Source organism: Micromonospora sp. NPDC002575 (genome assembly GCF_042889525.1).
Lineage (GTDB): Bacteria > Actinomycetota > Actinomycetes > Mycobacteriales > Micromonosporaceae > Micromonospora > Micromonospora carbonacea.
Genome location: NZ_JBIARA010000014.1, coordinates 112,286 through 169,956 on the forward strand (window position 1 = coordinate 112,286; position 57,671 = coordinate 169,956).

Annotated in this window: 40 protein-coding genes (2 of these 40 running past the window's edge); 11 read left to right on the plus strand and 29 right to left on the minus strand. The window is 73.3% G+C overall.

Annotated features, from left to right (window positions below; all coding sequences use genetic code 11):
* Positions 1-554, minus strand: partial view of an excinuclease ABC subunit A gene (locus ACFYWL_RS21280; RefSeq protein WP_386975234.1) — the 5' portion only. The gene continues 2,152 nt to the left of window position 1, outside the view; 554 of the gene's 2,706 nt are visible here — the first part of the coding sequence; it begins with the start codon at positions 552-554; its stop codon lies off the left edge, out of view.
* Between the two features lie 526 nt (positions 555-1,080).
* Between ACFYWL_RS21280 and ACFYWL_RS21285 the strand changes: the two genes are divergently transcribed.
* The 3 genes from ACFYWL_RS21285 to ACFYWL_RS21295 all read left to right on the plus strand — a co-directional run bounded on the left by ACFYWL_RS21285 (position 1,081) and on the right by ACFYWL_RS21295 (position 4,226).
* Complete coding sequence (locus ACFYWL_RS21285; protein WP_386975236.1) at positions 1,081-2,448, plus strand: aldehyde dehydrogenase family protein; 1,368 nt, start codon at positions 1,081-1,083, stop codon at positions 2,446-2,448.
* Positions 2,449-2,549: 101 nt separating this feature from the next.
* The gene (locus tag ACFYWL_RS21290) at positions 2,550-3,410 is read left to right on the plus strand and encodes a transglutaminase domain-containing protein (RefSeq protein WP_386975238.1); all 861 of its coding nucleotides are present in this window, start codon (positions 2,550-2,552) and stop codon (positions 3,408-3,410) included.
* 141 nt (positions 3,411-3,551) lie between these two features.
* Positions 3,552-4,226 (plus strand): LuxR C-terminal-related transcriptional regulator, encoded by a 675-nt coding sequence (locus tag ACFYWL_RS21295; protein WP_386975240.1) that lies wholly within the window; start codon positions 3,552-3,554, stop codon positions 4,224-4,226.
* On the opposite strand, the gene ACFYWL_RS21300 is transcribed toward ACFYWL_RS21295, so the two are convergent.
* The 9 genes from ACFYWL_RS21300 to ACFYWL_RS21340 form a co-directional block, all read right to left on the minus strand.
* Entirely contained in the window at positions 4,227-5,273 is a 1,047-nt protein-coding gene (locus ACFYWL_RS21300; RefSeq protein WP_386975242.1) for an alcohol dehydrogenase catalytic domain-containing protein, read from the minus strand.
* Positions 5,270-7,126, minus strand: coding sequence for a cellulase family glycosylhydrolase (locus ACFYWL_RS21305; protein ID WP_386975244.1), 1,857 nt, complete (start codon positions 7,124-7,126; stop codon positions 5,270-5,272). Before ACFYWL_RS21305 ends, ACFYWL_RS21300 begins: the two co-directional genes overlap by 4 nt.
* A 4-nt stretch (positions 7,127-7,130) precedes the next feature.
* Positions 7,131-8,264, minus strand: a complete 1,134-nt coding sequence (locus ACFYWL_RS21310; RefSeq protein ID WP_386975246.1) for a DegT/DnrJ/EryC1/StrS family aminotransferase — start codon at positions 8,262-8,264, stop codon at positions 7,131-7,133.
* Positions 8,265-8,293: 29 nt separating this feature from the next.
* Complete coding sequence (locus ACFYWL_RS21315) at positions 8,294-9,337, minus strand: glycosyltransferase family 4 protein (RefSeq protein ID WP_386975248.1); 1,044 nt, start codon at positions 9,335-9,337, stop codon at positions 8,294-8,296.
* The gene (locus ACFYWL_RS21320; protein ID WP_386975250.1) at positions 9,334-10,293 is read right to left on the minus strand and encodes an NAD-dependent epimerase/dehydratase family protein; all 960 of its coding nucleotides are present in this window, start codon (positions 10,291-10,293) and stop codon (positions 9,334-9,336) included. The genes ACFYWL_RS21315 and ACFYWL_RS21320 overlap by 4 nt, the downstream gene beginning before the upstream one ends.
* A complete protein-coding gene (locus tag ACFYWL_RS21325) occupies positions 10,286-11,596 on the minus strand; it encodes a nucleotide sugar dehydrogenase (RefSeq protein ID WP_386975252.1) in 1,311 nt (436 codons plus the stop codon). Before ACFYWL_RS21325 ends, ACFYWL_RS21320 begins: the two co-directional genes overlap by 8 nt.
* The gene (locus ACFYWL_RS21330; RefSeq protein WP_386975254.1) at positions 11,593-13,143 is read right to left on the minus strand and encodes a class I adenylate-forming enzyme family protein; all 1,551 of its coding nucleotides are present in this window, start codon (positions 13,141-13,143) and stop codon (positions 11,593-11,595) included. Before ACFYWL_RS21330 ends, ACFYWL_RS21325 begins: the two co-directional genes overlap by 4 nt.
* On the minus strand, positions 13,133-13,873 hold the full coding sequence (locus ACFYWL_RS21335; RefSeq protein ID WP_386975256.1) for an NDP-sugar synthase: 741 nt from the start codon (positions 13,871-13,873) through the stop codon (positions 13,133-13,135). The genes ACFYWL_RS21330 and ACFYWL_RS21335 overlap by 11 nt, the downstream gene beginning before the upstream one ends.
* Positions 13,874-14,169: 296 nt before the next feature.
* Positions 14,170-15,642: an amidase family protein gene (locus ACFYWL_RS21340; protein WP_386975258.1), complete on the minus strand. Its 1,473-nt coding sequence runs from the start codon at positions 15,640-15,642 to the stop codon at positions 14,170-14,172.
* A gap of 253 nt (positions 15,643-15,895) precedes the next feature.
* Between ACFYWL_RS21340 and ACFYWL_RS21345 the strand changes: the two genes are divergently transcribed.
* The gene (locus ACFYWL_RS21345) at positions 15,896-16,747 is read left to right on the plus strand and encodes a 4'-phosphopantetheinyl transferase family protein (protein WP_386975259.1); all 852 of its coding nucleotides are present in this window, start codon (positions 15,896-15,898) and stop codon (positions 16,745-16,747) included.
* Positions 16,748-16,750: 3 nt separating this feature from the next.
* A complete protein-coding gene (locus ACFYWL_RS21350; protein WP_386975261.1) occupies positions 16,751-18,100 on the plus strand; it encodes a hypothetical protein in 1,350 nt (449 codons plus the stop codon).
* A 19-nt stretch (positions 18,101-18,119) separates the two neighbouring features.
* Here the strand turns inward: ACFYWL_RS21350 and ACFYWL_RS21355 are convergent, their stop codons facing one another.
* Together ACFYWL_RS21355 and ACFYWL_RS21360 are read right to left on the minus strand one after the other, a co-directional pair.
* A complete protein-coding gene (locus ACFYWL_RS21355; RefSeq protein WP_386975263.1) occupies positions 18,120-23,414 on the minus strand; it encodes a type I polyketide synthase in 5,295 nt (1,764 codons plus the stop codon).
* A gap of 74 nt (positions 23,415-23,488) precedes the next feature.
* Positions 23,489-24,532, minus strand: a complete 1,044-nt coding sequence (locus ACFYWL_RS21360; protein WP_386975265.1) for a ketoacyl-ACP synthase III family protein — start codon at positions 24,530-24,532, stop codon at positions 23,489-23,491.
* A 392-nt stretch (positions 24,533-24,924) separates the two neighbouring features.
* Here ACFYWL_RS21360 and ACFYWL_RS21365 point away from each other — a divergent pair, with 392 nt between their 5' ends.
* The 4 genes from ACFYWL_RS21365 to ACFYWL_RS21380 are packed head-to-tail and all read left to right on the plus strand — an operon-like array spanning position 24,925 to position 28,457.
* On the plus strand, positions 24,925-25,791 hold the full coding sequence (locus tag ACFYWL_RS21365; protein ID WP_386975267.1) for an ABC transporter permease: 867 nt from the start codon (positions 24,925-24,927) through the stop codon (positions 25,789-25,791).
* Between the two features lie 11 nt (positions 25,792-25,802).
* Entirely contained in the window at positions 25,803-26,831 is a 1,029-nt protein-coding gene (locus ACFYWL_RS21370; protein ID WP_386975269.1) for an ABC transporter substrate-binding protein, read from the plus strand.
* Entirely contained in the window at positions 26,818-27,588 is a 771-nt protein-coding gene (locus tag ACFYWL_RS21375; RefSeq protein WP_386975271.1) for an ABC transporter ATP-binding protein, read from the plus strand. Before ACFYWL_RS21370 ends, ACFYWL_RS21375 begins: the two co-directional genes overlap by 14 nt.
* Complete coding sequence (locus tag ACFYWL_RS21380) at positions 27,585-28,457, plus strand: TauD/TfdA dioxygenase family protein (RefSeq protein ID WP_386975273.1); 873 nt, start codon at positions 27,585-27,587, stop codon at positions 28,455-28,457. The genes ACFYWL_RS21375 and ACFYWL_RS21380 overlap by 4 nt, the downstream gene beginning before the upstream one ends.
* Before the next feature lie 38 nt (positions 28,458-28,495).
* Here the strand turns inward: ACFYWL_RS21380 and ACFYWL_RS21385 are convergent, their stop codons facing one another.
* The 12 genes from ACFYWL_RS21385 to ACFYWL_RS21440 all read right to left on the minus strand — a co-directional run bounded on the left by ACFYWL_RS21385 (position 28,496) and on the right by ACFYWL_RS21440 (position 42,220).
* Positions 28,496-29,623, minus strand: coding sequence for an LLM class flavin-dependent oxidoreductase (locus ACFYWL_RS21385; protein ID WP_386975275.1), 1,128 nt, complete (start codon positions 29,621-29,623; stop codon positions 28,496-28,498).
* Between the two features lie 20 nt (positions 29,624-29,643).
* Entirely contained in the window at positions 29,644-30,711 is a 1,068-nt protein-coding gene (locus ACFYWL_RS21390; protein ID WP_386975277.1) for an LLM class flavin-dependent oxidoreductase, read from the minus strand.
* 28 nt (positions 30,712-30,739) lie between these two features.
* Positions 30,740-31,222 carry a GNAT family N-acetyltransferase gene (locus ACFYWL_RS21395; RefSeq protein ID WP_386975279.1) on the minus strand — a complete coding sequence of 161 codons (483 nt, stop codon included), beginning with the start codon at positions 31,220-31,222 and terminating at the stop codon, positions 30,740-30,742.
* On the minus strand, positions 31,219-32,574 hold the full coding sequence (locus tag ACFYWL_RS21400) for an NtaA/DmoA family FMN-dependent monooxygenase (protein ID WP_386975281.1): 1,356 nt from the start codon (positions 32,572-32,574) through the stop codon (positions 31,219-31,221). The genes ACFYWL_RS21395 and ACFYWL_RS21400 overlap by 4 nt, the downstream gene beginning before the upstream one ends.
* 15 nt (positions 32,575-32,589) lie before the next feature.
* On the minus strand, positions 32,590-33,798 hold the full coding sequence (locus tag ACFYWL_RS21405; RefSeq protein ID WP_386975283.1) for an LLM class flavin-dependent oxidoreductase: 1,209 nt from the start codon (positions 33,796-33,798) through the stop codon (positions 32,590-32,592).
* A complete protein-coding gene (locus tag ACFYWL_RS21410; RefSeq protein WP_386975285.1) occupies positions 33,795-35,438 on the minus strand; it encodes a dipeptide ABC transporter ATP-binding protein in 1,644 nt (547 codons plus the stop codon). The genes ACFYWL_RS21405 and ACFYWL_RS21410 overlap by 4 nt, the downstream gene beginning before the upstream one ends.
* Positions 35,438-36,328: an ABC transporter permease gene (locus ACFYWL_RS21415; RefSeq protein WP_386975287.1), complete on the minus strand. Its 891-nt coding sequence runs from the start codon at positions 36,326-36,328 to the stop codon at positions 35,438-35,440. Before ACFYWL_RS21415 ends, ACFYWL_RS21410 begins: the two co-directional genes overlap by 1 nt.
* Positions 36,329-36,332: 4 nt before the next feature.
* Positions 36,333-37,268 (minus strand): ABC transporter permease, encoded by a 936-nt coding sequence (locus ACFYWL_RS21420; RefSeq protein WP_386975289.1) that lies wholly within the window; start codon positions 37,266-37,268, stop codon positions 36,333-36,335.
* A gap of 1 nt (position 37,269) precedes the next feature.
* Positions 37,270-38,916, minus strand: a complete 1,647-nt coding sequence (locus ACFYWL_RS21425; RefSeq protein WP_386975291.1) for an ABC transporter substrate-binding protein — start codon at positions 38,914-38,916, stop codon at positions 37,270-37,272.
* 545 nt (positions 38,917-39,461) lie between these two features.
* Positions 39,462-39,995 carry a flavin reductase family protein gene (locus ACFYWL_RS21430; protein WP_386975293.1) on the minus strand — a complete coding sequence of 178 codons (534 nt, stop codon included), beginning with the start codon at positions 39,993-39,995 and terminating at the stop codon, positions 39,462-39,464.
* Positions 39,996-40,028: 33 nt separating this feature from the next.
* Complete coding sequence (locus tag ACFYWL_RS21435; protein ID WP_386975295.1) at positions 40,029-40,892, minus strand: DUF1684 domain-containing protein; 864 nt, start codon at positions 40,890-40,892, stop codon at positions 40,029-40,031.
* A gap of 347 nt (positions 40,893-41,239) precedes the next feature.
* Complete coding sequence (locus tag ACFYWL_RS21440) at positions 41,240-42,220, minus strand: RICIN domain-containing protein (RefSeq protein ID WP_386975297.1); 981 nt, start codon at positions 42,218-42,220, stop codon at positions 41,240-41,242.
* Between the two features lie 368 nt (positions 42,221-42,588).
* Between ACFYWL_RS21440 and ACFYWL_RS21445 the strand changes: the two genes are divergently transcribed.
* Positions 42,589-43,272: a CHAP domain-containing protein gene (locus tag ACFYWL_RS21445; RefSeq protein ID WP_386975299.1), complete on the plus strand. Its 684-nt coding sequence runs from the start codon at positions 42,589-42,591 to the stop codon at positions 43,270-43,272.
* Positions 43,273-43,400: 128 nt separating this feature from the next.
* Here the strand turns inward: ACFYWL_RS21445 and ACFYWL_RS21450 are convergent, their stop codons facing one another.
* The 4 genes from ACFYWL_RS21450 to ACFYWL_RS21465 form a co-directional block, all read right to left on the minus strand.
* Positions 43,401-44,051, minus strand: a complete 651-nt coding sequence (locus ACFYWL_RS21450) for a hypothetical protein (RefSeq protein WP_386975301.1) — start codon at positions 44,049-44,051, stop codon at positions 43,401-43,403.
* A gap of 334 nt (positions 44,052-44,385) precedes the next feature.
* Positions 44,386-45,306 (minus strand): carbohydrate ABC transporter permease, encoded by a 921-nt coding sequence (locus ACFYWL_RS21455; protein ID WP_386975303.1) that lies wholly within the window; start codon positions 45,304-45,306, stop codon positions 44,386-44,388.
* The gene (locus ACFYWL_RS21460; protein WP_386975305.1) at positions 45,306-46,757 is read right to left on the minus strand and encodes an ABC transporter permease subunit; all 1,452 of its coding nucleotides are present in this window, start codon (positions 46,755-46,757) and stop codon (positions 45,306-45,308) included. Before ACFYWL_RS21460 ends, ACFYWL_RS21455 begins: the two co-directional genes overlap by 1 nt.
* On the minus strand, positions 46,757-48,058 hold the full coding sequence (locus ACFYWL_RS21465; protein ID WP_386975307.1) for an ABC transporter substrate-binding protein: 1,302 nt from the start codon (positions 48,056-48,058) through the stop codon (positions 46,757-46,759). The genes ACFYWL_RS21460 and ACFYWL_RS21465 overlap by 1 nt, the downstream gene beginning before the upstream one ends.
* A gap of 592 nt (positions 48,059-48,650) precedes the next feature.
* On the opposite strand from ACFYWL_RS21465, the gene ACFYWL_RS21470 reads away from it, so the two are divergent.
* Complete coding sequence (locus tag ACFYWL_RS21470; protein ID WP_386975309.1) at positions 48,651-49,760, plus strand: uroporphyrinogen-III synthase; 1,110 nt, start codon at positions 48,651-48,653, stop codon at positions 49,758-49,760.
* 42 nt (positions 49,761-49,802) lie between these two features.
* Here ACFYWL_RS21470 and ACFYWL_RS21475 read toward each other — a convergent pair whose 3' ends face one another.
* Positions 49,803-57,671, minus strand: the 3' portion of a protein-coding gene (locus tag ACFYWL_RS21475) for a toxin glutamine deamidase domain-containing protein (protein ID WP_386975311.1). Its footprint extends 7,092 nt past the window's final position; the window shows 7,869 of its 14,961 coding nt (coding positions 7,093-14,961); the start codon falls outside the window, past its right edge; its stop codon occupies positions 49,803-49,805.

Genomic DNA, 57,671 nt, shown 5'->3' on the forward strand with positions numbered 1-57,671 from the left:
CCGGCGTCGGCCAGCGTGTCGGCGTCCGGGGCGGCGTCCAGCCGCAGCACCTCCGTCTCGCCGCCGTCCGGCTCGGTGGCCACCAGCCGCACCGGCCCCTCGGCCGCCGCCTCGGCCAGCGCGGCGAGGTGCGCGGCGCTGTCCAGCGGCGCGACCTCGGTGCCGCACTTGCGGCAGTCGTGCCGTCCGGTACGGGCGAAGAGCAGGCGCAGGCGGTCGGAGATCTCGGTGATCGTGCCGACGTTCGACCGCGGGTTGCGGCTGATCGTCCGCTGCTCGATCGCCACCGTCGGGCTCAGGCCGCTGACCCAGTCGACCGTGGGTTTGCCGACCTTCGGCAGCCTGCGCCGCACGTGCGCGGAGAGGCTGTCGAGGTACTGCCGGTAACCCTCGGCGTAGATCGTGTCGAACGCCAGCGACGACTTGCCGCTGCCGGACACCCCGGTGAGGACGGTCAGACCGCCACGGGGCAGGGACAACTCCGCGATCCGCAGATTGTGCTGGCGGACACCGCGGAGCACGATACGCCCGGGATCCCGCACGTGTTCACCCATCGCCTGTCCTTTCCGGTGGTGCGCGGGGCGTCCTCGTCCACGCAGCCGTCGAGGGGCGGGGCGGTGGGCATTGTCGTCCCGGTCGCCACGCACGTGGCCGGTGCGGCAGCGGCTCTCGTTATGGACACCGGCGTGCGTGAGGGTCACGACAAACAAGCCACAACGGAGCGGCGAGCGCTCATGGGAGCAACCCTAAACGAGGCCGTTCGGATTGGCGAGGGCCTATTTGGGCTGCACTCCGACCTACCGCAATAGTGCCCGGATGGGCCGGTCGGACGACCTCGCGCCGCCCCGACACGGCTGTTACGGTTGCCGGAATAGCGGCCTCCCTCGGGTGTGGAGACGGTGTCCCGGAGCGGGTCCGGGATGGCTGCGGTACGAGCACCGGCGTCGGTAGCCGGTGGCAATCCACCAGGCCGAGGCTCCCAAGCGCGGAAACCCACCAATTTCACAATCGCTCCGGAATGCGGGGAGGTCTCGCAATGGACGACCGTAAGGCGGCAGGCGTCACCGGGGACGGTCCGGCGTGACGGCGCTCGACGTGGTGGACCCCGCCACCGGCGCCGTGTTCGCCTCCGCGCCGGTCTGCACCGTGGCCGAGCTCGACGCCACGATCGCCGCCGCCGCGGCGGCCGCTCCCGGGTGGGCCGCGCTCCCGCTCGACGAGCGCCGCGCCCGGCTGCGTGCCTGCGGAGCCGCGCTCGCCGACGCCGCCGAGGAGGTCGCCGCGCTGCTCAGCCGCGAGCAGGGCAAGCCGCTGGCCGCCGCACGCGCCGAGGTGGACCTGTCCTCCGGCTGGTTCGGGCACACCGCCGACCTGCCCGACGCCGACGAGGAGGTCGACGCGGGCCCGGGCGCTTCGATCGCGATCGGCCGGGTGCCGCACGGCGTGGTGGCCGCGATCGCACCCTCGAACTTCCCGATCATCCTGGCGGTGTGCAAGGTCGCGCCGGCGCTCCTGGCGGGCAACGTGGTGGTGCTCAAACCGTCGCCCGAGACGCCGCTGGCCACGCTGCGGACGGGCGAGCTGCTCGCGCCGCACCTGCCCCCCGGCGTGCTGTCGGTCGTCTCCGGCGACCACGCCCTGGGCAAGGCGTTGACCACGCACCCGGGCATCGACATGGTGTCGTTCACCGGCTCGGTCGGCACCGGGCAGGCGATCGCCGAACAGGCCGCCGGCCGGTTCCTGCCGGTGGTGCTCGAGTTGGGGGGCAACGACGCCGCGGTGGTGCTGCCCGACGCCGACGTGACGGCGCTGGCGCCGGCGCTGTTCGCCGGCGCGATGGTCAACAGCGGCCAGTTCTGCGCGGCCATCAAGCGGATCTACGTCAGCGGCGCACAGGCCGGCGAACTGGTCGCCGCCCTGGCGAAGCTGGCCTCGGAGGCGGTCGTCGGCGTCGGCAGCGACCCCGCCACCGAGTACGGCCCACTGGTGAGCCGCGCCCAGCTCGACCGCGTCGGCGCGCTGGTGGACGAGGCCGCCGCCGCCGGCGCGCGGGTGGTGACCGGCGGCGCCCGGCTGCCCCGGCCCGGCTGGTTCTACCCGCCGACCATCGTCACCGACCTCCCGCCCGGCACCGATCTGGAGCTGGAGGAGCAGTTCGGCCCGGTGATCCCGGTGATCGCCTACGACGACCTCGACGAGGCGATCGCACGTGCCAACGGCACGCGCTACGGGCTCGGCGCGTCGCTCTGGGGGGACGCCGAACGTGCCCGTGCGCTGGCGGCCCGGCTGACCTGCGGCACCGTCTGGATCAACGCGCACGGGGCGCTGCGCCACGACACCCCGTTCGGTGGGGTGCGCAGCTCCGGCGCCGGCGTCGAGTACGGCTGGTGGGGGCTGCTCGAATACACGCGGATCAAGGTCGTCCACGAGCTCCACCCGGGAGGGTGATCCCCGGCCGCATCCGACACCGACCGCTCGGCTGCGGTAGGGCCGCTACCCTGGCAGACGGCTCTCGCCTGCCCGACCATCCGCGCCGACCGAGGACGTGCATGTCAAGCAACTGGTCCGTGCACAGCGCCTACTCCGATCCCGGCCGTCACCGGGCGCTGCTCGCGGAACTGCGCGGCGAGGTGCCGCGCATCTGCGCGGCTGCGCGCAACGTCATCGCGCACTATCGCATCGAACTGCCCGAGCTGCCCCCGCAGCGGCACGACGAGATACACAGCCGCTGGTTGGAAGCCATCCTGGAGCTCGACCAACAGCGCCACCCGGAGCCGCTGGCGACACCGAGGGCGACCGCGGAGAAGGTCGCCGGCTGCTGCCGCGACCACGTGCTGTTCGTCGTCGGCGCGCTACGCGACCGTGGTGTCGCGGCGCGCAGCCGCATCGGGTTCGCCTCCTACCTGGCCGAGGGCTACTTCCTGGACCACGTCGTCGCCGAGTACCGGACCGGCGACCGGTGGCGCCGCGTCGACCCCGAGTTCGCCCCCGGCTCGGTCGAGTTCGACGTCGAGGACATGCCGACCGGGCCGAGCGCCCCGTTCCGGACCGCGGCGCAGGTCTGGCTGGCCCACCGGTCGGGGGAGACCGACGCCGAGCTGTACCGGGTGTTCCCGGAGTCAGCGCTGGGTGGGCCGAGCTTCATCCGCGACAGCGTCGTCACCGAGCTCGCCCATCGGCAGAAGGACGAGCTGCTGCTCTGGGACGCCTGGGGCGACGCGGCGCACCAGGTCGACGATTCGCTGGTCGACGAGCTGGCCGGCCTGCTCGTCCGGGCCGACGCCGGCGACGACACCGCCGAGCGCGAGCTGGCCCGGCGCTACCGCGACGACCCGCGCCTGCACCCCGGCGACGTCGTCACCCAGTACTCCCCCTACGGCCAGCCGCCTCGCGTGGTCCGGCTGCGCTGAACCGTCGACGGTCGCGCCATAGCCGTTCGCGCAGGGTCATCCGTGCGCTCGTCCGGATCTTCCGGTTGACCGCCCCGGGAGCGACGCTGGTCACAGGATCATGAGTCGAAGCCGGAACGACGCGATTCGGGGGACGGTCACATGGCGAAAGCAAACTCGATCGATCAAACGGCACGGCCCGCCGATGCCCCGGCCTCGATCGGGGTGGCCGTGCTGGTCGGCAACGAGGTCACCCGACGAGGGCTCGAGTCCATCCTGAACGACCTGCCGGGGGTCGCCGAGGTCTCCTACCACCAGGGTGTGGCCGAGGCCCAGGCTGCGCTCGCGACCGGGCGGGTCGACGTCCTGCTGGTCACCAGCTCGGCCGGCAGGGCGGCGCTGTCGGTGGCCGGGGGCGGGGCCAGGATTCTCGTCCTGGTGGACGACGGCAGCGGCGTCCAGGAGCTGTTCGGCGCCGCGGCGCGCCCGCCCGACGGCATCGTGCTGCTGGCCGACCTGACGCCGGACGGGCTGGCCGAGGCACTGCACCGGACCGCCACCGGGCAGATCCACGTGCCCGACCGGCTGGCCCGCGAGCTGATGGACCAGGCCAGGGTGGAGTTGTCCACGCCGGCGCACCCGGCGCGGCTCACCGCCCGGGAGAGGGAGGCGATGGGGCTGATGGCCGAGGGCATGAGCAACAAGCAGATCGCCGGACGCCTGGGCATCTCCAGTCACGGGGCCAAGCGGCTGGTGGCCAGCCTGATGCTCAAGCTCGGCTCGCCGAACCGGACCGCGGCCGTGGTCAACGCGATCAAGTCCGGGCTGGTCCGGTGATCAGCACGGGTCCGCCGACGGCATCAGGATGACCTTGTCCGCGACCCGCGTGTCGAACAGCTCGTAGCCGCGGGCCGCCTCGGTCAGCGGCAGCCGGTGCGAGACCAGGACGCTCGGGTCGACGCGACCGGTGCGCAGCAACGCCATCACCGGGTCGCGGGAGCGGATCGGGTCACCCACCGCGAACCGCAGGGTGAGTTCCTGGACGAACGCCCGGCCGGCCGGGAAGGCGACGTCGACGCCGTGCGCGCCGACGACAAGCACCGTGCCGCGCGGCCCCGCCGCGTCGACCGCGCAGGCCAGCGCCGCCCCGGAGCCGACCGCCTCGATGACGACCGCGGCCTCGTCCCGGCCGCGCGTCCGGGCCATCGTGGCGGCGAACCGTCCGGGCTCCACCACCGTCGGCACCAGCGCGCCCGCCCGCTCCCGCCGGGCCGGGTCGACGTCGCAGACCACGACCGTGGCGCCCAGCTCGGCTGCGCACAGCGCGGCCATCAGCCCGACCGGCCCGGCCCCGACGACCCCGACCAGGCGACCCGGCCCGACGTGCGCGTCGGTGACCGCGGCGTGGGCGGTGGCCAGGACGTCCGCGGCGAACAGCGCCTGCTCGTCGGTGACCGCCGCCGGCACCGGCCCCAGCACGACGTCGGCGAACGGCACCCGGACGTACTCGGCCTGCCCGCCGGCGACGGCGTCGCCGACGACGGTGGAGTAGCCGAACAGCGTGGCCGACGGGCAGTGGTAGTGCCAGCCGCGGGCGCACCGCGGACACCGGCCGCAGCCGATCAGGTACGAGGCGACGACCCGGTCGCCGACCGCGTACGGCACCTGGGACCCACGCTCGGTGACCACCCCGGCGAACTCGTGCCCGAGCACGGTGCCCGGGGCGAAGCCGGGCATCTCGCCGCGGTAGGGATGCAGGTCACTGCCGCAGATCGCGGCGCGGGTGACGCGCACGACGGCGTCGCGTTCGGACTCCAGCCGGGGCATCGGAAGGTCGTCGACGACCTCGACGTGCCGCGGGCCGCGGTAGACGACCCCCCTCACGCCGTGCCCACCGTGGTCGCGGTCGCCGTGCGGGCAGTCATCGGGAGTCGCGTCACGGTCCAGCCCTTCTCGGTGAGGTCGACGACCAGATCCGCGTCGGGGTCGTCGCCGTACCGGCCGACCCGCACGGTCACCGCGCGGTCGCGGTGGTTGACCAGGGCGACGCCGCCGTCGACCGGCACGACCTCGACCTCCGGGTCCGAGCACCGCACGGCGGGACGGACCCCGGCCAGCTCGGTGATCCGCCGGTAGAACCGTTCCCACGGGGCGAGCGCGAAGCGCCCGGCCGCGTCGAGCTGGCGTTCGAACGGGACGTTGGTGAACACCAGCCGGCCCGCGCCGACGGCGTTGACCACGACGGCCGGCGTGCCGTCCGGGTACGCGGCCAGCACCCGGCCGGAGGTCGCCCGGAGCGTGGTGGGCACCGCGCCCGCGACGGTCCAGTCCACCGGCAGCACCTCGCCGTCCCAGACGATCTCCTGCCGGTCCCGGCCGGTCAGGTCGTAGTCGACGATCTCGGCGCCGACCAGCTCCGCGCCGGGGAAGCCGTGCAGGTGGTCGCCCAGCGAGTAGTACACGGTGGCGCCCCGGCGCAGGGCGGCCCGCAGGTGCTCCAGGTCGGCCAGCGTCACCTGGTCGACCGACGGGCAGACCAGCAGCCGGTGCCCGGCGGCCGGGGTCGCCACCACGTCCACGTCCAGGTGCAGGCGTTTGAGCAACAGGTAGGCGAAGAACGGCGAGACGGCGTCGCGGTGGGGGTCCAGGTAGGACCCGCCGCCGGCGGGCTGCCCGGTCACCGGCCACACCGCGATCCCGGCCGGCTCGACCGTGCGGGCCAGCGCCGGTGCGGCGTCGACGACCTGCCGGTAGGCCGCCATGGCCGGCTTGGGCGTCCCGTCGGCGCGGTGCAGCCCGACCAGGCGCTCGGCCGGACGCCGGTCGTAGGGCTCGGCGGTGGAGGTGGTGTCCTGCCAGCACCACACGATCACCCCGGCCGCGCCGTTGGCCAGCACCGAGGCGACCGCGGCGCGCAGATAGGCCGCGGCGACCTCGTCGCCCGCGCCGTACGTGCCGAGCTCGTCGACCAGGGCCACCCCGTACGCGCCGGCCAGCCGGGCCAGGAACGCCGGCAGGTGGGTGGCCTTCGGCGACAGCGTGGACTCGATGTGCCCGGGCGACCAGAGCGGGAACCCGTGCACCGCCAGCAGGTCGAGGGCACCGCCGGTGGCCGGCCCGAAGGCCGATCCGCCGAGCACGGTCAGCGCGTTGTTGGCCTGGCAGACCAGCGCCTCGGGGGCCACCTGCCGGATCGCGCCGACCAGCCGTCCGTACCAGCGGGCGACCTCGGCCGGCGTCAGCGTCGCGGCCTCGTCCGGGTCCACGTTGGAGATCTCGTCGCCGAGGTCGAGCGCGAGGACGTTCGGGCGGTCGGCGACCGCGGCGGCCACCGCCCGCACGAACGTCTCCTGGGCCGCCAGCATCTCCGGGTCGCGCCACAGGCTGCGCCCGCGCCGCCACGGCAGGTCCAGCAGCTGGCCGTTCATGAACAGGGTCAGCACCGACAGCACGCAGCTCAGGCCGGCGGCCTCGGCCAGCTCGACCAGCCGGCGCAGCCGGGCCAGCGCCGGCGTGTCGACGCGCCCGGGATCCGGGTGGAAGTCGCGCCAGAAGACGAACACCCGGACGGTGTTGAGGCCGGCCTCGGCGATCCGGCGCAGGTCGGCCGCGACGACGTCGGGATCCCAGTCGACCCACAGCCGGCAGCCGGCATGGACCGGGAAGTAGGTGACCCCGAGGGCGGTGAACGGCCGCTCGTCCCGCAGCAGGCGGCCCTCGTGCAGGCGGAACCCCATCGCGTCAGCCCTCCCGCGCGGGGGTGTGCAGCGCGTCCGCCAGCGTGTGCACGACCCGCCGCACGTCGTCCTCGTCCATCCCGCGATGCAGCGGCAGCGACAGCAGCCGGTCGGCGATGGCGTCGGTGACCGGCAACGGGCAGGCCGCGGCGGCGTAGTAGCTGAGCCGGTGCATCGGCGGGTAGTGCACCGAGGTCTGCACGCCCGCGGCGAGCAGGGCGGCGCGGACCGGCCCGCGGTCGGTCCCGGCGGGCAGCACGACCGGCATCAGGTGGTGCGCGGAATCCTCGGCCCCCCGGTCGGTGAACGGCACGACCAGCCCGGGCAGCGCGCCGAGCAGGTCGCGGTAGCCGGCGGTGAGCGCCCGTCGGATCCGGCGGTCGACGCCGAGCCGGCCCAGCTGGACCCGGCCGATGGCCGAGGTCAGATCGGTCGGCCGGTAGTTCAGCCCGAGGTCGGCGACGTCGTAGCCACCGGACCCGCCGGTCATCCGCTGCTGCGGCGACGTGCCGATGGAGTGCGAGCGCATCAGGCGGATCCGGTCGAGCAGCGCGGCGTCGCGGGCCAGCACCATGCCGCCCTCGCCCGCGGTGACGTTCTTGGTGGCGTGGAAGCTGAAGCAGCCGACGTCGCCCCAGGTGCCCAGCATCCGGCCGGCCACGCACACGCCCGGCGCGTGCGCGCTGTCCTCGATCAACCGCAGTCGACCGGCCCGGCACAGCTGCGCCAGCGCGGCGATGTCGGCCTGGTAGCCGGCGTAGTGCACGGTGATCACCGCCCGGGTCCGGTGGGTGATCAGCCGTTCCACCTCGGCCGCGGTCAGCACCGGGTCCCCGGCCGCGCGCACGTCGGCGAACACCGGGGTGGCCCGGTGCAGGGCGACGACCTCGGCGGCGGCGACGAAGCCCAGCGCGGGGATGATCACCTCGTCGCCCGGGCCCAGGTCGAGCGCGGCGACGGCCAGGTGCAGAGCGGCGGTCCCGCTGCTCACGGCCACCGCCTGCGGGGCGTCGTGTGCCGCGGCGAACTCCCGCTCGAACGCCTCGGTCACCGGCCCGGCCGACAGCCACCCGGACCGCAGCACGGCCACCACGGCGTCGATCTCCTCCTGGCCGATCACCGGGTCGGCCAGCCGCACCGCGGAATCCGTCGCGGCGCCCGCCGCCGTCACCGCTCACCGCCGGAGATCGGCAGCCGCGCGGACGCCACCGGGTAGCCCGCGGCCACCGCCGCCGCCACCTGCGCCCAGGTGTTCTCCCGCTCGACCCGCCTGCGGCCCGCCGCGCCCATCGCGCGGCGTCTCGGCTCGTCGGCCAGCAGGCCGACCAGCGCCTCGGCCAGCGCGCCGGGCTCGGCGTCGACCACCAGGCCGTCCACGCCGTGCCGGACCACCTCGCGCGCCCCCTGGAACGGGCCGCTGACCACCGGCGTGCCGCACGCCCATGCCTCGACGAAGACCAGCGGGTACACGTCGGAGGTCGAGGGCAGGCAGAGCAGGTCCGCGGCGGCCAGGAGTTGGTGCTTGACCGTGGCGTCGACGACGCCGAAGTCGTGCAGCCCGTCGGCGGCCGAGGTGGCCGGGCCGTCCGCGCCCGGCCCGGCCAGCCAGAACGCCGTCCCCGGGCGGCTCAGGCGGACCAACGGCGCAGCCGCGAGCAGCACCGGGTAGCCCTTGAACGCGGTCCGACGCCCCAGGAACAGCACGGTTCCGGTGCTCCCGGCGAACCGGGCCCGCAGCCCGCTCGGGTCCACCGTTCCGTCCAGGTGCGGGGCCTGCGGGACGTACCGGATCGCCGCCGGATCCGCTCCGGCGGCGATGGCGTTGTCGGCCTCGGCCCTGGTCAGCACGTAGACCGCGGTGGCCGCCCGACAGGCCGCCCGACCCAGCTCGGGATCGGGCCAGAGCTCGACGGCGGTCGCCGGGGTGAGCACGAACGGGCACCCGAGGTCGGTGGCGGCGCTCAGCGCCATCGCCACCTGCCGCGGGCGGGCGAGGTCGAAGGCGTGGACCACGTCCGGGCGTCCGAACTCGCGCGGGTCGGCGATGCGCGGCCACGGGCCGGCGTCGGACGCCGGCGGTGGCAGCGAGTCGGTCAGCAGGGCGCCCGTGTGCCCGTGCGTCGCGAGGTGCTCGGCGGTCTTCCAGGCCATCCGCTCGGCTCCGCTCCACTCGCCGCCGTAGCCGCCGAAGGCGATCATGATCCGGCTCACGACGCGCTCCGGTGCGCCGCGTACCAGTCGAACGTCGACCGGAGCCCGGCGTCGAGGGTGACGGCCGGCTCGTAGCCGGTCAGCCCCCGCAGCCGGGTCAGGTCGGGCAGCCGGCGGCGCGGGCCGCCGGGGACCGGCCGCACGGCGAACTCGGGGCGCAGCCCGGCGAGGGCGCAGATCCGTCGGGCGAGGTCGAGAATCTCGACCTCCTCCCGGTCGTTGCCGATGTTGACGACCAGCGGCTCCGGCTCAGGCAACGCGCACAGCCGCAGCACCGCCTCGACCGCGTCGTCGACGTGGCAGAACGCCCTGGTCTGCTGCCCGCCGTAGAGCGGGAACGGGTCGGTGCCGGCCAGGGCCCGCTCGATCAGCTGCGGCACCACGTGCTCGTTGCCCATCCGCGGGCCGTAGACGTTGTAGAAGCGGGCCACCCGCACCCGGCCCGGCGGGCCGGCGTGCAGGAACAGGTACTCGGCGACGAGCTTGCTCAACGCGTACGACGTGCGCGGGGATCGCGGCTCGCACAGCACGAACGGCGCGTCTTCCGGGACCGGCAGCTCGGCCAGCCCCGCGGTCGCGGCGCCGTCGCCGACCTCGCTGGTCGAGCTGAGGAACAGCACGCTCGGCTGGGTCCGGGCGCACCAGTCGAGCAGCGAGACGGTGGCCAGCACGTTGGTGCGCATGGTGTGCACCGGCCGGTCGGTGACCCGCTGCACGCCGACCACCCCGGCCAGGTGGTAGACGGCGTCGAACCGGTCGAGGTCCGCGGGCAGCGGTGTGGTCAGGTCGTGGCGGACCAGCTGCACGTCGCCGGCGAGGGCGTGCAGCTCGGGGTCGTCGACGCCGCGGGAGAAGTCGTCCAGGACGGTGACCTGCACGCCCTCGTCGAGTAGTCGTCGCACCAGGTGCAGGCCGATGAACCCGGCCCCACCGGTGACCAGGGCGCGGTCAGCCACGGCCGAGCCGCAGGTAGGTGAGCCCCTCGACGCCGGTGAGCTCGGCGTCGAGCAGGCCCCACATGTCGAACACGACGCCGCGCCCGCGCATCCGGCCCAGCAGCCGGTCCCCGGTGAGCGTGGCGTAGCCGGGGTGGTCGGACAGCAGCACGACCGCGTCGGCGTCGGCCACCCCCTCGTCCAGCCCGACCGGTTGGTAGCCGAGCTCGGCGATCCGCTCCGGGCGGACGATCGGGTCGTGGCCGGCCAGCGTGCGCACCCGGCCGCGCAGCAGGGCGGCCACCTCGGTGGCGGCGCTGCCGCGCACGTCGTCGGTCTCCGGGCGGCCCTTGTAGGCGATGCCACACACCAGGACCTTCGCGTCGGCGAGCCGGCCGGGGTCCGGGTCGGTCAGGGCCGCGACCACCCGCTCGACCACGTGGCCGGGCACGCGTTCGTTGGCCCGCCGGGCCGCGGCGACCATCGGCATCTCGGTGTGGCCGGCCGCGGCTGCGCTGTGCATCAGCAGGTACGGGTCCTTCGTCAGGCAGCTACCGCCGACGAAGCCGGGTCGGGACAGGTCGGGCCGGGGGTAGCGGAGGTTGGCGGAGGCGATCAGCTCGGTGGCGTCCAGGCCGAAGGCCGTGGCGGCCAGCGCCACCTCGTTGCCGAACCCGTAGATCAGGTCGGTGTGCGCGTTGCAGATCAGCTTGATCATTTCGGCGGCCTCCAACGAGGACACCAGCACCCGGTCCGGGCAGACCGCCGCGAACAGGGCCTCGGCCCGCTTGGCCGAGGCGTCGTCCAGGCCCCCGATGATCTGCGGGAGCGAGGCCAGCTCGGCCATCGCCGAGCCCTGGATGATCCGCTCGGGGCAGAAGGCCAGCAGCGGGGACGCCGTGACCTGCCGCATGGCCGGCTCGACGAGATCGCGGCAGGTGCCGACGGGCACGGTGCTGCGTACCACGAGCAGCGTGTCCGGGGTGATCCGCGCGGCTGCGGCGGTGACCGCGGCCCGCAGCGGGCCCAGGTTGCAGCGGCCGGTGGCCGGGTCGACCGCGGTCCCCACGCAGATGATCACCGCGTCGGGCACCGAGTCGGGCAGCCGGTCGGCCACGGTGAGCGCGCCGTCGTCCAGCGCGGCCAGCGCCTCGGCCAGGCCCGGTTCGAAGAACGGCGGCCGGGCCTGTGTCACCGCGTCCCGGACGTCGGGGTTGACGTCGACTCCGACGACGCGGACTCCGGCGCGGGCCAGGGCGACGGCGAGCGGCAGGCCGACGTAGCCGAGTCCGACGACGGCGACCTCTGGCGGTGGTGTGGTCATGTTCGGGTGCTCCTCCTCGTGGCGGTGGCGCCGCCCGGCGCACCGACGCCCCGACCGGCGATCAGGTCCCGCAGCGCGGGGGCGGCGACCTTGCCGAGCGCGGTGCGCGGCAGCCGGTCGACGGCATGGACGTGATGTGGAACCTCGTAGGCGGTCAGCCGCTGCCGGCAGCCGGCGACCACCGCCGCCGGTTCGGTGCCGGGCGCCAGCTCGACCACGGCGTGGATCTCCTCGTTGCCGCGGGCGTCCGGCAGCCCACAGACGTGCACCGCCCGCACGCCGGGCAGCTCGCCGATCAGCCGCTCCAGCCTGCGCGGGTTGACCTTGCGGCCGCCGACGTTGATGAAGGTCGCCTTGCGGCCGACGATCGTCACGTCCCCGACGCCGTCGACGTCGACCAGATCGCCGGTGTCGTAGTAGCCGTCGGGGCGCAGCGCCCCGCCCCCGCCCCGGCCGACGTAGCCGGTGAACATCGTCGAGGTCCGCACCAGCAGACGCCCGGCGTCGGAGTCCTGGACCGGCTCGACCCGCCACTGCACGCCGGGGACGAATCCGCCGACGCCCTCGGCCGGCCACGGCCGGGGCCGGCCGAACTGGCAGGCGATCAGCCCGGTCTCGGTCGAGCCGTAGATCTGGCGGACCGGGCAGCCGAGGCGGTCGGCGGCAGCCGCGGCGGCGACCGTGGTGAGCGGTCCGCCCGAGCAGAGGGCGACCCGCAGCCGGTCCGGCCGACGCCGCCCGTACAGCAGGTCCGGGACCAGGCCGTACACGAACGGCGTGGCCAGCAGCGCGGTCGCGCCCGCGTCGAGCCCCTCGACCAGGCCGCGCCCGGTGAACCGCGCCAGCAGCGCAAGTGTGCCGCCGGACAGCACCGCGGCGCACAACGCCCCGACGAACCCGAACGAGTGCGCGAGCGGAACCGCGGCCAGGATCGTGTCCTGCTCGTCCAGGTCGAACAGGTCGCGGTACAGCGCGCCCCCGCGCAACGCCGAGCCCAGTGCGACCGCGGCCACCCGGGGTTCGCCGGTCGATCCGGAGGTCAGTTGCAGCACGGTCGCCGGACCGGGTGCGGGGTCCGGCCACTTTGCCTGCGGCGCGCCAGCGATCAGGTCCTCGACGGCCAGCCAGCGCAGCTTCCCCGTCGCAGTGGGCCGCGGGCCGTCCACCGCCGCGACCACCGCGCCCGGCCGGGCCGCGTACACGGCGGACAACGGGTCGGCCAGATAGGAGCTGTCGTGCTCGACCAGGACGACGTCGAACCCGGCGGACAGCAGGCCGAGCAGCACGGCCGCGTGCGCGCCGGTGTTGACCGTCGCCGCCACGACCGCGCGGCCGGCGGGCAGCTCGGCGGTCGCGCGGGCGGCCACTCGCCGCGCGGTCGCGGCCAGCTCCCGCCAGGTCGTCTCGGACCAGCCGGCGGCCGTGCGCCAGCGCACGGCCGGGGCGTCCGGGCGTCGGTCGGCGTGGGCCGTCAGCCGCTCCCGCAGCGCGGCGACGGCGTCGTGGTCGGCCAGCGGCGCGTCCGCCGGACGTCGGTCAGCTGGCATGCGAAACCCGCAAGCCGTCCCGGCCGACGCCGGGTAGGTAGACCTCGGGGGTGTCGGTGAACTCGGCCACCGCCTGCTCGTAGCGGCCCGGGGTGCCGATGTCGTGCCAGCTGCCGGTGAACCGGTAGGCCCCGACCGACCGGCCCGCGCCGATCAGCGCGGTGATCAGGTCGGGCATGTCGACCACCGACTCCGCGGCGATGAACGAGCGCACGGACGGGTCGACGACGTAGACACCCATGCTGACGTCGACCCGGACGCGGGGCTTCTCGGTCACCCGGTACACCCGGTCGTCGGCGATCTCGAGGGCGCCGGAGTCGATCGTCACCTCGGTCTGCCGACAGGCGATCGTCATCGCGCAGCCGCTGCTCCGGTGCACCCGGTGCACGTCGGCGAAGTCCAGGGTGGTGAGCACGTCGCCGTTGAGCACCAGTGCCGGCTCGTCCCAGTCCGCGACCAGCAGCAGCGGGCCGGCGGTGCCCCGGGGCTGGGCGTCCACCGAGAAGTCGACCACCATGCCCTCCGGGATGGCCTCGAACAGGTGCTCGCGGATGGCTGTCTGCAGGTGCGACACACAGAGCGTGACCCGTTCGACCCCGCAACCGCGCAGCTGCCGCAGGAGGATGTCGAGCAGCGGCTGGCCCCCGATGTCCATCAGGATCTTCGGTCGCTCCGCGGTGAGCGGCAGCAGGCGTCGCGCCTTGCCCCCGGCGAAGATGATTGCGCGCACATCAACTCCCACTCATCGGGTCGGCCGGGTAGTCGGCGACGATTAACGCAAGCGATCGTCGGCAGTTTTCCGAGCTTCGGCACGACCGCAATTTTCGATCGGCTGCGGTCGGCCCGAAATACTCGTCCGGGCGCGCCAACAACCGCACATCCCAGCCATAGCCGAAGGTGCGCCGGTGATTCGGCCGGGCGGCCTTGACAGAACACCGGCGGCAGTCGGCGCGGCCGGGCACGACGCGCGACGGGCACGGCGGAACGGCCCCTCGGCGGGCGGGAATCAGGCGACGGTACGGCGGCTCAGCCGGTCGGCAGCTCGCGGCGCACACCGTCCGGCGGCGTCGCGGACGGTCCGGACCCCAACGCCGGACGGCCGATCGGTCCCAGTGCCCGAGCCAGCATCCGGGCGGTCTCCAGCACCGTCCGGTCCCCCAGGCGGGGACCGGCCACCGCGACCCCGATCGGCACTCCGCGCGCGTCCAGGCGGACCGGGACGACGACCGACGGCAGGTAGCACATGCCGGTCACGCCGGCCCATACCAGCTGGTCCCAGTACGGCCGCGGCCGGCCGTCGACGGTGATGGTGCGCTGGGCGAACGGGCGGTGGTCGTGGGCCGGCGCGGTGTTCGGCGCGACCGGCAGCAGCAGGGCGTCGTAGCGACCGAAGAACGCCCGCCAGCGCAGGCCCATGCGGGTGCGCAGCTCGTTGGCGACGATCCAGTCGCGGTGGCGTTGGTGGACGTGCTCGCCGCCGAGCACACCGGTGGGCGGCCGGACGCCGGCGGCGATCAGCTCGGCCTCCTCGCCGGAGATGTCGTCGATCGCGGTACCCGCGATCAGCTTGCGGAAGATCTGGTCGCTTTGCTCGAGCCGGATCCCCAGCGGGCTGGTGGCCCGCACCGCGACTCCGGTCCGGGCGAGGGCGTCGGCGGCGTGTTCCACCGCCGCTCGCACCTCGCCGTCCACCGGGCAGTACGGGTCGTCGAACCAGGCCGCCACCCGGCGCGGCCGGCGGGCCGGGGGCAGGCTCAGCCGCCAGGCGGCCCGGTCCCAGGGGTCCGGGCCGCTGATCGCGTCGAACAGGATCTCCAGGTCGTCGACGTCCCTGGCCAGGGGTCCGACCATGGCGATGTCGGGCAGGGCGCGGTTGAACGGCATGGGCGGGACGTGGCCGTACATCGAGACCGTGCCGAAGGTCGGCTTGAGGCCGGTGACGCCGCAGAACCCGGCCGGGATCCGAATGGACCCGGCGACGTCCGAGCCGATCTCCAGCGGCGTGAACCCGGCCGCCAGCGCGCCCGCGGCGCCGCCGGAGGAGCCGCTGGTGGTCAGCGTCGGGTCCCACGGGTTGCGGGCGGTGCCGAACAGCTCGTTGTGGGCCTGCAGGTCGCGCGAGGCACGGGGCAGGTTGGTCTTGCCGAGGATGATCGCGCCCGCTCGCCGGGCCCCGGCCACCGCGGCTGCGTCCTCGTTTGGCACGAAGTCGGGCAGCAGACCACCGGTGGTGCGCAGCCCGGCGGTGGCGAAGCTGTCCTTGACCGTCATCGCCACGCCGTGCAGCGGCGGCAGCGGGTCGCCGCGCACGACCGCCTCGTCGGCCGCGACCGCCTCGGCCTCGGCGCGTTCGTTGCGGGTCACCACGAGCCCGAGTGCGCCGTCGTAGCGGTCGATCCGGGCCACCAGCGCGCGCAGGTACTCCCGGGCGGAGAGCTGCCCGTCGGCGATCGCCCGCGCCACCTGTCGGGCCGGCCACCAGCACAGCTCGTCTTCCATCACACCTCGGCTCGGTCCGCGGCGAGTCGGTGCGCGACGCCCGACGCATTTCCGGCTGTTTCATCCGCCCGTCGACATTGGTCCCGGCGAATTGTGCACCGCTTCACGCCGGGGCCCTACGGCAGATGAGCCGGGAATTCGGGCATGGCCGTTCGCGCACTGATCCTGAGCCCCGGCCGTCAACTACTGTCCGAAAGATGGCGCGACAACTGCGGCCGGGCCGTTCCACCGGCTGGCGCGGGCGGTGAGCCGGGTGCGGGTGTTGATCGCCCGGACCACCGCGCCGCCCTGCCCGGCCGTCGGCGCAGCCCCGGCCGCTGCCCGCAGGCGCGACCAGGCGGCGTCGCGGGAGGCGCTGCGCCGGGTGTTGGTGCTGCTCGGGCGCGAGCCGCAGGTCACCGGCCGCGCCTTCCCCCACCGCACGGTCTCGTTGACGCACTGTCCGGCCGGGGGCGGCGCCGCGGTGGTCGACGGGCCGGTTCCCCCGGAGGTCGTCGGGGTCGGAATCGACCTGGAAACCGACCGGCCGCTGCCGCGGCGGGCCGCACGCTACTTCTGCACCGCGGACGAGCTCGCCTTCGTCGACGCCTTGCCACCCACCGACCGTCCCGCGCAGCTGCTGCGGCTGTGGACGGTGAAGGAGGCGCTGTTCAAGTCCGACCCGGAGAACGCGCACACCGCGCTGCGGCGCTACCAGCTTTCGGCGCCGGCCGCGGCCGGTGGCGTCGCGGAGCGTCGCGGCGGCGCCCGCCGGCTCGCGTTCGTCTACGCAAGCCGCCGGTGGGGCGCCGAGCAGCTGTCGGTCGCGCTGGCGCTGGCCCCGCAGGCGGACCGGCCCACGGACCGGCCCACACACTCGCCCCCGGTGCCGTGGCCGGTGGACATCGCCGCCCGGGTGGCCGCCGCCCGCCCGGGGGCGCCCGGGCGGCCCTGGGCCGGCACGCCGCTGGCCGGGCTGGCCGGGCTGGTGCTCGACCTGCCCGCTGCCGGTCCGCTGCCGCTGCCGCCCCGGCTACAGCCGCTGCGCACCGTCGCCGAGCTGACCGAGTTCCTCGACCCGCAGCTTCTCCCGCCCTGGTCCACCGACCCACACAGGAGGCCGTGAGACATGACGCCATCGGACGCCGACACCGGGGAGTTCCCGCTGACCTGGTCCCAGCAGCAGTGGATGGCCGGTCCGCCGCCGCTGGACGAGAACGACGCCTGGCGCTACGAGCTCAGCCTGCCGGTGCCGGTCGGCCCCGGCCTCACGGTGCCCGACACGGTGGCGGTTGCCGGCGAGCTGCTGCGCCGCTACCCGCCGCTGCGGTCGCGGCTGCGCCGCGGCGTCGACGGGCAGCTGCGGCAGGAGGTGCTGGCGCCCGACGACCCGGCGGTGCTGGACGGGGCGCAGCGGCTCGGGGTGTGGTGCTTCGACTTCGTGACCGACGCGCTGTTCGACGCCGGCCGGCGGATCAGCCAGTTCGTGACCGACCCCGACGCGGGGAACCTGATGATCGTGGTGCCGCCCGTGGACACCGGTGGCGACGTCGAGATCTCGGTCGCGCACGCGTTCGTCGACGCCAGCGGGGCCGGCGCCCTGGTCGCCGCTTTCCTGGCCGTCCTGCGCGGTGAGCGGTCCGCGCCGATTCAGCGGACCTGCTACGACATCCTCGAGTTCGAGCGCGGCGAACGCGGCGCTGAGCTCTCCGCGCGCAACGTCCGCTACCTCGTCTCCACGGCACGCCGCGCCGAGGAGCAGGGCCTGGGCGACCCGCGCGGGACGGCCCCGGAGCCGACCGTGGACGGCTGCCGGCTGCGCAGCCGCAAGCTCCTGCGTGCCCTGGCCCGCAGCCAACCGGACTCCCGCCTGGCCCGCGCCGCGCTCGTGCTGGCCCTGGCGCTGATCGCGTTCTGCCGGGTCCGCGGTACCGACGGCGCGTGGGTCACCATCGTCGTCGGCAACCGGGCCACCCCCGAGGCGGAGTCCTTCGTCGGCATGGCCATGCAGTGGGGTGCGCTCACCGAGACCCTGCGGCCCGAGGACACCCTGCGCACCGTGCGCGACCGGCTCACGCTGCGCCTCGCGCAGAGCCTGCGGCACGGCCGGTTCGACCCGCGCCAGGCCGAGCAGGAGTTCGACAGCGCCGGCATCGGCGGACGCCCGGTGTTCACCTTCAGCCACTGGGAGTCGCCGACCACGGACTGGGACACGGCCCGCAAGCCCGCCGACGAACACGCGGTGCAGTCGGATCACTACGAGTGGACCAGCATGCCGGCCGGGGCGGGCGGGGCCGGCATGGAAGTCAACACCTCCACCCTGATGGACCAGGCGCTGCTCAAGGTGAAGTGGGACCGGCGGCGGTACGCCGACGCCCGCATGCGCGGCTACGTCGCGCACGTCGAGCGGATGCTCGACCTGGCCGTCGACGACCTCGACGTGCCGGTGGCGCGGCTGCGCGACCTCGACCTGGCCTGAGCACGAGCACCCGGGGTCGTCAGGGGGCGGCCGGCGCCGCGTCCCGCTCCTCGTCTTCGGAGATCAACAGCGCGGCCAGGTGGTCGGCGATGGCGGTGACGGTCGGTTGGTGCCACAGCAGCGTCGCCGGGAGCGCGTGGCCGAACCGGCTCTCCAGGCTCCGCCGTACGACGATGGTCATCACCGAATCCAGGCCCTGCTCGGACAGGGAGCGGCGGGGATCCAGATCCTCGCCGGACATGCCCATCTCGGCGACGATCCGTTCGGTGACCTCCGCCAGGAGGCGGCCGTGCAGCGCCTCAGGGGTCAGGCCGCTGAGGTCGACGACCTCACCCGACCCGGCCTCCGCCGCGTCGTCCGCGCCGGCGCTGGCCACCGTCTCCGCCAGCACGACGGGCCGGCCCATGCCGGGTTCCACGGGAAGGACAGGCAGCACGGTGTACTGCCCCGCGCCATGACGATGCGCCCAGTCCCATGCGTCGAACGCCTCCCGCACGGAGATCGCGCCCACCCCGCGGGCCCGCAGCTCGAGGTCGACGACCTCGTTGACCGACATGCCCTTGGACCGCCACGACGTCCAGCCGAGGCTGAGGGTGACGTCGCCGTCGGTGGCCTGCCGGAATGCCGCCAGCGCGTCCAGGAAGACGTTGGCCGGTCCGTAGGTGCTCTGGCCGGGCAGCCCGAGCAGTTGCCCGCACGACGAGAAGAACACGAGGAAGTCGAGGGTGCCCGGAGGGAACAGCTCGTGCAGCGTCCACGCGCCCGCGGCCTTCGGCCGCAGGACCGTGCGCACCGACTCCTCGTCGACGTCGGCGAGCATCCGGTTGTCGAGCACGCCGGCGGCGTGGACGACGCCACGGATCGGGGGGAGCCCCAGCCCGTCGGTGTCGAGCACCGCGGCGGCCCGCTCGGCGTCCGCGATGTCCAGGGCGACCGAGCGGACGGTGACGCCGAGCGCCTCCAGGTCGCGTACCACCTTGATCTGCTCACGCTGGCGGTCGTCGGCCGGGTGGTCCCAGGCGGCCCGCGGCGGCAGCGCGCGACGACCGGTCAGCACCAGGCGTCGGGCACCGCGCTCGACCAGCCACTGGGCGACCTCCAGCCCGAGCGCGCCCAGTCCACCGGTGACGAGATACGTGCCGTCCGCCCGGCAGGTGAGCGGCGCGCGCGTCGGCGCGCCGTCCACGGCGGTGATCCTCGCGACCTCGAGGACACCGTCCCGCAACGAGATCACGTCCTCGGCCGGGGCGGCCCCGAGCAGGCGAAGCACGAGGTCGGCGGGCACGTCGTCGCCGCACGGCACGTCCAGGGCGCCGCCCCACAGGTGCGGAAGCTCGTTGCGCAGCACCCGTCCCAGCCCCCACAACGGGGCCAGCGCGAGGCTACGCTCGGTGCGGCCGTCCCGCACGCCCGTGGTCAGGCACCACAGCCGCGGCGCCTGCGCCGGAGGACCGCCGGCGAGGCGCTGTGCCGCCGAGGCCAGCAGCCAGGTGGCCCGGGTCGCCGCTTCGGCGGCCGAATCGCCGGGCACCGACGGCAGCAGCAGCACGTCCGTCCAGGCGCCCGGCGCCGGGGCCAGCCGGTCGAGTCCGGCGGGGTCGGGCACCACGCGTACCCGCGCCCCGGCCGCCGACAGGCGCTCCTGCCAGTCGCCCGCCGCCTGCGCGTCGGCAGCGACCAGGACCACCTCGCGGCGGTACGGCTGCCCGTCCGCCTCCGCAAGCTCCAGCTTCCGCCAGACGGTCTCGTGGACCAGGTGCTGCGGCGCCACGGAGTCGGCCGTGACGTCCGGCATGCCCGCGTACCGCAGGCCGGTCAGCGTGGCCAGCACGGCGCCGTGTTCGTCGCCGATCGAGACGTCCACGAGGTCCGGGCCGGCGTCGCTCACGACGATGTCGACGACGGCCGTCTCCGGCGGCTCGCCGACGATGCGCACTTCCCGTACCCCGGCGACCATCCGCAGGGCGGTCACCGGGTCGGCCACCGGCGCGACGGACAGGGCGGCGTCGAGCATCGGCGCCCACCTCCCCATGGGGTGGTCGGGCCGCCCGGCACGGACCCGGGCGCGGAGCCCGCGGGCGCTGCGGCGCAGCTCCTCGACGGTCCAGTCGAAGGCCATGGTGGGTACGCCCACCGAGGCGAGATGCCGTGCGACGATCGCCGGGTCCTCGGCGGTGGCCTCCAGACCCTCCAGCGTCGGCATCGGCGGCGACAGGGGCGTCGCGGCATGCGACGCCGAGACGAGCGCGCTGGTGTGGAGGAGCCAGGGCCGTTCGGTGCCGGTGCCGGTGCCGTCGTCCTGCGCCTGCGCCTGCGCCTGCGATGCCAGCCGCAGCACGCCGTCGGCGCAACTGACCTGGACCTCCCGGTGCTCGTCGGTGAGGGGCACCCGGAGGGAGACGTCCCTGAGCACGGGCGTGCCCCCGCCGTCCTGGGCGGCCCGCAGCAGCGTGTTGATCAGGATGGCGGCGGGGACGATCTCGACGCCGTTGATCGTGTGACTGCCCGGGTACGGCCGGCACGACTCGTCCAGCAGGGTCCGCCACAGCCGCATGCCGTGTCCGCCGACGGGAACCTCGGTGCCGAGCAGGGTGTGCGAGTCGCCGTCGTGCTGGAGCCCGAGCCCGCCGCCCCTGGGCCGGGATTCCCGCCACAGGGGGCGGCGCTGCCAGGCGACGGTGGGCAGGGCGGCCAGCTCGCCCACCGGCTGCAACCTCGCCCAGTCGAGCGCGACGCCGTGGCAGTACAGGGCTCCGGCGTTGGCCAGCAGCGTCGCCCGTTCGGGCTGGTTGCGCCGCAACGACGTGCCGACGAAGACGTCGGCGTGCTGGTCCGCCAGCGCCTCGCCGATCGAATGGGCCACCACCGGATGGCTGGAGATCTCCACGAACGTGCGGTACCCGTCCCCAGCCGCCGCCAGGACCGCCGTGGAGAGCCGTACCGGGTTCCGCAGGTTGGCGACCCAGTAGGCGCCGTCGACGAACGGCGTGGTGCACGGCTGCGGCATCGAGGTGCTGTACATCGGGATCCGCGGCGACGCGGGCGACAGGCCAGACGCCGCCTCGCCGAGATCGGCCAGCAGCGGCTCCATGTGCGGGCTGTGGAAGGCGACGTCGGAGGCGACGCGCCGGACGTCGACGTCCTCGGCGGCCCACTGCGCCATGACCTCCTGCACCGCGGCGGGGTCTCCGGCGACCACGGTCGACACGGGTGAGGAGGCGATGGCGGCCACCACGTCGGCGCGTCCGGACAACCGGCGGGTCACCTCGTCGAAGCCGAGCCCGACCATCGCCATGGCGCCCTGCCCGGCGACCCGGCGCAGCAGCCGCGACCGCCGACAGATCAGCACGCCGCCTTCCTCCAGGGTCAGCGCGCCGCTGACGACCGCCGCGGCGATCTCGCCGACGGAGTGTCCGATGACGGCGTCCGGCGTGACGCCGTAGGAGTGCCAGACCGCCGCGAGCCCGACCTGCAGCACGAAGATCATCGTCTGGATCTGGTCGACCTCCACGAGGTCCGCCTCGTCGAGGACCGACCGCGGTGAGAAACCGATCTCGCGCAGGAAGACGGGGGTCAGCGTGTCGACGACGGCGGCGAACGCCGGCTCGGTGGCGAGCAGCTCCCGGCCCATGCCGGTCCACTGGGAGCCGTGCCCCGAGAAGACCCAGACCACGCCCCTGCCCGGCCCGGGAGGCACGACGCCCGAGACGACCCCCTCCCCCGGCCCGCCGTCGGCGACGCGGCGCAGCCGCGCGACCAGCTCGTCCCGGTCCGCCGCCACCACCGCCGCCCGGCGGCCCAGATGCGATCGCCGCAGCGCCAGGGTGTGTCCCACGTCGGCGAGCGTCGCCTCGGCGATCGGGTCCGACAGCCACGCCGCCAGCTCACCCGCCTGCTCCCGCAGCGCGGCCTCCGACGCCGCGGACAGCGGGAACAGTCGCTCCCCGACGCTCGTCCCCGGCGTCGCCGGCTCGCGCCGGGCCGGCGGCGGGGCCTGTTCCAGCACGAGGTGGGCGACGGTTCCGCCGTACCCGAAGGCGGACACGCCGGCCCGGCGCGGATGGTCGGTCCGGGGCCAGGCGGTCGGTTCGGTGACCACGCGCAGGCCGGCGTCGTCCCAGTCGATCGCGGGGTTGCCGGTGGTGTGGTGCAGCGTCGGCGGTATCTCGCCGTGGCTCAGCGCGAGCACCGCCTTGATGACCCCGGCCACGCCGGCGCCGGCTTCGAGGTGGCCGATGTTGGACTTCACCGAGCCGATGAGGCAGGGCCGCTCGGGTTCCCGGCCCGCGCCGTACACGGCGCTCAGCGCGGAGGCTTCCAGCGGATCGCCGAGCCTGGTGCCCGTGCCGTGGGCCTCGACGTAGTCGACGGACCGCGGGTCCACCCCGGCCTGCGCGCAGGCGCGGGCCAGCACGTGCCGCTGCGCCTCGGCGTTGGGCGCCATGATGCCGTTGGTACGCCCGTCCTGGTTGACGGCGCTGCCCAGGATCGTCGCCAGCACCCGGTCGCCGTCCCGGTGCGCGTCGCTGAGGCGCTTGAGCACCAGGACGCCGGCGCCCTCGCCGCGCCCGTACCCGTCCGCCGTGCTGTCGAACGACTTGCACCGCCCGTCCGGGGCGGTGGCTCCTGCGGCGTCCAGGGTGAGGGTGAGCCCCGGGGAGATGACGAGGTTGACGCCGGCGGCCAGCGCCACCGGGCTCTCGCCCGTCCGCACGCTCTGACAGGCCAGGTGCAGGGCCACCAACGACGCCGAGCACGCCGTGTCGACGGCCAGGCTCGGCCCCCGCAGGTCCAGGGCGTACGAGATCCGGTTGGCCACCGCGCACATGGCGGAGCCGATGCCGGTCCACGCCTCGATGCTGGGCAGGTGCTCCAGGAGACGCCGCCCGTAGTCGTCGGAGCCGACGCCCACGAAGACGCCGGCGTCGCTGGCCGCCAGGGACTGCGGGGGGATGCCGGCGTGCTCAAGTGCCTCCCAGGCGACCTCCAGCAGGAGCCGCTGCTGGGGGTCCATCAGTTCGGCCTCGCGGGGGCTGAGCCCGAAGAACTCGGCGTCGAAACCCTCGATGTCCGGCAGGAAGCCGCCCCAGCGGGTGGCCCGCCGCAGCGCGGCGGCGAAGTCGCCCCCCATGTCGGCATAGGCCCGCCACCGCTGCTCGGGCAGGAGGCCGATGCCGTCACGGCCGGCGCGCAGCATCTCCCAGTAGCTCGCCGGGCTCGTGGCGCCACCGGCGAACCGGCATCCGACGCCGATCACCGCCACCGGACCGGTGTCGGGCAGCGAGGATCCTCCGGGGCCTTCCGTACCGGCCATCAACGTGTCTCACCTTCTGACGGCAGGGAATCGTTCCCCGCGCGCCGAGCTGACCAACAGGGGCGGGTACCGGCTCAGCCGAGCCAGGACGGGCGGTGCAGGATCTTGATGACCGCGCTGGACGCGGTCATTCCGGGCCCGAGGCCGAACAGCAGCACGTGGTCCCCCGCGCCGAGTTCCCCCACGTTCAGCAGGTGGTCCAGGGAGACGATCTGGTCACTGGCGCCGATGTGCCCGACGGTGCGACCGAAGTCCCACGTCGACCGGGACAGGGGCAGCCCGAGCATCGCGAGGTAACGGTGCTCGATGATCTCCCGGGAGAAGTTCATGATGGCGATACGGGTGACGTCGTCGATCGTGATGCCCGCCTCGGCGAGGTTCCGCCCGACGACCTCGGGGACCGTCTGGTACACGCGGTCCCACACCGCGGTGCTCCCCGTCTCGGCCATGGCCTTCGCGTTGAAGGAGTCGCCACGGGCGGCGAAGTCGAGGTCCCGGCCGACGAGGCAACCGGGCGGGAACAGCGCTTCGCCGCTGCGGTGCACCTCCTCCGCCTCGGGGACGGTCGCCGAGCACACCGAGAGCAACTGGGCGAAACCGGGTTCCTTGCCGAGCAGCACCGCGCAGGCGGCGTCGCCGAGGACGAAGCCCGCACCCGTGCGCCACCGGTCGATCAGCGGGGTGCCGAAGTTGTCGGACGCGACGAGCAGGGCGGTTTGCCGTTCGGGGACGGCACGCAGGTAGCTGGCTGCCATCTCCAGCGCCCCGAACATGCCGTTGCAGCCCTGCCGGATCTCGATCCCGAGGGCCTTGTCGCAGCCGAGGTTGCGCTGGACGAAGAACTGCGGCTGCCAGCCGTCGGGGCCCTGGTGCCAGGAGTCCGCGTACAGGATGAGATCGGTCTCCTCCGGCCGCTGGCCGCAGCGCTTGAACGCCTCCTGGGCCGCGGCGAGCGCCATCTCCGGGGCCGAGATCATGCCCGCGACCGCGGCGCCGCCCAGATTGTGCGCCTCGATCTCGGCCTGCGGGTACAGGCCCCGTTGCACGGCCTGTTCGACGGTCACCGTCTGCGGCAGGAACACTCCGAGCCCGTTGAGATACACATCGGACGTACGCACCGTGTCTCCTTCGATTCAGCGATCATGGGCGGGCGGATCGGTGCACGCCGTGCGTGCTCGTCTCCCGACGCGCCGCTTGCCGGCCGGGGCACCAATGCAGACCGTGATCGAACGCGAGGTGCGGACTCATGGAGGACGTGACGTCGAGGGCGTCCAGGTTGGAGAACCGGTCACGGTCGGCCGCCGGCAGCGAGATCGTGCTGGTCCCACCGGCCCTGATTCTCGTCGCACCCGATTCCGCCCCCGCACCGTCGGCAACGTCGCTGTCACCCACGGTATGCATACGTCGGGCATGATTCAAGGGCTTCGATGCTTCAAAACGACGTCGAGCCGCCCTCCCACCCCTCGATCTCCCCCTTGCTCATTTCCTAGCTACACGATAGGAAAAGTGGGTGACAACCACGGTCCCCGCGCCACCTGCCGCGGAAACCTCGATCGGCACGTCAGCGGCGGCCCCTGACGCACTGGCGTCGCACGGCGGACGCCGCCGCCGGATCCTGCTGCGGCTGCTCGCCCTCGGCGTGCTCTACGCGCTGTGGGAGATCGCCGCCCGAGCCACCAGCAACCCCACCTTCATCCCCTCGCCCGGCGCGGTGTGGCACCAGCTCATCCAGACCTCGACCACCCACGACGGCAGCCGCGGCTACAGCGGGCGTCTGCTCGTCGAGCACCTCGGGGTGAGCCTGCGCCGCATCCTGATCGGATCCGTCATCGGTGTCGCTGGCGGAGTGCTCCTCGGCGTCGTCATGGGAACGGTCGGCTGGATCCGGGTGGTCGTCGAACCGGTCGTCACCTTCATCCGGGCGCTCCCACCCCTGGCCTACTTCAGCCTCTTCATCATCTGGTTCGGCATCGACGAGACACCCAAGCTCTGGCTGCTCTCCATCGCCGCGCTGCCCCCGGTCGCGGTCGCCACCGCGGCGGCCGTGCACTCCGCGCCGACCGGTCTGGTGGAGGCCGCGCAGGCGCTGGGCGCCAGCCGCGCACGGGTGATCCGCGACGTGGTGCTGCCCAACGCGCTACCGGAGATCTTCACCGGGATCCGGATCGCCGTCGGGGTCGCGTACTCCTCGGTGGTCGCCGCGGAGACGATCAACGGCGTACCCGGCATCGGCGGCATGATCCGCGACGCCCAGCGCTACTCACAGACCGACGTGGTCGTCCTCGGTCTCTTCGCCATCGGCCTGTCGGGCCTGCTCATCGACGCCCTGCTGCGGACCGCCGAGAGCCGGCTGATCCCGTGGCGCGGCCACATATAGGAGAACGACACATGCGCAAGATTCTGGGCCTACTGGCCGCCGCCACCCTGCTGCTGCCCACCGCCTGCGGGGATGGCGCCGCCAGCGGCGGCGGCGACCCGGGCCGCAAGAGCATCCGGATCGCCTACCAGGCGTTCCCGAGCGGCGACCTCATCGTCAAGAACCAGGGCCTGCTGGAGAAGGCCCTGCCCGACTACCAGATCACCTGGACCAAGTTCGACTCCGGCGCCAGCATCAACACCGCGTTCGTCGCCGGTAGCGTCGACATCGCGGCGATCGGATCCAGTCCGGTCGCTCGCGGACTCTCCGCACCCTTGAACATCCCCTACCAGGTCGCCTTCGTGCTCGACGTCGCCGGCGACAACGAGGCGCTTGTCGCCCGCAACGGCTCCGGGGTCACCGACGTGAGCGGCCTGCGCGGCAGGAAGGTGGCGACCCCGTTCGCCTCCACCGCCCACTACAGCCTGCTGGCCGCGCTGGACCGCGCCGGAGTCAAGGAGTCCGAGGTCACCATCGTCGACCTGGAGCCGCAGGACATCCAGGCCGCCTGGACCCGCGGCGACCTGGACGCCGCCTACTCCTGGCTGCCGTCGCTCGACGAACTCAGGAAGACCGGCACCGTGCTGGTCACCAGTCGCGAACTGGCCGCCGCCGGCAAGCCCACCCTGGACCTCGGTGTCGTCGCCACCGACTTCGTCAAGGCGCACCCGGCGGCCGTGGACGCCTGGCGCAAGGCTCAGTCGCAGGCACTGAACCTGATCCACAACGACCCGGCCGCAGCCGCGAAGTCGGTGGGCGTCGAGCTCAACCTCGCGCCGGAGGAAGCGCAGCGGCAGCTCTCGCAGGGTGTCTTCCTCAAGCCCGCGGACCTGGCCAGCCCCGCCTGGCTCGGTACCTCGGCAGCCAAGGGCCAGCTCGCCGACAACCTCGTCAGCGCGGCACAGTTCCTCAAGGACCAGCAGAAGATCGACGCCGTGCCGGACCTGGCGACCGTACAGGCCGCCATCTACACCGAAGGGCTGCCGGATGTCCTCGGCTGACCCCGCCGGGCCGGCCGCGATCGCCGTCGACGACGTCGAGCACGCGTACGGCGACGTCGTCGCCCTCGGTCCGATCGACCTGACCGTGCCGACGGGTGAGTTCCTCGTCCTGGTCGGCGCCTCCGGCTGCGGCAAGAGCACCCTGCTGCGGCTGATCGCCGGTTTCGAGCGGCCCACCACCGGCACGGTCCTGGCCGCCGGTCTGCCGCCGGTCCCAGGGCGCGGCGCCGGCCTGGTCTTCCAGCAGCCCCGCCTGTTCCCGTGGCTGACCGTCGGCGGCAACATCGAGGTGGCCCTGCGCTACGCCGGACAGCCCACCGCCGGTGTCGACCGGCTGCTCGCCCGGGTCGGCCTGCCCGACGTGGCCGAGCGCCGCACCTGGCAGATATCCGGCGGCCAGCAGCAGCGAGTCGCCATCGCCCGCGCCCTCGCCGCCGACCGCCCACTGCTGCTGCTCGACGAGCCGTTCGCCGCGCTCGACGCGCTCACCCGGGAGCGCCTCCAGGAGGACCTGCGCGCGGTCAGCACCGTGACCGGCCGGACCTCGGTGTTCGTCACCCACAGCGTGGACGAGGCCGTCTTCCTGGGCAGCCGGGTCGTGGTGCTCAGCCCGCGCCCCGGCCGGATCGTCCTGGACCTGCCCATCGACCTGCCCCGCACCGGCGTTACGCCGGACGACCTGCGGGGCCTGCCCGAGTACGCCGCGCTGCGAGCCGAGATCGGGCACGCCGTCCGAAGCGAAGGAGCATCCACATGACCGCCGTGCTCGTGCAGCTCGACCTCGAACCGCTGGGGCCGCACTTCGGCGCCCTGGTGCACGGGCTGAACCTGGCCACCGCCACCGACGACGAGATCGTCGCCCTCCGCGCCGCCCTGGTCGACCGCAAGGTGCTCTTCCTCCGCGACCAGCGCCTCGACGACGACGCCCAGGTGCGCCTGGGGCGCAGGATCGGCGAGCTGACCGCCTCGCATCCGGTCGTCGGCGGCGTCGACGAGGCCCACCCGGAGGTGTACGCCCTCGACAGCACCGACAATGGCTTCGCCGACGTGTGGCACACCGACGTCACGTTCATGAAGCGGCCGCCGCTCGGCTCGATCCTGCGCCCGGTCACCCTCCCACCGACCGGCGGAGACACCAACTGGGCCGACGCGCAACTGGCGTACGACTCGCTCAGCGAGCCCGTACGACGACTTGTCGACCAGCTCACCGCCATCCACGACGGTAGCCGCGAGTTCGGCTACTACCTGGCCCAACGCGGGGGCAACGTGTGGGAGGGCCAGCCGGTGTCCCGGCTCGACCCGGTCGAGCACCCGGTGGTCCGGGTACATCCCGAGAGCGGCCGTAGGGGAATCTTCGTGAACCCGGGCTTCACCTCGCACATCGTCGGGGTCTCCGACGCCGAGAGCCGGGCCATCCTGGACCTGCTCTACGCCCACCTCACCAAGCCGGAACACGTCGTGCGACACCGCTGGCGCCCCGGCGACGTGGCGCTCTGGGACAACCGCAGCACCGCCCACTACGCCAACCGCGACTACGGAACCGAGCGGCGGGTCATGCATCGCATCACCCTGCGCGGGGACGTCCCCCGCGGACCGCAGGACCAGCCGCGCTCCTCGGGTGGCTGACGATCCCCACCGGCGCGTCGACCGGGAGGCAGGCGTCGTCAGTCCCGCCACTCCTTGGCGAGCAGCTCGTACGAGCCGACCCGGTCGCCGTGCGCGTGGGTGATCGTGGTGATCAGCAGCTCGTCGGCGGCGGTGACGTCCCGCAGGACGCGCAGCCGCTCGACGACCGTGCCGGGCGATCCGACGAACTGGGTGTCCACCCGGTCGGCGACGAGTTCGCGGTCCTCGTCGGTCCACGGCAGCGCGGCGGCCTGCTCCGGGCGTGGAAACGGGATCGCGCCGTCACCGCTGCGGATGCTGCGCACCCAGGGCCCGTACGGCGCGGCGAGCCGACGTGCCGTCTCGTCGGTGTCGGCGACGACGACGTCGGCGGAGACCACCACGTACGGCTGGGCCAGTGCCGCCGAGGGCCGGAACGCGGCCCGGTAGGCGGCCACGGCGTCGAGCACCGAGGACGGGCTCACGTGGTAGTTCGCGGCGAAGGGCAGGCCGAGCGCGCCGGCGAGCTGGGCGCTCTCGCCGCCGCTGCTGCCCAGCAGCCACACCGCGAGGTCGACGCCCTCCCCCGGCACGGCGTGCGCGTCCAGGCCGTTCTCGTCGGTGTAGTCGCCGCGCAACAGGGCCAGGACGTCGGCCACCTGGTCGGCGAAGGCCGGCGGCTGCGCGCCCGGTTGGTGCAGCAGCGCGTCGGCCTGCGCGAAGCGCGGCGAGGCGAGCACGCTGGCGTAGGAGAACGCCGGCGGGATCAGCAGTCCGTCGACGACCCGGGCCTCGACGGGCGGCACGTTCGTGACCGCGGTGGGTGCCTGGGCCGCCTGGACGCGGCGTTGCCCGGAACGGCCGAGCCCGAGGTCGATCCGCCCGGGGTGCAGCTCGGCGAGGGTGCCGAACTCCTCGACCACCGACAGGGCGGTGCGGTGACCGAGCTGGACGGCGCCGGAGCCGACGCGGAGCACGCTGGTGGCCGCGGCGACCTGTCCGACGAGCACCGCGGGCGCCGAGCTGGCGACGCCCGCCGCGAGGTGGTGTTCGGCCAGCCAGTAACGGTGGTAGCCGGACTGCTCGACCCGGCGGGCCAGGTCGACGGTGTTGCGTAGGGCGTCGGCGACGGCGCCGCCGGCGGGCACCGGCGACAGGTCGAGGACGGACAGTGGCGTCGATGGCATGGTGGTTTCCCGCTCTCTTCTCAGGCCGCCGGCGTGGCGGTCACCGCCGGCGCGAAGGGGCGGCTGGGGATCTCCCGCCGCAGCACCGGCGCCACCTCGGCCTGGAACAGCTCCAGGCTCTCTCGGTGCTGCTTGTCGGTCAGCCCGTCGTGGTCGGCCTGCAGGTGCATGACCTCGTGGCCGAACTCCTCGTGGTAGCGCAGCACCTTGTCGACGATCTGCTGCGGGCTGCCGACCAGGATGGAGCTGCGTTCGATGGCGTCCTCGAGGGTGGGAAAGACCGTCGGCAGGCCGAGCCGCTGGAACGCGGCGACCCGGGCGTCGAAGATCGGCCGGTACCGCTCGACCGCCTCCTGGGAGGCGCGCGTCACGTAGAAGCCGGCCGACCCGGCGCCGACCAGGGCGGCGGCCGGGTCGTGGCCGTAGTGGGCCCAGCGTTCCCGGTAGTGGCGGATGAGCTCGGCGTACGGCTCGATGGGGTTGGTGACGTTGGCGGAGAAGATCGGGTCGCCGTAGCGGGCGGCCAGGTCGACCGACTCCCGGCTGGTGGCGCTGCCGTGCCAGACGCGGATGGGCTGTTGCAGCGGGCGCGGCCAGGTCTCGGCCTCGGTCAGCGACGGCCGGTACGTCCCCGACCAGGTGACCCGGTCCTCCCGCCAGAGCCGGCGGAACAGCTCGTAGCCCTCCCGGTTCCGGTCCCACTGGTCCTCGGCCGTGACGTGGAACAGTTGGGCCTGCGCGGCGCCGTTCCCCTTGCCGATGATCAGTTCGAGCCGGCCGCCGGAGAGGTGGTCGAGGGTGGCGTAGTCCTCGTACGCGCGGACCGGGTCGAGCAGGCTGAGCGTGGTGACGGCGGTGAAGAGCCGGATGGTGGAGGTACGGGCCGCGATGTGGCTCAGCACCACCGGAGGCGACGAGGAGATGAACGGCCGTTCGTGCCGCTCGCCGACGCCGTACCCGTCGAAGCCGAGCTCCTCGGCGAGGACAGCCGTGTCGACCACCTCCCGGAACCGCTCGGTGGTGGTGCGGCGCTGACCGGTGACCGGGTCGGGCAGGTGGGTGATCAGGGTGATCAGCAGGAACTTCATGCGGGGTCCGTCACTTCCGGCACGGGGGTCATGGGCGGCGCACCGCCAGGGCGAAGCAGCGCGAGTAGGGCAGGGCGTCGTACGGGGCAAAGACCGGGATCGGCCGGTAACCCGCCTGCTCGTACCGGCGGATCGCGTCGGGTTGGCGGTCGCCGGTCTGTAGCACGATGCGGACCGCGCCGAGCTGGCCGGCGGCTTCCCGGGCCGCGTCGAGCAGACTCCCGGCGATGCCGCGCCCCCGGTGGGCGGGCGGCACGTACATCCGCTTGAGCTCCAGGTCGGGACCGTGCCACCGCATGGCGGCGTGCCCCACCGGCGTGGCGTCGGCCGTGTACGCCACGCCGGTCCACGCCACCGACGTGGTGGGGAGCACCTGGGCCGTGGGGAGGTGGATCGGGTCGTCGGGGCGGTCGGCGTACCGGTGGCGCAGTTCGGTGGTCATTCCCGCCCGCAGGGCCGTGGCGTCCGGGTCGTCCCAGCGTCGGCGGCAGACCGTGACGGGCGTGGTCACGCCGCACCGACGCGGCCGACCGGTCGGGCGGGGCCGAGGCCGAGGTGGTCGCGCAGGGTGGTGCCGGTGTACTCGGTGCGGAAGACGCCGCGTTCCTGCAACAGCGGGACGACCTGGTCGACGAACTGGTCGAGGCCGCCGGGGGTCAGGTGCGGCACGAGGATGAACCCGTCGGCGGCGTCGGACTGGACGAAGTGGTCCATCCGGTCGGCGACCTGCCGGGGGGTGCCGACGAAGGACTGCCGGCCGGTCACCTCGATGATCAGGTCGCGGATGCCGAGGCCCTTCTCCTCGGCCAGGGCGCGCCACCGGCGGGCGGTGCCGACCGGGTCCGGGTACATGCCGGCCCGGCCTCGGCTGATCGCCTCGCCGCTCACGTCCGGGTCCTCGGCGGGCAGCGGCCCGTCCGGGTCGTACGCGGACAGGTCCCGGTTCCACAGCTGCTCCAGCAGGAGGATCGCGGTCTGCGGGCTGACCTGCTGGCGGCGGATGTGGTGGGCGCGTTCCTGCGCCTCGGCGTCGGTGTCGCCGAGCACGAAGGTGACCCCAGGAATGATCTTCAGGTCGTCGGGGTGGCGGCCGTGTCGGGCGAGCCGGGACTTCACGTCGCGGTAGAACTCCTGGCCGTCCTCCAGCGTGCCGTGCCGGGAGAAGATCGCGTCGGCGCTGGACGCGGCGAACTCGCGTCCGTCGGGCGAGTCGCCGGCCTGGAGGATCACCGGGTGCACCTGCGGGCTGCGCGGCACGGTGAAGTGCCCGGCGATGTCGAACTGGTCGCCGTGGTGGGCGAACGCGCCGGGGTCCGGCTCCGTCACGTACCGTCCGCCGTCGCGGTCTCCCACGATCGCCTCTGCCGGCCAGGACTCCCACAACTCCCGGGCGGTGCGGACGAACTCGGCGGCCCGCTCGTAACGCAGGGAGCGGTCGAGGTAGCCGCCCCGGCGGAAGTTCTCACCGGTGAACGCGTCGGACGTGGTCACGACGTTCCAGGCGGCGCGACCACCGGAGAGGTGGTCGAGGCTGGCCAGCTGACGGGCCAGCTCGTACGGCTCGCGGAAGGTGGTGTTCAGGGTGCCGGCCAGCCCGAGGTGGCTGGTGACGCTCGCGAGGGCGGCCAGCAGGGTCAACGTGTCCGGGCGGCCCACCACGTCCAGGTCGTGGATGCGACCGCGCTGCTCGCGCAGACGCAGCCCCTCGGCGAGGAAGAAGAAGTCGAACTTGCCGCGCTCGGCGGTGCGGGCCAGGTGGACGAACGAGGAGAAGTCGATCTGGCTGCCGGAGTCGGGGTCGCTCCACACGGTCGTGTTGTTCACGCCGGGGAAGTGCGCGGCCAGGATGATCTGCTTGGGCATGACGGTCTCCAGGGATCAGGCGGTCGCCGCGACGGCGTACCGGCTGGCCGGTCGGGGCAGGCCGAGCAGGTCACGCAGCGTCCCGCCGGGATATCCGACGCGGAACAGACCCCGGCCGCGCAGCGCGGGCACCAGCGCGCGGGTGATCAGGGCCAGGTCGTGGGGAAGCACGGCGGGTCGCAACCGGAAACCGTCCACACCCGAGCGCTGCCAGGTGGCGAGCAGGTCCGCCAGGTCGGCCGCCGTTCCGGTGAAGGTGGCCGCATCCGAGCGGAACTCCTGGCCGTGCAGCTCGTCGAGGCGGGCGCCGCGCCTGCGGGCGAGGCTCGGCGACTCGTCGAGCAGGACGCCCAGGTCGGCGAGCACGCGCAGCGGGGGTCCGGTCCGGCCGACGGCCGCCTCGGCGGCCCGGACCTCGGCGACGATCGCGGCGGCGTGCGCGGCGTCGGTCGGGGTGACGAAGACGACGTCGGCGTGCCGGGCGGCGAAGGCGTACGGCACCGACGAGTGGGCCAGCGCGGCCACCACCGGCTGGCCCTGCGGGGAGCGGGGCACGATGGAGGGGCCCTTGACGGAGAACCACCGACCCACGAAGTCGACGTAGTGCAGCCGTTCCCGGTCGACGAAGCGCCCGCTGGCGACGTCCCGGATCTCGGCGTCGTCCTGCCAGCTGTCCCACAGCCGGCGGACCACCTCCACCGCGTCGCCGGCCTCCGCGAAGAGGTCACCGACGAGGCGGACGGCCTCCTGGTCGTCGAGCCGGGTCGGATCCAGCGCGGGGATCTCCCGGCGACCGAAGTGACCGGCCTCGGCTCGCCGGGCGGAGACCCGGGGCCGCCAGCCGGCCCGGCCGCCGCTGAGGTGGTCGAGCGTGGCCACCCCCGTGGCGAGGTGGAACGGTTCGGTGTGGGTGGTGCTGATGGTCGGCACCAGCCCGATGTGCCGGGTCAGCGGGGCCAACCGGGCCGCGATCTGCACCGCGTCGAGGCGTCCGCGGAGCTGGTCGACCCGGCCGTCGGGGCCGTCGGGTCGCGTCGACTGGAGGTCGAGGCTGTCCTCGAAGGTGAGCAGGTCCAGGGTGGCGCGCTCGGCCTCTCCGGCGAGGGCAGCCCAGTAGCGGGCGGTCAGCGGCGCCGACGCGCCGGCCCGGGAGAGCCGCCAGGCGGCCGGGTGCCAACCGAGGCCGTCGAGGGCGACTGCCAGGTGCAGGGTCTTCTCGGTCATGGGCGTTCCTCCTGCGGTCGGCCGGCGGCGACGAGCGTGGGCAGCGCGTCGAGCAGGGATCGGGTGTAGTCGTGTCGGGGGTAGGTGAAGACGTCGCCGACCGGTCCCTGCTCGACCACCGTGCCGTCGTGCATCACCAGCACCCGGTCGCTGAGGTGGTGCACCACGCCCAGATCGTGCGAGATGAACAGCAGCGCGGTGCCGTCGGCGGCGCGTAGCTCGGCCAGCAGGTCCAGGACCTGCGCCTGGACGGAGACGTCGAGGGCGGAGACCGGCTCGTCGCAGATGATCAGGCTCGGTCGGGGGGCGATCGCGCGGGCGATGGCGACCCGCTGCCGTTGCCCGCCGGAGAGCTGTCGGGGACGCCGGTCCAGCAGGTCCGGCGCGAGGCCGACCCGGCCCAGCAGGTCGACGACGTGGGCGCGCCGGTCCCGCCGGTCGGTGTCGGGGTCGAGGTTCTCCCCGATCACCTGGCCCACCGTGTAGCGGGGGTCGAAGGAGCTGAGCGGGTCCTGCGAGATCAGCTGCAGCCGGCGGCGCATCGGGCGACGAGTCCGTTCCCGGGCGGCGGACCACGGCGTCCCCTCGAAGGTGACGGCGCCGGCGTCGGGGTCGAGCAGGCCGGCGACGATCCGCGCCACGGTGCTCTTGCCGGAGCCCGACTCCCCCACCAGCCCGAGCGTCTCGCCCCGCCCGACAGAGAAGGAGACGTCGCGGACGACGGTGTGCTCGCCGTACCTCTTGGTGAGCCCGCGCGCGTCGAGCACCCGGTCGTCGGGACGGACCTCGCCGCGGGTGGGCAGGGCCGCCCGGGCGGCCCCGGCCGGGGTCGTCGCCGCCAGCCGGCGGCCCCGCGACGACGCCGACGGCACCGCGGCCAGCAACTGCCGGGTGTACGGGTGTTCCGGGGCCCGCAGCAGCCGGTCGGTGGGCCCGTGCTCGACGATGCGACCGTCGCGCATGACCAGCACCCGGTCGGCGACCTGGGCGACCACCGCCAGGTCGTGGCTGATCAGCAGCAGGCTCACCCCGGCGGCCCGCCGTTCGGCGAGCAGCCGCAGGATCTGGGCCTGCACGGTGACGTCCAGCGCGGTGGTCGGCTCGTCGGCGATGAGCAGTGCCGGTTCCCCGGCGATCGCCGAGGCGATCAGCGCGCGCTGCCGCAGGCCGCCGGAGAGCTGGTGCGGATACTGTCGGGCCCGACGCTGCGGCTCCGGCAGGTGGACCAGGTCGAGCAGGTGGGCGACCCGGCCGGCCAGTTCCCGGCGGCCGACGATGCCGTGGGCGGTGAGCACCTCGCCGACCTCGGCGCCCACCGTCCGCAGCGGGTCGAGGGAGACCAGCGCGTCCTGGAGGACCAGCCCGGCGAGGCGGCCCCGGACCCGCCGCCAGTCCCGTGGGCGGTGCGTCCGCACGTCCTCGCCGGCCAGGTCGAGCCGGGCGGCCCGGACCCGCGCGCCCGGGCCGGCGAGGCCGACCAGGGTACGGGCGGTGACGCTCTTGCCGGAGCCGGACTCCCCGACGACGGCCACGCACTCGCCACGCTCGACCGTGAAGCTGATCCCGCGCACCGCGGCCACCCGGCCGGTCGGGGTGTCGAAGTCGACGTGCAGGTCCTCGACCGCGACCAGCGACGCCATCAGCGTCCCCGCCCGTCGAAGCGGGCCTGCCAGTGCCGGCCGACGACGGTCAGCGAGACCACGGTGGCGGTGACGGCCAGGCCGGGCAGGATGCTGATCCACCAGGCCACCTGGAGGTAGTTGCGGCCCTCGGAGAGCATCGCGCCCCACTCCGGGGACGGCGGCTGGGGGCCCATGCCGAGGAAGCTGAGCCCGGCGGCGGCCAGGATCGCCTCGCCGAGCCCGATCACGGCGAGCACCGGCACCGGGCCGACCACGTTCGGCAGCACGTGCCGCAGCACCAACCGAGGCCGGGACTGCCCGAAGGTGACGGCCTGTTCGACGAAGCCGGAGCGGCGGACGACGAGCGTCTGACCACGGACCACCCGGGCGTGGTGCGGCAGGGTGGCGATGCCGATGGCGACGATCAGGCTGGCGGTGCCCGGGCCCGCGATGGCGATGAACAGCAGGGCCAGCAGCAGCATCGGGAATGCCGACAGCGCGTCGAACGTGCGGCTGAGCGCCTCGTCGGCGACCCGGTGCGTGAGGCCGGCGAGCAGGCCGAGCAGCACCCCGCCGGTCACCGCGATCGCGGTGGCGGCGACACCGATGGTGAGCGAGTGACCGACGCCGTGCACCACCCGGGTCAGGACGTCGCGGCCGAGGTGGTCGGTCCCGAACCAGTGCCCGGGGCCGGGCGGGCGCAGCACGGCGAGCGGATCGGCCGCGAGCGGATCGGCGGGGGCCAGCGCCGCCGGCCAGGCCGCGGCGACGGCCAGCAGGACGAGGTACGCCCTGGCGGCGAGCAGGCCGGGGCCCGGCCGGGACCGTCGGCGCACGGCCGGTCCGGTCGGGTCGACGAGGATCCCGGCGGGCGCGTCGGTGGGCGGGGCGCCCAGGGTGACGGTCATCGGGTCAGCTCCTTCGCAGACGCGGGTCGACCAGCAGGTACGCCAGGTCGGCGGTCGTGTTGACCACGACGTAGCCGGCGGCGGAGAGGGTGACCACGGCCAGCACCACCGGCATGTCCCGGGTGGTGACCGCGGAGAGGGTGACCTGGCCGAGGCCGGGCCGGCCGAAGACCTGTTCGACGATGACGGTTCCGCCGATGACGATGCCGAAGACCCAACCGGCCAGGCTGATGGCCGGCAGGAAGGCGTGCCGCAGGGCGTGGCGCGCCAACACCGTTCGTTCCCGTACGCCCCGGGACCGTGCGGTGAGCACGAACGGCTCGTCGAGGGCCTTGTCGATGCCGTCGCGCAGCACCTGGGCGAGCAGCCCGGCGATGGGCAGCGCGAGGGTGACGGCGGGCAGCACCAACGCGGCGATGCCCTGGTCACCCGACACCGGGAAGAGGCCGAACCGGAACGACAGCACGCTGAGCAGCAGGAGCCCGATCAGGAACGACGGGGTGGAGACCAGCAGCAGTTCGGCGCCGGAGCTGAGCCGGCGCAGCCACGGTCGCCGGTTCCCGGCGGTGGCCACCGCGACGGCCAGGGCGAGCAGCACCCCGAGCCCGGCGGCGGCGACCGCGAGCGTGAGGGTGGGGGCGAGCTGTTCCCCGATCACCTCGGTGACGGGTCGTTGCAGGAGGTAAGAGCGACCCAGGTCGCCGCCGCCCAACCGCCCGAGGTAGTCGAGGTACTGCACGACGGCCGGCCGGTCCAGGCCCCAGTCGGCGATGATCTCGGCGCGGATCTGCGGGGTGTCCGCGCCGTCGCCCACGATGTTGTCCACGGTGTCGCCGGGCGCGGCCAGCACCGCCAGGTAGGCGGCGGTGGCCGCGACCCAGAGGACGACCAGGCCGGCCCCGAGCCGGCGGGCCACGGCACGCACGGGTGGGCGGCTCATGTCACTTCCCGATCCACAGGTCGTACGCGCTGGCGGGCACCCCGGCGGTGGGTTCGAAGCGCACGCCGCCGACGCCGGTGCTGGCGGCGATCTGGTCGGCCGGCGCGTACAACGGCAGCAACAGGGCCTGCTCGACGACGACCCGTTGCTGGAGGTCGGCGTAGATCTCCGCGCGCTTCGTCGGGTCCGCGGCGGCCTGACCGGCCTCCAGGAGCTGGTCGATCCGGGGATCGTTGACCTGGGTGCGGTTGATGCCGCCCTGCGAGTGCAGCAGCAGGTTCAGCGCGGCGCCGGCGTCGGTGTCGGCCCGCGAGTTGTCGAAGACCTCGTACTCGTTGCGCTGGATCGCGTCGGTGGCGGTGCCCTGGTCGACAAGCGACACCTTCAGGTCGATGCCGGCGCTCTGCTTGACGGCCGCCTGCACGGCCTGGGCGAGCACGTCGCGACGGTCGCGGACGAAGGGCGCGGACTGCACGAGCCGTACGGTGAGTCGCCTGCCGGCCTTCACCCGGTAGCCGTCGGCGTCCCGGGCGGTCCAGCCGGCCTGGTCGAGCAGGGCGTTCGCCTTGGCCGTGTCGCCGCTGTACGCGCTGCCGTCGAGCCGCTTGTCGTAGAGCGGGCTGGACGGGCTGATCACGCTCCGGGCGCGGGTGGCGGTGTCCCGGTAGACCGACCGCAGCACGGTGTCCACGTCGACGGCCTCGCGGAACGCCTGGCGGACCCGCAGGTCGTCGAAGGGTGGGTGGGAGGTGTTGAAGAAGTAGGAGTAGGCGGAGCCGGAGTTGAGCTCCCGGGTCAGGCGCAGCGCCCGGTTGGCGGTGACCAGCGGCTGGTCGGTGGCGGGCACCCCCTCGACGACCTGTACCTGGCCCGACGTGAGGGCGCCGACGCGCACCGCCGACTCCTTCAGGAAGCGGTAGGTGACCTCGTCGAGGTAGGCGGGGCCGGTGTGGGTCGCGGTGGGCGGCGCCCAGTCGTAGCCGGGGTTGCGCCGGTAGCGCAGTTCCTGACCGGCGACGTAGCGGTCCAGCACGAACGGCCCGGTGCCGACGACGTCCACGCCGCCGGCCTTGAGGTTCTTCGCCTCACGCAGCGACTTCGGCGAGATCTGGGCGCCCTGCGGGGAGGCGAGGAAGTCGAGGATGAGCACGTCAGGTCTGGTGAGGGTGAGCCGTACGGTGCGCGGGTCGACGACCTCGACGGCCTTGAGGTTGCGCAGTTGCACGGCGGCGACGGCGGGGGCGTACCCGGGTTCGCGGAGTTTGTCGATGTTCGCCTTCACGGCTGCGGCGTCCAGGGGCGTGCCGTCGGTGAAGGTGACGCCGTCGCGCAGTGTCAGCGTGTACGACAACCCGTCCGGGGCGGTCTGCCAGCCGGTGGCCAGCCACGGCGTCAGCTTGCCGTGCCTGTCGTAGGTGAGCAGGGACTCGAAGGTGTTCCAGACCAGCAGGCGGGCCTTGGCCTGGGCGTACTGGTGCGGGTTGAGGGTGATCGGCTCGGTCTCCACGGCCCAGGTGAGGCTCCCGCCGGAGCGGGGCTGGCCGGCGGCTTCGGCGGCCGGCGTGGCGGCGGTGGAGCAGCCGGCGACGGCGGCGAGCAGCGGGGCGAGCGCGGCGGCGGCGAGGGTTCGCAGACGGCTGGCGGGCATGGCGAGGTCTCCTGTCCAGGCAGGCGGTTCGGGTACGCCGACACCCGGCCCGGCGCGGTGGGCGCGGGTCGGTCACGGTGTCGGCGCTGTTGGCTCGGCGGTCGGCTCGGCAGTGAGCCCCATCTCGGCGGGCCTATGCGGCGGGCCGGGTAAGCGGGGCGCCGGTCAGGCCAGACAGGAACTCGACCACACCCGACCGAAGTCGATGTGGCCGCGGATCGTCAGCCGCAGCTCGCTGGACATGAGCCGAGTCCACTCGGCGCGCTCGACGGTGTCAACACATCGATCGATGGATGTCGGCTATCGCACGTGGGAGCGCCGATTCGTTGACGCATCACCTACTAAGGCTATAGGATTCGGCGAGAATTCGTCCGACGGGTCGACCCGCACCCGCACCGGGCCGGGACCGGCCCGCCGGACACGTACGCGCCCCCGTGCCGAGCCGGTTGGACGACCACCCCCCGAAGTCCTGGCGAGGTTCCCGACAGGCGGCCCACGCCGACGACCCTGTCGACGACGGCCGGCGGAAGACGCCGGCTCGATGGTCAGGCGGCGGCGCGACGGGCCGTGCCGTCCGGAGCGTCCGCGAGACCGGCGTAGCGACCCCGGTGGTAGAGCAACGGGGAGCCGACGTCGGCGTGCCGTAGCAGCTCCGGCTCGGCCAGCACGACCACGTGATCGCCGACGACCACCCGGTCGACGACCCGGCACACCAGCCAGGCCAGGGTGCCGTCGAGGATCGGCAGCCCGTTCGGCCCGGGCCGCCAGCGGGTCGGCGCGGCGAAGCGGTCGATCCCGCTCGTGGCGAAGGTCCGGGCCAGATCCTGCTGGCCGTGGGCGAGCAGGTGCACCGCCACGTGCCGCGCCTGCGCCAGCGTCGGCCACGTGGACGAGCCGAGGTTCAGGCAGAACGAGACGATCGGCGGCGTCAGCGACACCGACGTGAACGATGTCGCGGTGAAGCCCACCGGCGGCGCACCGGGGGCGGTGACCACCGTGACGGTGCTGGCCTGGTGGCGCAGCAACCTGCGCAGCGCGTCGGCGTCGGCGTCGGTCGGGTCGTCGGTGGACGAGGTCATGGCGTTCCTCCCGGGGGGTGGGGGCGCGGAGCGCTAGGAACGGGCGGCGGGGTCGGCCGCCAGCCGCTCGAACGGGATCTTCTCGCCGGCCTCGACGGCGACCGGCAGCCGGTTCTCCGTCGGCGGCAGCGGGCAGGTCGCGAAGTCGGTGTACGCACACGGCAGGTTGACGGCCCGGTTGAAGTCCAGCGTCACCCGGCCCTGCTCGTCCGGCGCCCCGACGGCCAGCGACCGGTTGGCCCCGTAGGTGGTGACGCCGGAGGTGGTGTCGGTGAACAGCACCGACAGGCTGCCGGGCGCCGCACCGTTGAACGCGGTCAGGCTCAGCGGCAGCCCGTCGACGCTGAACTCGATCCGGCCCGGCGCGTCGTAGACGTGCTGAAGGCCCTCCACGGCAGCGCCCACCGTGGTCGGTCGGGGACGATCGAACGGCACGAACCGCCCCTCGAGCACCCACCGCTCGTCGGGCGGGTAGGTGGCGGTGCCCCGGTAGCGCGTCCGCAGCGGATGGTCGGGGAATCGGGGTCGAAGGATGTCGCGCCCACCCCGCCGGGCCACCTCCAGGACACCACCGTCGATGTCCACGGTGATGCCGGCGCGCTCGGCGATCGCCCCGAACTCGTGCCGCTGCCGGACACGCCGGCCGTCGACGACGATCTCCTCGCCGTCGGCGAGGGTCACCTCCGGCCCGTCCTTCCCGGTGCGCCACTGACCGGGCACACCGGGGAACCGCTGCGGCTGTCCGGTGAGCCAGTGCAGTGCGGCCACGGCGAGGAAGCCGTGGCCGTCCGCCCGCGCCTCCTCGTGCCGGCGGTGCCACTCCTGCCAGTCCTCGGCGAACGCGCGGGTGGATCGTGCGGCGTCGGCGGGTGCGGACGGTGCGAGATCACTGGTCATGACGGATCCCTCTCGTTGACGTGCGGCCACTCGGTGACGGGTGCGCAGGTGCCGGACGCGAGCCGGCGGGGCGACGACCGACAGGCAGGCAGACAGACAGGGACCGCCCGCTCAGGCCGGAAGGATCGCCACGCGACAGAGCTGCGCGGCGACCCGCATCAGGTCGACGACCCGGCGGCAGGTGAACAGCCGAACAAGCAGCATGGACCGATTTTCCTATCAATCAAGTAGGATTTCAAGCCCCCGGAGCCACGCGGCACCACCCGAATCAGTAGTCGTCGTCCGGCTGGAGCGGAGACGCACGCGGACGACGTCGGCGGGTAGCACCGTGATCGAGACCCGCCGGCTCAGGAGGCGGACGCCACGACGTCAACGCGGAACGTCTGGTCGCCCTCGCCTGTGCACGGCTCCTGCACGAGTTCGACACCGCTGACCGTCTCGTCGCCACGAATGCCGAGACAGAGTTCGCTGTGCACGGGGCGGAGCCGGTAGCCCTCCAGTGGAGCGGCGACCGGCTCGACCCGGAACACCTGGGCTGGCCCACCGGCTGCGCAGTCGTCCCAGGGTTCGAGCATGCCGCCGGCCGGGCCGTTGGTCAGCACAGTCAGGCAACCCACTCCATGCTGCGGGTGGCTCCACTTGATCTGAAAGCGGTCCCCGTCGACCGGCACGAGCAGCGTCCTGGGCGGCTCGGCGTCCTCGCACGATCGTTGCACCGCGACGGCCGAGTCGTATCGTCCGGAGCGCTCCCGCCCCTCGGTCACGCAGAGCGCCGGTGTCCGCGCGGGGTGGATGCGCACGACACTGCCACCCGCGGGCAGTTCCAGCGGGCTCTTGGGCGCCGGGCCAGCCTCCGGGGTGCCCGGCGACCTTCCGGTGTCGCGGACCAGCAGCCAACCACCCACCGCGAGCAGCGCCGCCGCGGTCACACCTGCGGCGACCCTGACCAAAGTGCGCCAGATGACCTCGCGCGGCTTCTCCGGGGCGCCCTGACCGGTGGCATGAGCCGACTGCCTGGGCGCCGACTCCTTCCCGTCTGCCGCGTCGGTCTCGTGGGCCAACCGATTGAGGGTGGCCAACCAGGCGGCGACCTGGGCCTCGTCGTCTGTGCACGCCCGGACGAATGCCGCCAGCAACTCCGCGCGAGGCAGGCTACGCCCAACCAGCATGTCAGCTGCGGTGCTGCGGGCCAGAACCTCGCCACGGCTCGCCGCCCGTTGCTCGAGCTGCCGGAACGTGTACCGGGACCGGTCTTTCATCAGCCGCATGAGCTGCACGAACTCAGCCTTATCGCGAGCACCGTCCGGCCGAACACTCTCCGCATCCATCGGACTCCATGCTGCCCGAGACGACCGCCGAGATCAACTGCCTGGCGGGACCGCCCGGACAGGCAGGCCGGACAAGCCTCTGGCCAGCCCGGACAGCGCTACGCCTGTCCCGGACAGGAGCGACCCATTGCCGGACGTGATCGACCAGGCAAGCCTTGACTGCATCCAAACAACCTTCCGGAAAGGCCACTGATGAGAACGACGCAGCGAAGACTTCGGACAGCCCTGGCGGGGAAGCGGCACGGCCACCACAAGGCCGGCGTCTACCTCAAGGTCTGCACCAGCGATGCCAACGCCAACCGCGCATGCGGCTACTGGCTCTGAACCGGCCACCATCCCCCGTTGGACACTTCACACAGGAGACATCCATGAGAAAGGCAATTCGTGCGGCGCTGGTCGCCGTAGTCGCGGCGGCGTCCGTCACGTTCATCGGCACGGGCACGGCTCACGCCGCCGGTGACACCCAGCTCGGCATCGACGTGGGCAACATCGCCTGGGAGCAGTACACCTCCACCAGCACAACGGTTTCGGTCCGCCGATCGGAGGCCGGCAACGAAGACTGCAACTACTACACCGGGTTCTGGACCGACCCGGACAACGACCGCAGGACCAGCCACGCTTCGGCCGCCTGCAGCCCCGCCAAAACCACCTCGGGCACCATGTACAGCGGCGGTGTCAAGCAATCGATGCCGGTGAGCTGGCGTTCCCGGGCCTGGTGCGCGGACTTCGCGAAGTACGCCTTCTACTGGGGCACGGCCGAATACTCGAAGCTCACGCCGCACTCATCGAGTTTCATCACCTATGGCAACGACAACGGCACCTGGCACTCCAGGACCAGCGGCTACATCCCCCGCAAGGGCGACGCTGTGGTCTTCAACTACAACGGCGGCGAGACGGATCACGTTGCCATCGTCACCTCGTACTACGCAGACACCGTGGCCAAGGGCTACTTCTACGTTGTCGGCGGGAACCAATCCGATGGCGTCACCCACGTGAAGTGGTACCCGTCGAACACCAGCATTGTCGGCTACGCCTCGCCGAAGGCGAAGTAGGCAGCAGGTTGGCGGGGGCGAGCCGTTCGGCTCGCCCCCGCCCGGCAGACTCGCACCGCACCGGCGCGGCCGAAGCCGCTGCGGCGTGGCTCGCCGCCGGGAGCTGCGCCGGACCCTGGCGGCTGGACTCAGGCGCCGGTCCACTCCGCCGTACGCGGACGAGGCTTCGCCGGGCCAGCCAGCCGCCAACCACCTGCACCTGTGACGATCCGGTCACGCCCGAGGTGGTCCCGAAGCTGATGGATCACGGCGCCCACCGCGGCGATCGTGGCGGGCCGGTCATGCGGTGGCAACGACGACCAGATCCACCTCCTGCCGCGCGGCGCTCCCCGCGCCTCGACGAGCACCCGCAGCACGGCGAACCCCTGCGGGCCGAGCCGGATGAGCCGAGCCGGCCCGTCGAGGACGTACCGATGCTCGACGTCGAGGCGCAGGCTGCCGAACGACAGCACGTCGGTGCCGGCGAGCGGTTGCGGCGCGACCGGGTCCCGCATCCACCAGCCGTCCGCCCCGGTGAGAATGCGGGCGCCGCCGATCTTCTTACGGATGTTGGCGATCACCACGCCGATCTGGGCAGCCGTTGGCGGCCGGTACCCGCGCGGCATGGCGGCCCAGATCGCCTCCCGGCCCAGGGGTGTTCCCCGCGCCGTGATCAGGACGGCCAGCACGGCGACCTGCTGGCCGCTGAGTATGACCGCGCTCGACTCGGCGTGCAGCCGGACCAGACCGGTGGACGTCTGCAACTCCACCCCGGCGTAGCACAGCGGGACATCGAGCACGGGTATGGACGGCTGACGCCGACCGGCGCTGGGCCGTGGGCGGTGTCCTTGACGGCACCGCGGGATGGCCGCCAGCGCAACGCCCGCCGCCGGAGAGGCGCTCTCAGCCGGGAGCCGGCCGACCCTGACCTGATCAACCACCACCATCAAGAACCTCACCATCTGGCCGGCTGACGGCCACTGCCCCAGCTACCGGCGCGCCGCCCCCGTTGCCGTCCTGCCGCAGGGCTGCGACGGTGGACGCATCGGCGACGGGCAGCCGGCACGCTGCTCGGACGACGGACCGGGGTGGGGCGGGCGGAGCCCGGCCCCACCCCGGTCCCGGACCCTCCCGCTACTTCCCCGAACCGGCGAGGACGCCCTGCACGAAGTAGCGCTGGAAGGCGAAGAAGACCGCCAGCGGCACGAGCATGGACAGGAACGCGCCCGGGCCGATCGTGTCGAGGTTGGACGAGAACGACCGCATCTGTTCCCGCAGGGCGTAGGTGATCGGGGCGTTGTCGGAAGTGGCGAAGACGAGCGAGACCAGCAGATCGTTCCAGACCCACAGGAACTGGAAGATGGCCAGCGAGGCGATGGCCGGCCATCCGATCGGCAGCACCACACGGGCGAAGATGAGCGCCTCCCGGGCGCCGTCCATGCGGGCCGCCTCGAGCAGGTCGCGCGGGATGTTCAGGAAGAAGTTGCGTAACAGGAAGATCGCGAACGGCAACCCGAAGGCCACGTGGAAGGCGATCACCGCCGATATCTCGCCGTAGATGCCGAGGGCCCGGAAGATCCGTGCGTCCGGCACGATCGCCACCTGGACCGGCACGACGATCAACGCGACGACCAGCGCGAAAAGCCAGTCCCGGCCGGGGAAGTCCAACCAGGCCAGGGCGTACGCGCCGAGCGCGCCGAGCAGCACCACGAGCAGAGTCGACGGGACGGTGATCAGCACCGTGTTCCACAGCGACTCGACGATCCGCTCGTTCTGCAGCACCTGAGCGTAGTTGTCGAGGGTCAGCTGGGCCGGCGCGGTGAAGACCGTCCACCAGCCGGTGGCGCTGTTGTCGGCGCTGCTGCGCAGGCTCGCCACCGCCAACCCGAAGGTCGGCAGCAACCAGAAGGCGCCGATCAGGACCACCAGCAGCCGCAGCAGCGCCTTGCCGAACCGCATCATGAACCGGGTCCAGGGCCCCGGTCGTGGCCGGCCGCCCCGCGCGGTGCCGGCGGGCACCAGTTCCAGCACCGTGTCGGTGGTGGCGTGGCTCATCAGCTATCCCTTCTCAGGCGCCGGATGTTGAACAGCATCGCGGGGAGCACCAGGGCGAACAGCAGGACCGCGAGGGCACTGCCGAGCCCGTAGTCCAGGCCGCCGCCGAAGGACACCCGGTACATCTCCAGGGCGACCACTGTCGCGTCGTTCTGTGACGCCTCGGGTGCGAGCACGTAGACGAGGTCGAAGATCTTCAGGACGTTGATGGTCAGGGTGACCAGCACCACGACGAGCACGGGCCGGACCAGCGGCACTGTCACGTGCCGGAAGGTCTGCCACTCGTTCGCGCCGTCCATCCGGGCCGCTTCGAGTGCTTCCCGGGGCAGGGCGGCCAGGCCGGCCGACACCAGCACCATGGCGAAGCCTGCCCAGATCCAGATGTACACCCCGATGACCGCGGGAGTGATGAACGAGGGCCCGAGCCAGGTGACGCCGTTGAACGGCTCGGTGAAGTTGTCGGCGGGCAGCCGGATGACGTACGGGCCTGAGGCGAGGTCGGGGAACGCGAACCGCCCGGCGGCGTCGGTCCGGGTGGTGGCGACCACCGTGCCCCCGTCGGTCACCGCCTCGACGGTCATCTGGGGCAACCCCACCTCGCCGGGATCGACGATCCCCGCCTTGCCGCCGCCGCCGCGGGTGAAGTCGAGCCACACCACCCCGTTCAGTCCGGGGCCGCCGGTGGACGCCGTGGCCTGCTCGGCGTCGCTCGGGATCCGGTCCGGCGGCAGACCCACGAGGGCGAGGTGGACGGGCTCCCCCGGCCGCACCGGCCCCCTGGACTGGAAGCCACCGTCCGTCGGCACCAGTTCGCCCTGCTCCCGGGCATTGACGCCGTGGTAGCGCGACGGGGACACGAAGGCGTCGTGCACCGACACGACGGCCGCGTTGAGCACGCCGCGGTCGGGGTTCTCGTCGTACACCAGCCGGAAGGTGACGCCGGCGGCCAGGAACGAGATGGCCATCGGCATGAACAGGACCGCCTTGAGCACGGCCGGCCGGCGTAGCCGCTCGGTCAACACCGCGAAGATCAGCCCGAGGGTGGTGGCCACGGCAGGCGCCACGATCACCCAGACGAGGTTGTTCAGGATGGCTCGCCGGGTGTTCGACGAGGTGAACATCGCGACGTAGTTGTCGAAGCCGACGAACCTCGAGCCATCACCGTTGCGGAAGCTGAGCCACAGCGTGTAGACGATGGGATAGCAGACCAGCACCAGCAGCAGCACCAGGGCGGGGCCGAGGAAGAGCGCGGCCATCAGGCGGTTCTCCCGCGACCGTCGGCTGGCCGCGGTCTCGGTGCTGCCCTGCCGGCCACCGGGGGCGTCCCGGCGGCCCGGGCCGCCGGCGGCGTGCCGCGAGCCGCCGGGGCCGCCGGCCACGCTCGCCCGGCCGCTCGTTGTCTGGGCAGGGAGCGGACGGTTGCCCTGGGCCGGGTCGGGCGTGATCGTCATCAGTTGCCTCCGAAGTCCTTCTTCGCGGCGGCCTCGAGCTGCTTGGCCAATGTCTCCGGGGCGATCGGCTTGGCGAGGAAGTCCTGTAGCAGCACCCAGAGGTGGGCGCTGGTCCCGCCGCCGAACGTCTGCGGCGTGAGGTCGGACAGGTCGAAGCGCAGCGATTCGGCCTTCACCACCGCTTCGGCGAGTTGCCGGGTCGTGCCGTCCGGGTACGCCGCGAGGTCCAGCCCCGAGTTCGCCGAGATGAACCCGCCCTTGGCCGCCATGATCTTCGCCGCCTCGGGCGAGGCCAGGAAGGCCATCAGCGCGTTCGCCTCCGGCGTGTCCTTGAAGGCGACCGCCTGGTCGCCCGCCGTCACCACCGCCGGCTTCGAGCCGTCGATCGACGGCCAGTCGAAGAACTTCGCCGACTCGCCGACCTTCAACTCGCCCAGTTTGTTGATCTCCGAGGCGACGAAGTCACCCTCGAACAGCATCGCCCCCTTGGGCGACTTGCCGAACACGTCGGCGATCGCCTGGGTGAAGGCGGTCTGCGTCGGGTTGGCGGCCAGGAAGCGCGGCGTACGCCAGTAGTCGGCCAGCAGGGTCAGCGTCTTGACCACGCTGGGGTCGGTCCAGGGGATCTCGTGCTTGGCCAGCTTGTCGTACATCTCCGGGCCGGCGACCCGGAGGTAGATGTTCTCGAACCAGTCGGTCAGCACCCACCCGTCGCCACCGGCGGCCACCATGGGCGTCACCCCGGAGTCGGCGAGCGCGGTGGACACGGTCTTGAGCTCGTCCCAGGTCTTCGGTGGCTGCACCCCGGCGTCGGCGAAGCTGTCGACCCGGTACCACATCACCGACTTGTTGGCGACCTTGAAGTAGACGCCGTAGAGCTGCCCGTTCACGGTGCCCAGCTCCTGCCAGGCAGGGCTGTAGTTCTCCTTGATCGCGGCGGCGGCGTCACCGGTCAGCGGCTTGATCGCGCCCCGCTTCACGAACTCGGTCACCACACCGGGCTGCGAGATCAACGCGACGTCCGGCGGCGAGCCCCCGGCGATCCGGCTGTTGAGCAGCACCGGCAGGTCGTTGCCGCCGGAGGTGTACTTCACCGTCGCGCCGGTCTTCGCGGCGAAGACGTCCAGCAGCGCCTGGAAGTTCGCCTGCTCGGCGCCGGACCAGGTGGCCGCCACCTCGACGGTCTTGCCGGCGAGGTTCGCGTCCGGCGCGCCGGACGTCGGGTCGGCATCGCCACCGCACCCTGCGGCGGTGGCGAGGACCGCCGTCGCTACTGCGAGCGGTACCCATCGTCGTACCATGGACTCTCCTGGATCTGGTCAGCGGATCGGGACTGGACCGGAGCGGGCGGCTACCCGTCCGCACTGCGTCCGGCGTCGACCGCGGTTGAGTGGTAGCTCAGCCGCGGTCGACGAACGATCGCCGGAGCAGGTTCCGGATCGGTGGTCGGACCGCCCCGTCCGTCCCTCTTGGTCGGACTCACGATCGGATCGCATCGACCGATCGGTGATTGCGCCGAGTCTTCAACACCACCGCGTTTCCCGGAAGTCACCCGGGTGTTACGTGACGGGACCGACGAACACCTCACAAGATCAACTTTCGAAAACCCGGCCCGACTCGCCAGTAACTACTTCGGAATACGGGTTGAGCTGGCGAAACGCCGCCCACATCGGAGCGCGGTCCCACACTTCGGTAGCACCGATCGGTGATCGAACCGTCGTGGTGTTGAGATTGGACGTCGCCGCCGTATCGACGTTGTTACGGCGACACTTCTTTCTGACAAAGCTCGGGGCCCGACGGACGCCCGCCCCGGTGACATGTCCCACCGGGTGAGCCAAGCGGCGTCCGGATCCGTTCAACCTGCGAGGTAAGCCGGTGTGACAGGAGGACAGTGTGGAGGATCTGGCGGGGTACACGGTCGCCGTCCTGTCGGAGCGGCGTCGACACGACCTCGCCACCCGGCTGGAAGCCACCTCGGCACGGACGATCAACGTCCAGGCAGTCCGCTCGGTGGCCCAGCCGGTGGCGGAGGCCGTCGCTGACGCCACCCGCGCCAGCGTGACGAGCCCGGTGCACGAGGTCATCGTGTCGTCGGGCCTGGGCCTGCGGGCCTGGCTGCGCGTGGTCCGGCAGACCGGCCATCTCGACGCGCTCATCGACCGGCTGACGCATGCCCGCCTGCTGGCCCGCGACGGGCACGCCGCCGACACGCTGCGGGACCTCGGCCTGAGCCAGATCTGGGCGACCCCGTCCACGACCACCGAGGATCTGTTCCGCTATCTCCTCGCCCAGCCGATGATCGGCCGCCGGGTGGTGGCGCAGATCGAGTCGGAGCCGCACCGGGAGTACTGTGACGCCCTGCGCCGCAACGGGGCGACAGTCGTCGAGGTCGTCACCAACCGGTTTCTCCCACCGCTGCGCAGCGACGTCCTGCGCCGGCTGTGCGCGGTCATCATCCGCCGGCAGGTCGACGCCGTCGCGCTGACCGGGGTGACCGCCACCGAGAACCTGTTGCGCCAGGCCGAGGCCGACGGCGTGCTCGGCGAGGTGCTCAACGCGCTGACCGCCGACATCGTCCCGGCCTGTCTGGGTCACCTGGCGGCGGAGCCGCTGCGGGCGCTCGGCCTCGACGCGTACGTGGCGGCCAGCCCCGCCCTGCCGGACCTGGTCAAGGTCCTGGCGGACAGGCTTCCGGGACGGTCGCTCCGGCTCACCGTGCAGGGTCTCCGGATGGAGATCCGCAGCCAGGCGATGGTGATCGGCGACCAGGTGATTCCGGTCCAGCCCGGCCCGATCTCGGTGTTGCGGGCGCTGGCCCGCCGTCCCGGGCGGGTGCTGTCCCCGGCCGAGATCCGGGCGGACACGCCGAGCTGGGCCGACGTCGACGACCACGCCGTCGAGATGGCGGTGTCGCGGCTGCGGCGGACCTTCGACGACACCCCGCTGGACGGCGTCGACCTGATCCAGACCGTGATGAAGCGTGGCTACCGGTTGGCGGCCTGACCCCGCCACGCGAACCGGCCCGGCACCTCGGCCGGCGACACCCTACCCAGCGCCCTCGCGCGCCGGGTCAGACTGCCCGGTCGTCGACGGGTTGGCGGTCAGCGGGATCGTCGGCGGCTGCTCGCGCATGACGTAGAGGCCCCGCTCCACGTCGACGAGCAGGGTGCCGTGTGGACCGTAGATGACCGCCGTGACGTCGTAGCGGTACTGGTGGAACGTCCGTTTCGCCTCCACGTTGCGCTCGTTGACCTCGCTCATCTCGGCCGCGTGGGCTTCGCCGTTCTCGTGGTCGGCACCGAAGCCGTCGCCGTTCCAGCCGACCTTCTTGATGCCGGCGCTGGCGCCGCCCTGCGGGCCGAAGGAGAACTCCCGGCCGGAGGACGAGCCGCCCTTGTTGATCGGGCCCGACTCGTTCTGCTGGTACCGCCGGGCCTTCTGCTCGAAGGCCAGCGGTCGGCCGTCCTTGTCGACATAGACCTCCGCCCGCCGCAGGTTCAGCCCGACAGTGATGCCGGTGCCCGGGACCTGGTAGCGGTGTTCGAGCAGCGGCTCGAGGCGGGGGCGCAGCATCATCTCGGACGCGTGGTGCGCCATCAACCGGTCGAAATCGCTGCCCCTGGGCACGCCGGGCACCCGCCATGCGCCGTCGGCGCTCAGGTCCAGGCCCTGGCGCAGCCGCGGCGGTTGGGTGGTCAGCGCCGCCCAGCGTTCGATCTCCCGGGCCGCCCGGTTCAGCCGCCAGGGATGGACGTTGCGGTCGTTGATCAGATCGTCGTTCAACGGAGGCGGGGTGACGCCGGACTCCCTCCATCGCGGCACCGGCCGGCCGGCGTCGGTCAGGGCCGGAGCCGGGCTCGGCCCCTGCCAGCTCCCCGGCTGTTCGGCCGTCGGCCGGGTCAGGTATCGCGGCACGATGAGCCGGACGTCCCCGGCGACCTGAACCTGATCGTGCCAGCCGAGCCCGGGGACGTTGTGCCAAAGGTCGCGGACCGACCGTTCCAGGTTCGGCTGCCAGAGGCCGGCGAGCCAGGCGCCGCCGAACAGCACGTTGCGCACCGAATCGAGCATGAACGTGACCGCCTGGGGCAGCTCCGTGGTCAGCGTCATCTCGACGGTGAAGTCCAACGGGTACTCGAACTCGTGCGACCTCTTGGGCCCGGTCCGGAAGATGTCCTTGGACTCGGACTGCGTGCCGCGTTCGCTGGACTCCGAGCTCCCCTGTCCGTAGTCGCCATACCCGCCGAGGACTTCCCGCTGAGCATTCCACGCGGCACGGCCGGTGAAGGTGGCCTCCCCACCCCACGACCGGCCGGAGCTGGCCGTGTTGGACTGGGCGTCGTGCGTCTCACCGCGCAGGGTGAGGCTGACCTGCTCCCGTGGGCGGTCGCTCGACGGCGCGGCGGACGGGGTGGCGCTGACCCGCACCCACAGGTACTGCGTGGTGTGGTAAGGGGTGGGCACCGGGAACCAGCCGTACACGCCCTCGCCGGACAACGGAAGGTACTGCGGCTCCAGGTTGCGGGAGGAGAACCGGTTCACCAGCGCGCGCCGCAGGTGGCCGGGGATGCCCTCGCCGGAGGCGAACAGGCCACGCTGCCGCAACCGCCGCAGGATCGTGTCCAGCACGGCGTTGGCCCGCAACCGCTCGGGGTGCCCCGCGGCGGGCAACAGCTCAGGGTCGATGATCTCGCGCGACGGCGTCGGGTCCGGCGTCGGTGTCCGGGCCCGGTCCAGCCCCAGATCCTCCACCGCACGATCGGTCGCCAGGAGGTCCACCGCGTCGTCCACGTCCAGGTAGGCGGGAGCGGTCGCGGTGGTCTCGCCGTCCCTGGCCCGCAGGGCGGTGACCTCGAAGACCACCCCGCCGTGATAGGCGTGGACGACGTCGTTGTAGGTGGCCCGGGTGATGTCGATGGCGCCGTAGTCCCTGCCGTCCGAACCGCCGGACGAAACCCCACCCTCGACGTACAGGCCGCCGCCGAGACGGCCGCGCTCGTGGGCCTTGCCCGGAGCGCCGTTGTCCGAGCCGTCCTTCTTCGCGGTCGTCGCGTGGTTGAGGTACTGGCCCCCGACACCGGCCTTGCCGCCGAGGCTGAGCTCACTGCTCGTCCCGGCGGAGTGACTGATCGCCGACTGCCGGTACTGCTCGAGCTCGACGCCGTTCGCGCTGTCGATGCCGTCGCTGCTGTACTGGTACGTCAGCCCCGCCGCGAAGAACCGCTCCCGGACCCGCACGACCTGCTGGTACCCGTCGTGGGCGGGCAGTTGCAGCTCCCACCCGTGCTCCTGCACCGCCTCCGGGAACCCGCCGGCCAGCTCCGAGCCGGCGCCGAGATCGAAGATCGCGTCGGGCCAGTTCATCGGCTCGTCGAACCACTCGTCGGGCAGGCCGTTGAGCTGCTGGTACAGCCGCGCCGCGGTGGCCGGCAGCTCCGGCACGTACCGGAAGGCCGCGTACAACCCGGCGCTGCCCTGGACGTCCAACGGCAGGTGCGGCGGTCGGCCGGCGGGCGCCCACGCGGCCTCGGGCCGCAGGGTCGGACGGGTCACGCCCGCGCCGGCGAGCCGTGCCGGCGTGACGGCCCGTTCCTCGCCGGTGCGCGGATCACGCGGCACGTGCTCGACCGGCACCGCGATGTGGGTCGCCACCTCGCCGCCGGGCCCGGCACCGATCAACCAGGTCTCACGGGGTCCCCAGCCGCTGCCCGTCTGCTCGCGGATCGCGACCTCGAACACCGTGCGGTAGCGATGGTCGACGACGTGCCCGTCGGTCTCGGTCCGGCGGTACTCCTGCACCACCTGGCTGAGCTCGTGCTCGGCCGACCGGGCGTGCTCGGCCGCGACACCGAGCCGCGGGAAGAACACCCTCCCCTGGTGTTCCGTCCCGGGCTCCGGCGTCCGCTCGTTCCGGTCGGGCTGCTCGCTGGTGAGCACCGGGACCGACACCCGGCCACCCAATTGGCCGCTGAGGCTGCCCTCCGTCGACCGGGAACCCGACGTGGTGGCTCCGGTCAGGGCGCGGGCGTTGACGGTCATCGGGTACTCCGGGCTGTCCAGCAGTTCCCTGCGGTGCTCGGTCACCAGGACCTGGTACCGCTCGCGGCCGACCCGCACCGTGAACTTCTTCCCGGCCTGCGTCCGGGTCGGATCGGCCTCCATCGCGGCCCGACCCACCTGCGTTAGGATGGTGCGGCTCGCCACGGCGCCGATGTCGGCGCGCCCCGACTTCTGTCGCAACACCGATTGCACCAGGTCGGCGACCTGCTCTGCCCCGGGCATGTTCGCCGCGATCCCCAGACCCTGGCCGCGCCGCATGGCCAGCGCCAGCGGCTCCCGGGGGGCCGGGCCGGCGGGGGGCACATAGGGCTGCCGCGCCTGCGGCGCCCCGAGCACCTGCGGCGACAACCGGGCGGCGATCTCGCCTGCCGGTGTCGGCGCGGGTGGGGGACCTGCGACGGCGGGCGTGATCACTGCCTGGGGCCGCCCGGTGCCCGGCCCACCGAACTCCGGGGTGAAGACCGTCCCGAAGACGCTGCGCTCGAACTGCTGCGCCTCGCTCAACGGCACGCCCAGCTCGCCGACCACCCGCCGGGTCACCGGCGCCACCGAGGAATCACCATGCGTGGTCATCGTGACGTCGAACACCGCCCGGTACCGGGCCTGGTCCTCCCTGCGGTTCAGCACCGTGTGGTTCAGGACCTTGCCGCCCACCTCCAGCGCGGCCTCACGTGCGGACCCGCCGCCGAAGCCGAACGAGAAGGCGCCTGTCGGCCTGTCGGCGGCCTCCTCCCGGCCACCCGCGTCGGCCGCCACGTGGGTCAGTCCGAGGAGCACGGCGTCCGCATCGAGGCCGGCGCCGCTCGAACCCGACACCTCCTCGCCGGAGGTCGCGATCACCCCGAGGTCGTCCCGTACCGTGACGCCCTCGGTGACCCCCACCAGTTGCAGCCTCCGCAGCACCGCCCTCGTGGAGACGTGGCCGCGGAACCTGCCGACCGTGAGGCGCTCGTCGATCGTGTCCGTCATGTCCCCGTTCGACAGCACCCAGCGGCTACGGTTGCGCATCGTCCGCTCGTTGAGCAGTTGGCGGGTGACCTTCGCGGCGACCCCGGCCGCGGTGTCGGCCGGAAGGGCGGCCGACAACACCTGGTGCCAGCCGGTCACGAGTGGGGTCAGGTCGATCGCGTTGAGCACCTCGCGGGCCTGCGACGCCGACAGCGCCGGCGGCCCGGACGGCGACGGCGCGACCTGAGCCGCCGGCTCCGGCGCGGCGCTGCCGTTGGCGTACAGGGTCGGCAGGGAGATGTCCAGGAGGCCGGTCCCCGCCGGCACCGACGGCCGCCCCCACTCGACGCCGTTCACGAAGACCTGGAACGACACCCCGCTGGTGAACGACGTCGACGCGGTCACGAACATCTTCCGGCCCCAGATGACCCGGGTCTCCCGGGACGTCGCGTGCTGGCGATCGCCCTTCACCGACAGCGTGGGGAGTCCCGCGATCAACCGGGACGCACGCCCGGTCGAGATGTCGAAGGTCTCCTCCAGCCCACCGTCGAACTTCCGTCCGCTGGACACGGACGTGTCGTTGCCGACCTTCGTCGAACCGAAGGAGACCCCGAACACCCGCGGGCCGCCGGCATTGCCGGGGGGCGTCGGTCGCGGCTCGTGCGGCACGGGACGGATCCACACCAGCCGCCCGCCCGCGCTGAGGGTCTCTCCGGAGAACAGCGCCCGCTCCCAGCGTTCACGGTGCTCCTCGGCGGCACGGGAACCCCCCTGCTCCGGCGCTGCCAGCAGCGTCCGCAGCGCCGCCGACACGCGTGCGCGCAGGGCCGCCTCCTGGGCAGCGGTGCCCAGGTCCAGCCGGTCGGTCGTGCCCATTTCGATGTCGTCGGCTGCCCCGGCCGGCCACCCTGACGGCAGCTCGTCCATCAACTGGGTGACCGTGTCGCTCACCTGCTGCGGCGTCAGGTGCCGCACCGCCGAGACGCTCAGCTCGCCGAGGGCGCCGTCGGCGAAATACCACGGGGCCGCCGGCTCGGCCACCCTGGGCTTCCCCTTGGCCGCGGCCGACGCGGCGTTGGCCCCGTCCCGCTCCGCGACCGCACGCTCCCAGGCCGTACGCGCGTCGGACGCCGCGTGCCGGGCGCGGTCGAGCCGCACCTGGTGGCGAGCGACGTGCTGCTCCAACCGGGCCCGTTGCGCCGTACGCGCCGCCGCGTCGACCGCGTCCCTCAGCTCGGCCTGCCGCCACGTCTCCGCCTGCCGTTCCGCGTTGTCGGCGTCCCGCCGCTCCGCCTCGACGCGCTCGCGTTCCTCCTCGACCGCCCGCCGCTCGGCCCGCTGCCGCTCGTCCTCCTGCCGCCGCGCGTCCTCGTCCGCGCGTACCCGATCGGCCTCCGCCAGGTCGGCTTCCCGCCGGCCGTCCTCCCACCGCCGCCGCGCCTGCCCGGCCGCCTGGTCGTCGGCGCGCTGCTCGTCCTGCCGGATCCTCGCCGCCTCCGCGGCCAGCTCACGCTCCCGCGCGTGCCAGTGCGCCGCCGCGGCGGCGGCCCGCCGTTGCTGCTCCCGCTCCGCGGCCAGGTGCTCCTGCCCGGGGTCCTGGTCCGCCTGCTGTCGCCGCGCCTCATCCGCCGCGGCCCGCGCCTCCTGCTCCTGGCGTCGTTGCTCCTGCCGGTCGGCCTCCGCCTGCGCGGCGTCGCGGGCCGCCTTCCGGGCTGCCAGCGCCCGCTGTTCGCCCTGCCACGTGTCCCACCGTGCCTGCTCGTCCATGCGGGCCTGTGCGCGTGCCGCCGCCCGCTCGCGTGCATCCCGACCCGCCACCTGGCGCTGGGCCGCCCGGGTGGCCGCCTCCTGCCGGGCCGCCTCCCGCTCGCCGGCCCGCTGGGCCGCGAGCCGCTCGGCGGCCTCTCGCGCCGCGTCCCGTTGCCGGATCCGCTCCGCCGCGCGGTCCGCCGCCGCTGCCCCGCCGGCCTGCAACGCCTGCAGGCCGTCCATCCACTGCTGCACCGCCGTCCGCCAGTCCGCCTCCCGGGTGGCGGCGTCCCGCTCCAGCGCCTGTCGCCTCTGGTCGGCCACCCGCACGGCTCGCTCCAGCAACTGGTGCCCGCGCCGTTGCGCCGTCGCGTGCTGCCGCTCCAGCTCGGCGACCCGGTCCTGGGCCCTGGTGAGCCGCTCCCACGCCGCACGGTCCGCCGCCTGCGCCTCGTTCCCGTCGGTCAGCGCCGGTGACGCGGGCGTCGGCAGCACGGCCGCGCGGGCGGCGACCTGTCGCGCCACATCCTCCCGAGCGGCGGACAGCTCGCTGCGCGCCGCGGCGAGGTCACTCTCGACGGCCGCGGCCGTGCCGCGGACGTCGGCCAGCTCCTGGGCCAGCCGTCGGACCTCCGGCGGGCTCCCGGCCGGCGTCCCGTCCCCGGCGTCGACACCGCCGCCCGTCGCGGGTGACGCGGGGCCGCCGACCCCGGCCAGGTCCAGCTCCTCCACGCTCGTCACGATCGCGTCGCCGCCCACCGTCGACGGCGCCCGCGGAACGCCCACCCCCTGCGTCGTCGCCACGAACCGCAGCCGGCGAGGCTGGGCGGGCCCCCGGGCCAGTCCCCCTCGCTGGCCGTCGAGGAACACGACCTTCCCGTCATGGGTGCGCATCACGTTCACGGCATGGGAGATCTCGTCGCCCTCACCGGTCGTCACCAGCACACCGCGGGCGCCCGGCGCCGCGGCGGTCATGACCTCCACCACCGCCGCGTAGTCGGCCGCCTCCACCAGCGGCCGGCCGGCGTACCGCTCCAGCCAGGCCACCGGGCTGGCCTGCTCCGGCGGCACCTGGTGCCCGACCCCGTCGGCCAACGACAGGTCGGTGCCGATCGCCGTCAACACGCAGTTCGTCTCGAAGTCCCCGCCACGGTACGGATTCACCCCGCCCAGCCACGGGAACCGGCGCAACGCCTCGGCCTGCGACAACCCACCCGGCAGCAACTCCTCCTCCGTCGCCCGGCCGGCCAGCCCGGCGGACGCCGGACCCGGGGACGGGACTGCGACGACGACGTCGGCCCGGCGGAGGTCGTCGGTGTCCGTGACCCGGTCAGCGACGGCGCCGCCCAGGTCACGGCCCTGAGAGTCCGAGGTGAGCACGATGTCGGCCGCCGTCACGTCCTGCCCGCCGTCGAGCAGCGTGCTCAGGTCCTGGGCCAGGTGCCGACCGAGGACGTCGCTGACGCTGTTTGCCCGTTCCCACCCGGTGGCCACCGCGCTGCCCGGCCACATGCGGGTGCCGTTGCCGTATCCGGTGACGTCGACAGCGGGCAGGGGAAGGCCGTTGTCGTGCCGCCACACGGCGAGCTTGCTGGTCTGCCGCGACACCCACCGCAGCTTGCCGAGTTCGACCGGCCCCGGAGTCTTGGACCCCGGATCGAAGCTGATCCGCACCGGCTCGGGAACGGTGGAGCCGCCGACGACGACCGTGGTGAGGGGGTTGGACTGCGCGACCGGCACGTCGGCGTCGTAGAGCACCGCCAGCTGCTCGTGGAAGGTCTCGCCGGGGCGCTGGCTGAACATCTTGAAGTGCCACATGTCGCCCGCCCGCGGCAGGTCCATCAACCTCGCCATGGCGGCGCGAGCGGACCGCCACGCCTCCGAGTCGGAGCCGGACGCCTCGGTTCCCGACCTCTCGACGACGGCGAGCGCCTCCGCCAGGTCCAGTCTGCGTTGCAGCGCGTCGACCGCCCGGGGGTCGCCGCCGCCATCCGCCACCGCCCGTTCGAGCGTCGCCCGGACGGTGTCGAACCGGCCGCGATACGCGGCCAGCGTTCGTTCGATCGCCTCGTCGACGGCACGTCTACGCCCGCCGACACGCGCGTAGTTCTCCAAGGTGATCTGGGTCTTTCCGTCGGCGCTCTGCGCGACGACCGC

Bases quoted from the DNA above. Each gene is read 5' to 3' on its own strand.
- ACFYWL_RS21290 (WP_386975238.1), top strand. From the start codon at position 2,550: ATGTCAAGCAACTGGTCCGTGCACAGCGCCTACTCCGATCCCGGCCGT.
- ACFYWL_RS21295 (WP_386975240.1), top strand. From the start codon at position 3,552: ATGGCGAAAGCAAACTCGATCGATCAAACGGCACGGCCCGCCGATGCC.
- ACFYWL_RS21305 (WP_386975244.1), bottom strand. From the start codon at position 7,126: ATGGGGTTCCGCCTGCACGAGGGCCGCCTGCTGCGGGACGAGCGGCCG.
- ACFYWL_RS21325 (WP_386975252.1), bottom strand. From the start codon at position 11,596: ATGACCACACCACCGCCAGAGGTCGCCGTCGTCGGACTCGGCTACGTC.
- ACFYWL_RS21330 (WP_386975254.1), bottom strand. From the start codon at position 13,143: ATGCCAGCTGACCGACGTCCGGCGGACGCGCCGCTGGCCGACCACGAC.
- ACFYWL_RS21340 (WP_386975258.1), bottom strand. From the start codon at position 15,642: ATGGAAGACGAGCTGTGCTGGTGGCCGGCCCGACAGGTGGCGCGGGCG.
- ACFYWL_RS21350 (WP_386975261.1), top strand. From the start codon at position 16,751: ATGACGCCATCGGACGCCGACACCGGGGAGTTCCCGCTGACCTGGTCC.
- ACFYWL_RS21355 (WP_386975263.1), bottom strand. From the start codon at position 23,414: ATGGCCGGTACGGAAGGCCCCGGAGGATCCTCGCTGCCCGACACCGGT.
- ACFYWL_RS21370 (WP_386975269.1), top strand. From the start codon at position 25,803: ATGCGCAAGATTCTGGGCCTACTGGCCGCCGCCACCCTGCTGCTGCCC.
- ACFYWL_RS21375 (WP_386975271.1), top strand. From the start codon at position 26,818: ATGTCCTCGGCTGACCCCGCCGGGCCGGCCGCGATCGCCGTCGACGAC.
- ACFYWL_RS21380 (WP_386975273.1), top strand. From the start codon at position 27,585: ATGACCGCCGTGCTCGTGCAGCTCGACCTCGAACCGCTGGGGCCGCAC.
- ACFYWL_RS21385 (WP_386975275.1), bottom strand. From the start codon at position 29,623: ATGCCATCGACGCCACTGTCCGTCCTCGACCTGTCGCCGGTGCCCGCC.
- ACFYWL_RS21390 (WP_386975277.1), bottom strand. From the start codon at position 30,711: ATGAAGTTCCTGCTGATCACCCTGATCACCCACCTGCCCGACCCGGTC.
- ACFYWL_RS21400 (WP_386975281.1), bottom strand. From the start codon at position 32,574: ATGCCCAAGCAGATCATCCTGGCCGCGCACTTCCCCGGCGTGAACAAC.
- ACFYWL_RS21405 (WP_386975283.1), bottom strand. From the start codon at position 33,798: ATGACCGAGAAGACCCTGCACCTGGCAGTCGCCCTCGACGGCCTCGGT.
- ACFYWL_RS21410 (WP_386975285.1), bottom strand. From the start codon at position 35,438: ATGGCGTCGCTGGTCGCGGTCGAGGACCTGCACGTCGACTTCGACACC.
- ACFYWL_RS21415 (WP_386975287.1), bottom strand. From the start codon at position 36,328: ATGACCGTCACCCTGGGCGCCCCGCCCACCGACGCGCCCGCCGGGATC.
- ACFYWL_RS21420 (WP_386975289.1), bottom strand. From the start codon at position 37,268: ATGAGCCGCCCACCCGTGCGTGCCGTGGCCCGCCGGCTCGGGGCCGGC.
- ACFYWL_RS21425 (WP_386975291.1), bottom strand. From the start codon at position 38,916: ATGCCCGCCAGCCGTCTGCGAACCCTCGCCGCCGCCGCGCTCGCCCCG.
- ACFYWL_RS21430 (WP_386975293.1), bottom strand. From the start codon at position 39,995: ATGACCTCGTCCACCGACGACCCGACCGACGCCGACGCCGACGCGCTG.
- ACFYWL_RS21435 (WP_386975295.1), bottom strand. From the start codon at position 40,892: ATGACCAGTGATCTCGCACCGTCCGCACCCGCCGACGCCGCACGATCC.
- ACFYWL_RS21440 (WP_386975297.1), bottom strand. From the start codon at position 42,220: ATGGATGCGGAGAGTGTTCGGCCGGACGGTGCTCGCGATAAGGCTGAG.
- ACFYWL_RS21445 (WP_386975299.1), top strand. From the start codon at position 42,589: ATGAGAAAGGCAATTCGTGCGGCGCTGGTCGCCGTAGTCGCGGCGGCG.
- ACFYWL_RS21455 (WP_386975303.1), bottom strand. From the start codon at position 45,306: ATGAGCCACGCCACCACCGACACGGTGCTGGAACTGGTGCCCGCCGGC.
- ACFYWL_RS21460 (WP_386975305.1), bottom strand. From the start codon at position 46,757: ATGACGATCACGCCCGACCCGGCCCAGGGCAACCGTCCGCTCCCTGCC.
- ACFYWL_RS21465 (WP_386975307.1), bottom strand. From the start codon at position 48,058: ATGGTACGACGATGGGTACCGCTCGCAGTAGCGACGGCGGTCCTCGCC.